The sequence below is a fragment of the Halopseudomonas pelagia CL-AP6 genome (genome assembly GCF_000410875.1).
Lineage (GTDB): Bacteria > Pseudomonadota > Gammaproteobacteria > Pseudomonadales > Pseudomonadaceae > Halopseudomonas > Halopseudomonas pelagia.
Genome location: NZ_AROI01000031.1, coordinates 1 through 57,671, shown reverse-complemented (window position 1 = coordinate 57,671; position 57,671 = coordinate 1). Strand labels below are relative to the sequence as shown.

The window sequence follows — 57,671 nt, the reverse complement described above, 5'->3', positions numbered from 1 at the left end:
AACCGGTGAAGCTGGCTGAATTTATCCGCAACAATATCGAGACCTTGCTTCTGGAGTGGGACAAGTTCGCGCTCACCATCGAATCAGCCGAGAAACTGGACAAGACCGGCCGTCGCGATCATGCCAGGGAAATGCTCGTATCCATCGCCGCCGACCTGGACAAACCACAGACCGAGGATGAGCAAATCGCTCGTTCCAAGGGGCAGGCGCCACGGGATGCCAACGCCGATACTGCGGCAGAAGACCATGGCATGGATCGCCTGAGTGCGGGCTTTACAATCAACGAAGCCATTTCGGAATATCGGGCATTGCGCGTCAATGTTTTGCGCTTATGGATAAAGGAAGTCGATCCAGCCACCACACCCGGCTGCCTTGACGACATTCTGCGTTTTAATGAAGCAATCGACCAATCGCTTGACGAGGCGTTGGCCAGCTACACCACCGAAAAGGATATGGATACCCGCCTGCTCAAAACTATTCTCAGCGCGTCAACCGATCAGACCTTCGTGCTGAATCCAGAGGGGCGTTTTGTCTACGTCAACGCAGCGACGACCGACCTGTTCGACCGGCCGCAACAGCAAGTGATCGGCAAAACCTGTTTTGATTTGGGATTTGATTTTGCTGCAAGCCTGCAGCGTAATCTCATACAGGTACTCAGTACCGGCGAAAGCTACCGCGGCGAATTTTCCTACACATTCGGTGCAGGCCAGCAATTTGAATACATCCTGTCACCGGTACTGGTTCAAGACGCTGGCTACCCCGAAGTGGTAGAAGCGGTTGTGGGTATTGCCCGTGACATCACCCTGCGTAAAGCCGCCGAAGATCAGAGCTGGCATCAGGCCAATTTTGACATCCTGACTGACCTGCCTAACCGTCGCCTATTTATCGATCGCCTGCAGCAGGATCTACGTCATGCCGAGCGCGCCGGATTGTCCATGGCTGTCATGTTTATTGATCTGGATGGATTCAAGGACGTGAATGACAGCATGGGCCATGAGGCTGGTGACGCCTTGCTAAGGCTGGTAGCGGAGCGTATCAAGGATTGCGTACGCGAATCGGACACCGTCGCACGCATGGGCGGTGACGAGTTCACCGTAGCGCTCAACGAAGTTAACGCCATAGAGCAGATACTCACGGTTGCAGCAAAAATCATCGACACCCTCTGCCGGCCATTTAATCTACACGGCACGCTGGTACAGATCTCCGCCAGCTTGGGAGTGGCAAGATACCCCGCGGATGCGCAGACGCCAGATGACCTGATCAATATGGCCGACCAGGCCATGTATGAAGCCAAGCGCGCGGGTCGCAACCAGGTTAGCCTGGGCCAACAACCCGCCGTGCTACCCGCCTCTCCAGAACAGAGCTGAATACTCTTTTCAGCGCCGCACTGTTGTGACTCTTTTGCTCAGCTGCGGACCAGAAAAACACGGCCTGCGCTAAAGGCACCGATCATCAGCAATGCCAGTACGGCCGGCAGCAGATTACCCTCAATCTGCGGAATAGTGCGCAAGAATACAAAGGCGACGCCAGTAGGCGCGACAAAACGCACCAGAAACTGCCAGACCCGGAACCAACCTGCGTGGGTTGCCATCTCTCTGAGCACTTCATCGCGGCTAAGCGCCCATCCGGCAAACAAGGCAATCAGTAAGCCCCCGACCGGCATCAGAATATTGGTAATAAACTCCAGTACATCAAACGGCGAACGATTGAACCAGCGCTGAGTAAAGGTACCCTCCGCCCAGATATTGAAGCTGAACGCAGTGACCAGGCCCAATGCCCAGCAACAGGTCACCATCAATGCCACCGCCTTCGGCCGGCTAAAGCCGAAACGCTCCACTAGCCAAGCCGCTACAGGCTCAACCAACGAGATGGCTGAGGTCAGCGCCGCGCCAATCACCAACAGAAAAAATACGCCGCCCAGAAACGCCCCACCAGGCAGCTCGGCGAAGGCGATCGGCAACGTCACAAACATCAACCCCGGCCCCTGGCCCGCTTCCAGACCACTACCGAACACCAGCGCGAAAATCGCCACGCCAGCCATCAAAGCAATCACCGTATCGACCAGCGCAATCGATATCGCTGTGCGGGTCAGCGAAGCCTCACTCGACATATAGGCGCCGTAAGCCATGATCGCGCCCATGCCCAGACTCAGGGTAAAGAACGATTGCCCCATCGCCTGCAACCAGCCTTCCAGACTCAAATCCTGCAGGTTGAAGGTAAACAAAAAGCTCAGTGCGGCCCCGGCATCGCCTACCATCAGCGCGTACACCAGTACCACCAGCAGAATCAGAAAGAGTGCTGGCATCATGAACCGTAGGCCACTCTCAATACCCTTATGGATACCCATACCGACAATCAGCCCGGACACTGCAATAAAGATCGTGTGATACAGCACCAATAGCGCAGGAGATGCCAGCAAGGCATCGAAGGACGCGCTAATAGCCGTCGCATCCGCACCCACCAATGAACCACTGAACATCAGACCCGCATAATGCAGGGCCCAGCCGGCAATAACCGAATAGAAGCTGAGAATGATGAAGGCTGCTGACGCGCCCATCCAGCCGATGCTCCGCCACGCCTTGTGTACACCATGAGTTTCGGTCAGGTACTTCATACCCATGATCGGACTTTTGCGACTGGCACGGCCGATCAGTGTTTCAGCAATCAGAATCGGAATACCGACAATGGCGATCGTCATGGCGTAGACCAGAATAAAGGCCCCGCCACCGTTCTCCCCAGTCAGATACGGAAAGCGCCACAGGTTGCCGAGGCCAACCGCGGATCCGACCGCGGCAAGCAGAAAGGTACCCTTGTGGGTCCAGATGTTTCGAGAACTCATCAGTTGGCTTCCAACAGGCAATTAACGGTTAAAAAATAGGCGCGCAAGGGTACCATAGCTAATATCGAATCTCGACCGGACGCTCAATGAAGACTATAGCAGGCACGCATCGACAATCCCTGACCCTGGCCCTGCGCTTTGTTGCACCCTATCGCTGGCAAGTGGCCGGAGCAATGCTGGCACTCTTCTTTACTGCCGCTATTACCCTGTCCCTGGGTCAGGGGCTACGCTTGCTGGTTGACCAGGGCTTCGCTACTCGCTCGCCGGAGCTACTCAACCAGTCGGTAGGGTTTTTCGCGATATTAGTTCTGGCACTGGCTGTCGGCACCTTTGCGCGCTTCTACCTGGTTTCGTGGATTGGTGAGCGGGTAGTGGCTGACATTCGCCGGCAAGTGTTCGATCACCTGATTGAACTGCATCCAGGCTTCTATGAAAGCAATCGGGGGCTGGAAATCCAGTCGCGACTGACCGCCGACACCACCGTATTGCAGTCTGTTATTGGCTCGACCGTATCCATCGCTCTGCGCAATGCGCTGATGCTGCTGGGCGGCATTGTGTTGCTATTTATCACCAATCCCAAGCTGACCAGTATCGTCATGCTGGCCATTCCATTGGTCATCGCTCCCATTGTGTTTTTTGGTCGACGGGTCAGAAGCCTTTCCCGGCAGAGTCAGGACCGGGTCGCCGATGTCGGCAGCTATGTTGGCGAGATTCTCGGCCAGATCAAGACCGTGCAGGCTTACAACCATCAGGCACAGGACCGCCAGCGCTTCTCCAGCGTCGTTGAACAGGCGTTCGAGGTCGCCCGCCAGCGCATCCGTCAACGTGCCTGGCTCACCTTCGCGGTGATCGTACTGGTACTCGGCGCTATCGGCGTGATGCTCTGGGTCGGCGGCATGGACGTGATCGCCGGGCGTATCAGCGGCGGCGAATTGGCTGCCTTCGTATTTTACAGCCTGATCGTTGGGGTTTCTGCTGGCGCCCTGAGCGAAGTCATCGGCGAGCTGCAACGCGCCGCCGGCGCAGGTGCGCGGATTGTCGAGTTGTTGCAGACCGAGCGCGAAATCACCGCTCCCTCAAGCGGCCTGCTGCAGCTGCCAGCTAGAGTGAGCGGCGACCTGGCGTTCGAGCAGGTACGCTTTGCCTATCCCACGCGACCCGAGGTTAACGCCATTGATGGCTTAGATCTGCAAGTACGCGCCGGAGAAACCCTGGCGCTGGTTGGACCCTCAGGCGCCGGCAAGTCCACGTTACTGGATCTACTACTGCGCTTCTTCGATCCCAGTGCCGGGCGGATAACCCTGGAAGGCTGTGATATTCGCCAACTGGATCCGGCCGACCTGCGCCGCTGCTTTGCTCTGGTATCGCAAAACCCGGCATTGTTCTACGGCAGTGTCGCTGACAATATTCGTTACGGACGTCCTGAAGCCGACATGCAGGCAGTGATCAACGCTGCCCGCGCGGCGCACGCCGAAGAGTTCATCAACGCCATGCCGCAAGGTTATGACACACCCTTGGGCGATGCCGGCTTGGGCTTGTCTGGCGGGCAGAAGCAACGGCTGGCAATCGCCCGGGCGTTGCTGACCGATGCGCCGATACTGCTGCTCGATGAAGCCACCAGCGCACTTGACGCGCAGAGCGAGCATTTGATTCAGCAGGCATTGCCGGCGCTGATGCAGGGCCGTACTACCCTGGTGATTGCCCATCGTCTGGCGACGGTGCAGCATGCCGATCGCATCGCCGTGATTGAACAGGGCAAACTGGTTGCCTTAGGCACTCACCAGGAGCTGATGCAAAGCAGCCCGCTTTACGCGAGGCTAGCCGAATTGCAGTTTGGACTCAGCGCACACACCGCCTAGGGATGTGTGAAGCTGACTACTAACGGGACTCTTAACGCGACTTCCGGCCCCCCGCTGTGGCTACATGCAGCTGGACTGCATCACGGAGCTGTTCAAGCGCCTGCTTTAATACATCCAGCCGCGTGCCTATATTGAGACGCATATAACCACTGCCGGCTGCGCCAAAGCTGATCCCCGGATTTAGTCCCACGCTTGCCTTTTGAATAAAGAATGCCTTGAGTTGCCCATCGGTCATGCCCAACGCGCGGCAATCCAGCCAAAGCAGGTAGGTCCCCTGGGCCTGTGCGCAATGGATCTGTGGCACATGTTCCGCTAGATACTGCCGGACAAACTGCATGTTCGATTGCAGATAGGGCAGCAACGCATCCAGCCAGCCGCCGCCATGTCGGTAAGCCGCCTCGAAGGCAACGATACTGAAGGGGTTGGCCTGTTCCATATGCAGGGTATCGAACACCCGTTTAATCGCCTGGCGCTGAACGGCGTCGGGTATTACCAATGCCGAGAGCCCCATGCCCGGGATATTAAACGTCTTGCTCGGCGCCACTGCGGTGATGATGCGATCCTGCGGCGTTGCCATGCTGGCGAGCATCACCTGGGCTTGCCCCTCAAAGACCAGATCGCAGTGGATATCATCAGACAAGACTAACAAATCATAGTGGCGGGTAATCTCCAGCAACGCCTGCAACTCTTCGCGGCGCCAAACGCGCCCAACGGGGTTATGGGGAGAACACAGCGTCAGCATCTTCGCACCCTGCTCGGCGCAAGCGGCCAGATGCTCCAGATCCATCCGATATTCACCGCCCCGCCACTGCAGCGGATTCTCGATCACCCGGCGCCCGGTTTTATGCACCGCACTAAAGAACGGCGGATACACAGGCGGCTGAATAATGATGCCTTCGCCGGCCTCAGCAAAAGCCATCGCGGCGGCGTGTAGCGAAGGCACCACACCGGGCGCCATCAGTATCCAGTCACGCTCAATCTGCCAGCCGTGTCGGGAGGCAAACCAGTCGATCATCGATTGATACAGCGATTCCGGAAACAGGCTGTAACCATAGACCGGGTGCCGGGCGCGCTCTTCGAGCGCTCGCGTGACCGCCTCGGGCGCGGCAAAGTCCATATCCGCAACCCACAGAGGAATCACCTGGTCAGTACCGAAAACCGCCTTGCGTGCATCAAACTTCACGGAGTTGGTCTGCTCACGAACAATCAACTGATCAAAATCGATTCCCAATCTAGCGCCCCTTACTTAGTGTCTGATCACAGGATACGTTCCCAGACGCTGGCCTCGGAATAGCTGTGCTGGAATTTGTGCTGCGTTTCGCGAATAACAAACTCGATTTTTTGCGGCTCACCCACCCGCTTGAAGTGTTTACCGAGCATATCCTGCAAGCCATCCAGGGTAGTGTAGTTTTCCCCATCTTTCTTGAAACCACCTACCCATTGCGCCCGTGGTGTGTGTTCTTCAAGCCAGGTATAGGGCGATGCCAGTACCAGCTTCCCACCCAGGTTCAGTCGCTGGTGCACCACCTCAAGAAAACGTGCCGGGTTATACAGCCGGTCGATCAGATTAACTGCCAGGATAAGATCGTAACCGCTGAACTGTGGTTTGAGATTACAGGCATCGCCCTGATAGAACGTCACCTTTGACGCGCAATCTGCAAGACCCAGGTCAGCCAGATTACTGGCCCTGTAGGAAACCAACTCCCCCTCGTCGGTCAGCGTATAGCGCAGCACGCCCTGCTTGGCCATTTCCGCACCTTGACCGACAAAACGAGCAGAGAAATCAATCCCAGTCACATGCTCAAAATGTCTGGCCAGCTCAAAGGTCGCGCGGCCAGAAGCGCAACCCAGATCCAAGGCGGTTTTAGCGGGCTGGTCAGCCATTGCGCTGATAGCCAGTTCGGCCATCGCCCTAGGGAAGTTCGGCACATTGAAGTAACTATTGCCATAGTGAAACTCGGCGTATTCAGACATCTGCCGATCACTTTCGTAATAGGCATTGGGCTCTTTAACCTGAGCATTGGAAGACACGTAGCGAAACCCCGCATGTTGAAAGAAGTGACGGCGAAAGGCATAACGCGCGCTGCGCAGCGTTTCATTACCGCAGGAAGCCCAGGACCCACCCTTGATCAGGTTATGCTGGTTATCGAATGTGGGTGTAGTGAAATCGTCGTATAGCCGATGTACCTGAAAGCCGTCGAACGGATAGATCGGTGTTTGTGTCCATTGCCAGACATTACCCACTACATCAAAAAAGTCGCCATGGGCGAACTGCGTCACCGGGCACGATGAGGCGAAGTGATCCAGTTGCAGGTTAGCCTGGGCAGGCTCAAGCGCTACTTCCTGCACGCCCGCATGGTCATAAAGTCGGTACCACTCATCTTCGCTTGGCAAGCGAATCGGCTTGCCGGTTTCGCGGGCTTTCCAGCGGCAGAATGCACTGGCCTCCAGACAGTTGACCTCCACCGGCCAATCCCAGGGCATGTTGACCTCTTCGGTCATCAGCCGCAGGTGCCAGGTGTTGTGCCAGACCCAGAAAGGCGGATGCCGGGCAGCGGTATAATCACGCCATTTTAGGCCTTCTTCGTCCCATAGTGTTGCATCGGCGTAACCACCCGCCTCGACAAACTGCAGAAATTCGGCATTGCTGGCCAGATAACGGCTGGCCTGAAAGGTATCAAGATCTACCTGCCGTTCACCGTATTCATTATCCCACCCATACCGCTGCGCGCTACGCGCTTTGCCCAAAGTCACCCGGCCGGCCGGTAGCGTCAGCAACTCATTGTCAGGTGCCGCTCGTTGCTCACGACAGGGTGCCCACTGCGGTAGCGATTTTACATAGTCGAGCTTATGCTGACGTATCAATACAGTGCTGGTTTCCAGGTGGATCAGCTCATGTTCAATACACATCATTATCGGCCACCAGGCGCCGTCCCATTGAATGGGCAAATGCAAAGGCAGGTTATTGATAACCTTCAGCACGGCGGCACGCACTTTCTGCCGATAGGCTCGCACCTGGCCAACACTGGGCCAGTCATAATGAGTATCGTCCAGATCGTCCCAGCTCATCTCATCAACCCCAACGGCACAGACCGATTCCAGCTGCGGATCGATGCGCTCGGGGAGCAACTTGGCCAAAACCAATTTGTTGGTGTAGAACGTCGCCGTGTGGCCAAAATAGAAGATCAATGGATGCCGCAAGGCGATGGGCTTGTCGTAGAAGGCCGCATCGCTGGCCAATACATCGAAAAGAGACTCGTATCGATCAAACACGCTGGTGAAATAGTCAGCGATCTCTGCACGCTTGGCGTCTGGATCGCTACCTGACAGTAACGGGGAGCGGGGAAGCACAGATAAAAGTGTCTGAAGCCGCTGTTGCTCTACTGCAGTCATGTACAGATTCCTTTGGCGGTAGGCCCGCAGGTAGAAAAATCATCCTGCGGTTCCTGAGAACCTGTCAATTATGGCTAGAACACGCATTTTTTGCTTATACAAATCGTGTACATTCGTTTCCCGCCGTATATAGCCGGCGTCATGCAAGCGATTCGTCGGGGATTTTTCATCAACTGTCCAGGTGCCCACTCTGACCTCTGCCGGCACCCGGAATAACTCACTATCGAGGTTTGTTCGCGTGCAGCCGCGCATTGAGCTCATCGACGATCGGTGCCCATTCGGCATCTTCGAGAATTTCATCTTTCAAAAAGGCGGCCTGACTGGCATTCCAGAAAGGCGCCTCTGACAGTTTGATGTCATCGGACAACGGATAGTGGCTGGCGATAAACTCATCGATGCTCACTTCATCTGCAGGTAGGCCCAGTTGCTCAAACAGCGTGCCGATGTCTTTCATTGCCGGTTCCATGGGTCGATCCTCACAGTGGGTTACTAAATGGGTTACTAAATAGAGTTGTTAAACAGAGCCATTAACCAACTTTACAACGATTAATCTCTCAGTTTAGTAGAGAGAGGATGGCGTGAATCGTTCCCCCTGCCCAGAGCTACAGTACATCTTTTGTAGCAATGCACCCGATAGCCAGACAGAACAGCGCATTGCGTCAGCAAAGGGCCTGTGTATCCTGTGTAGTCTTCCTGCTTCCGGTCGTTTGAACCATGATGATCCCAAACCTGCTGCACTGGCCGCGCTTACCGCACATTTTGCTGTCTACTTCATTGCTCCTCGCCGTGGCTCTGCACAGCACATCGGCTCTGGCCAACAATACTGTCAGGGTGGACGTGGATCAAGCGCGGGAGGTAGAGCTGGTCAACGAGGTACCCGTTAGCGGCAGCGTGTCGGCGTCACAGATTGCGCAGTTGTCGTCACAGGTGGCCGGGCTGGTGCAGCGAATACATGTTGAGGCTGGCGATCAGGTAAGTGGTGGGGAGTTACTCGTCGAACTGGACAGCGAGCTGGCCGCTATTGCCCTGGACAGTGCTCGGGCTTCAGCCAACAGTGCACGAGAAGCGCGGGCCGACAGCCAGCGTCGATTCGAAGAGGCACAAACACTGGTAGCCCGGAACGCGATCGCTGCCAGCGAAGTGCGCGGGCTGGAGTCCGCGATGAAAATTAATGCTGCCGCCGTGCAGGTAGCCGAGGCCCAGGTGCGCCAGCGCGAGGCCGAATTGCAACGCCACCGTATAGAAGTTCCGTTCGACGGCACGCTGAGCCGTAAGCTGGTCGAGGTGGGCGAATGGGTAACGCCCGGCACCGCGCTGCTTGAGCTGGTATCAACCGAGCAGTTGCGTATCGATTTTCAGCTGGCCCAGCGCTTCTACCCGCTAGTGGAAGACAACGCCACACTGACCATCCGTTTTGACGCCCATCCACAACGCAGTTTCACCGGCACTGTGATCAATAAGGTGCCGCTGAGCAGCAGCGACGCGCGTACCTTCTTATTACGCACCCAGCTAGAAGAAACGGACTCGCCATTGCTCATACCCGGCATGTCCGCCGACGCCACCCTGCAGCTTAGCGACAAGCGCCGGGGCATTGTGGTCAACCGCGACGCTTTGCGACGGTATCCGGATGCCCGCGTAAGCGTATGGATCCTGGAGGACGCTGCGGTAGGCAAGGACCAACCAACCGTTCGTGAGCAGCAAGTAGAAACCGGGCTGAGCTTTGCCGGTCTAGTGGAAATCCGCTCTGGACTCGCCGCCGGGCAGAGGGTAGTAACCCGCGGCAATGAAACGCTCCGAGAAGGGCAGACCGTGCAGATAACCACCGCAGAAAGCGAGTAACGCGAATGTTCGAGCGCATTGTCCGCCACGGTATTTTGGTCGCCGTCAGCGTATTGATTATCTGCGTGCTGGGCGTAATCGCCGCACTGCGAATTCCGGTACAGATGATTCCTGACCTGGAAACCCGCACCATCACCATCGAGACCCGCTGGCCTGGGGCAACCCCGCAGGATATCGAGAAGGAAATTCTTATTGAGCAGGAAGAATTCCTGCGCAATATCCCTTATCTGGAAGAGATCACCTCAACCGCCACCACCGGCTCGGCCGAGATCGAGCTGGATTTTCCCTTTGGGGTGGATATCACCGAGACCCTGATACGCGTCAACAATGCCCTGACCCAGGTGCCCTCCTACCCGCAGAATGTCGACGAGCCGCGTGTCAGCGCGACCTCTTTCTCCTCCAACGCGTTTATGTATTTTACCGTGTCGCCGCTGGCGGATAATCCGCGCGGGCTAGACATGGACATGATGCGTGACTACATCGAAGACAACGTGCGCACACGTATGTCCAGTGTCGCCGGTGTGGCCCAGGTTGAAGTCCGTGGCGGCGCGGCGCGCCAGGTACAGATTCGTATCGACCCGAAGCGGCTGTCCGCCCGGGGCCTGAGTCTGAATGACGTGCGCGAGGCCATCGGCGAGCGCAATCAGGACATTTCCGGTGGTGAAATCGACAGCGGCAAACGCAGCTATCTGCTGCGGACCGTGGGCCGCTTTGATGACCTGGCTGATCTGGAAAACATGATCCTGGCGCGCCGTGCGGACAGCCTCACGCGGCTGCGCGACGTAGCCACAGTGGAGCTGGATCATTTCCGTATTCGTGATCGCTCCTACTACAACGGCAGCCCGGTGATCAGCCTGGCGGTACGTCGTGAAAGCGGCTCCAACGTCATTCGCATCAAAGAAGATATGCAGGCCGAGGTCGAGCTGATCAATCAGGAGCTGCTTAATCCCGAAGGCATGCAACTGCGTTTGACCGCAGATGACGTAGTCTATGTTCAGGCCTCCATTATCAACGTCTGGAAAAACTTGCTGCTCGGCGCCCTGCTCTCGACTTTGATCATGTATTTGTTTATGCGCTCGTTCCGCGCTACTGCAGTAGGCGTGATCGGGATTCCAATCTGTACCATCGCTGCTTTTTTGGGTCTGATGCTGGCCGGGCGCACGATTAACGTCATCTCTCTGGCGGGGGTGGCCTTTGCTATCGGCATGACACTGGACAACAGCATTGTGGTGCTGGAAAGCATTGAGCTGGAACGCCGCCGCGGGCTTGATCGGCTCAAAGCCGCCGTCAGCGGAGTAAAAAAAGTCTGGCCTGCAGTGCTTGCCTCGACCCTGACTACCATCATGGTTTTTCTACCGGTCGTTTTTATCGCCGAAGAAGCCGGCCAGCTGTATTCCGACGTAGCCATCGCCATCGCAGCATCGATCCTGGTCTCGATGCTGGTCGCCATTACGGTCATTCCGACCATCAGCGCACGGCTGGACTTTAAACAGATATCCAATCCGCAAAGCGCCGGCGCGCGCTTGCACGCAGCCATCATACGCCGTCTTGAGTGGCTGGTGGCTAGCGCAACCCGGCGCATAGGTTGCCTGGTTGTCACCCTGACGGTCAGCCTGTCGATCATACTCTTTCTAACGCCGCCGGCCGAGTACCTGCCTGAGGGCGAAGAACCAAAAACCTTTGCCTCAATGAACGCCCCGCCGGGCTACAATCTGGCCACCATGGAAGCTTACGCCGAGGAAATTCAGGCGTATTTTCTGCCTTTTCTGGATGACGATCCGGCTGAGTATGCGCGCGGTGAAACCGACGTACCGGCAATGAAATACATGAACCTGGGCGTCAACGCGCAAAGCCTGAGAATCATCACCGAATCCAAGGATCCGTCACAGATCGGCGATCTGATGGCTGCGCTGGAACGCCAATACAAAACCTATCCGGGCATGCGCGCGTTCGCCGCACGAGGGTCGATCATCAGCAGCAACGATGGCGGCACGCGCAGCGTCAACCTGGACATTTCCGGCCCAGACCTGGCTACTTTGTACAGCGTTGCGCAGCGCGCTTACAGCCGCGCTGGTGAAGCATTCGACAACCCCGGTTTACAGTCCCAACCACCGAGCCTGTCACTCGCCCAACCACTGCTGCAGGTCAGACCCGACTGGGAGCGCGCCGCAGAAGTTGGCATGAGCACCGAAGATATAGGCTTTGCCATCGCTGCTCTGACAGACGGCGCATACGTCAATGAGTTTTTCCTCGCCGACGACAAGATCGATATGTATCTATATAACCAGCAGGGTCCCGGCGCTACGCTGGAGACGCTGGACAATATCGCTGTCTATACCCCGAGCGGCCAGACCCTGCTGCTGTCCGAGCTGACGCGTACCGAAGAAAGTGTCGATACCAGCACAGTAAGACGCAAGGATGGGCGCCGAACTATCACCCTGAATATTATTCCGCCGCGCTCAGTACCCCTGGAGGCAGGGGTAGAGATTGTGCGGCGTGATGTAGTGGCTTATCTTCGCGACAACGGCGAAATCCCTACCGGGGTAAACCTGACCATCTCCGGTGCGGCAGACCAACTGGATGCCACTCGCGAATCACTGGCCAGCAACTATCTGGTCGCCCTGATCATCGTCTATCTACTGATGGTGGCGATCTTTAGCCACTGGGGTTATCCGCTACTGATCATGACCACCATCCCACTGGGCATCGCGGGTGGTATTGCCGGCCTCGCACTGCTCAACCTCACCGGCTGGGTGATGCAGCAAATGGGTATGAATGGGTTCACACAGCCCTTCGACATGATCTCAATGCTCGGCTTCCTGATCCTGATGGGTACGGTAGTCAACAACCCAATCCTGATTGTGGACCGCGCCATCCGCAATGGGCTGGAGGACGGCATGAATCCTGTCGACGCGGTCAATGAGGCCGTCGCCTCTCGCCTGCGTCCGATTGCCATTTCTACAATTACCACTATTTGCGGCCTCGCTCCGCTGGTATTCCTGCCGGGCGCCGGCAGCGAGCTGTATCGTGGTGTGGGCGTCATCGTCATGGCGGGCATCATTGGCGCCACCCTGGTAACGCTGACCATGCTTCCAGCACTGACTATTATGGTACTGCAATGGCAGGAAAAACGGCTTAAACAAAAGGGGTACAAATCTGTTTGACAAGCATTCTCATTCACATTAGCATGCAAAGCATAGCCACTAACCCTAGGGTCAACGCCATGTATGTATGTCTTTGCAAAGGTGTATCAGACAAACAAATCCGTAACGCCGTTGCCGAAGGTGCATGCAGCATGCGCGATTTGCGCAATACCCTTGATGTAGCCAACCAGTGCGGCAAGTGCGCACGCGATTGCAAGTCGCTATTGAATGAATCTGTAATGGCTGCTGCCAATGCATTCAACGGCCAGTTCGTCGCCGCCTGAGTCCACCCCGCTCTATTCATTAGACTTTCTGCTCAACGTTAATTCTGCGCTGCATGCCTCAGACCAGACTCGATACTCTGGTCAAGCAGCCAGCGGCGCAATATCTGAATCCCCGGCTCATGCCGGCGACTGGTCTTCCAGGCAAAGAAGAACTGGTCACCGGTCATCAAATGATGACAAGGCAAACGTACGAAATCCGCTGAATCGGCACGGCTACTCAGCATGTAGTCATTGGTCAGCGCTATGCCCTGGTGATAGCGCGCCGCCTCCAGCGCCAACAGCATATGGCTGAAATGTTGCAACCGACTAGCCTTGGGCAACGGCTGATCGCCAGCATCAAACCAGGCCGCCCAATCTCCGCCCTCCCGATTATAAATACTGTGCGTCGACAGCAGTGGGTAGGCCGCCAGCACCGCCGGATTTAATGGGGCCCGTGGCGATAACTGCAGAGTGGAGTCAATCTCCTGTTCGCGGCACAACGTCTGCCAGTACTGCTGACTGCACACCGGAAAGAGTCTTTCGGTGTAGAGCAGCTCATAGCTGAACGCAGAAGAATCAGGCCTGACGGTAATAAAACAATCGGCTACCCGATCAGACAATTGCGGGTTCTCACCACTCATTTCCAATGATAAATCCAGCTGTGGCCACTGCTTCTGCAGCGCAGGAAGGCGAGGCACCAGCCAGCGCACAGCAAACGAGCTGAACACCGACAAGCGCAATCGCGCGGTCTCGTGACCGAGCACCTGCTCACTGGCCCGCTCAATCTGCAACAACGCAGTACTGACCGCATCAAAGTATTGCCGCCCATCATCGGTCAACGCCAGATACCGCCCCGTGCGGATAAACAGGGGCTCACCCAGGTAGGTTTCCAGCAGCTTGATCTGATGGCTGATAGCGCTCTGCCCTACCGACAATTCATCCGCTGCCAGGGAAAAACTATTGAGCCGTGCGACAGCTTCAAATACCGGTAACGCCTTGAGGGGAGGTAATTTCATAACAGGCCTTTAGTATCCATATTTCTAATAGATACTAGCTAAATATCATTTTCACGGATAGCCCAGATTCTTTAAACTCCACGCCTCACCAACCAGAAATGTCGAGGTCGTCATGTCAGGCAAAACCGTCAACAGTGCCATCTTGTTGCTGGTGATCGGCAACGCCCTGGCATTGGTTTCCGATGTATTTATCAAATTTCTCCAGGCCGATGCTCCGGTATTCCAGTACGCGTTTCTGCGCTGTCTGATTACTCTGGCACTGCTATTGCCGTTCTGGCGTCAACTCGACACAGGCAATCTGTTTGGCGGTGGCCGGCTGCACTTCATCCGCGGCCATGTGCATCTTGTGGGAATCGTTTGCATGGTCTATGCGCTGATCGCCCTGCCCCTGGCCACCGCTAATGCGGTCTTCTACGCTGCACCCATTATGGTCATGCTGCTCTCAGTGATGTTTTTCCGCGAGCGCTTGACCAAGCTGAGCCTGGCCGCGGTCATCAGCGGTTTTGCCGGCATACTAGTGATACTGCGTCCAGTTGATTTTAGCTGGGCTGCGTTGGCGGCCCTGGGTTCTGCCGCCGCGCTAGCGATTAACGCCGTATTGATTCGCAAACTGCCTCGCCAGCAATCAACGGTGCACAAGTTATTCCTCAACTACCTGATGATTACGCCGCTGTGTCTGGGGTTGATGCTCTGGGAGGCCGCTCCGTGGAGCCATGCGGTGCTCATCAGCGCGGCCGGTTCGTCGCTGTTCATCCTCGGCTACAACGTCTGCGTGTTGCTGGCTTACAAGCATGTTGATGCCAATCAGGTAACCAGCGCCGAATATACCGGCCTGATCTGGGCAGTGATTATTGGCTGGGTATTTTTTGCCGAAGCACCCGATATCTGGTTCCTGGCAGGCAGTGCGATGATCGTCACGCCCCTGCTGCTGATTGGGTTACAGCAGCACCGCAAGCGTCCGCGGCCCAATCATCATGATCTGGCCGACACGCGCTACCACGGCGCGCCAGCAGACACAGCCCCGGCAGATGATAGCCCTACCGCGCAGCGCCGGCCCAACATCGGTTAGGCGGTTCGTCAGCCCCGTCTCAAACCAGCGCGAAAGCCGCCCCGCCGTCACTGTGCCGAGCCTCGTGTTCAAGCAACCAATGCTTGCGCCACAAACCACCGCCGTAACCGGTCAATTTACCACTGGCGCCAATCACCCGATGACAGGGCACCACCAACGCCACCGGATTGGAACCGTTGGCCAGCCCTACAGCGCGACTCGCGGAAGGATGGCCGATGGCTGCGGCTAATTGGCCGTAGCTGCGCGTTTGCCCCGCGGGAATAGCCCTCAGAGCCTGCCATACCGAACGCTGGAAGGCAGTACCAGCGGTCTCGGCCGGAATGCTCTCCAGCGCAGCCAAATCGCCAGCAAAGTACGCGGTCAGCGCCTGGATCAGCGGCTCGGGTGCTGAGCCGGGTAGCGGATCCAACTGGTAATGACGGTAATATTTGTCGAGTAGCCGCTCCAACCGAGCGCGATAATCCTCAAAGTCCAGCGCCCGCAGCGCCCCTTGCTCATCCGTCACCAGAAACAGCTGCCCCACAGGCGTCTCAACAGTATCAAGCAGAAATTGCATGTTTGTTCTCCTCTAGCGTCCGATTCAGATCGCTATTAACACCGGCATTAACACCATCCGCAGCCCACAGGTGCATCACTGCATAGGCTCGCCAGGGGCGCCATTGTTCGGCCAGGGCGAGCAGTTGCTTGGCATCAGGCCGCACTCCGCCACCGGCCAAGGCCCTCTGTAACGCCACGTCCGAAGCGAGAAAGGCGTCACTCTCCTGCATCGCGCGCATGGCTATATAATTTGCCGTCCATTCGCCGATACCTGGCAAGGCGCATAGCCTTGTCAGCGTGTGTGACAAGTCACGTTGGCGCTCAAGCAGGCCCGGTTCAGCCAGGCAAGCACACGCCAGATTTACCAGAGCTGCCGCTCGCGACCTTGGCATGCCGAGCGTCAAAATCACCTCTGGGTCGAAAGCCTCGGGCTCGGGGAAATAGCGCGTCAACCCGCTCACTGACGGCGCGGCCAAAGGCTCCCCGAGCCGAGCGACCAATCGACTGACCAGCGTAACCCCGGCGGCTACTGCCACTTGCTGGCCTAATATCGCGCGTACCGCTACTTCAAACGCATCCCAGGCGCCTGCCACACGCAACCCTGGCCGGGCCGCAAGCAGTGGTGCGAGCATCGGTTCACGCGATAACAACCGACTGATCGCATCCGGATCCGCCTTGAGATCAAACATGCGCCGCAACCGGTCAATGATCGATGGCAACGCCTGCAACTGGGAAAAACCAATTTTTACCCGCAATGCCTGGCGCGCTGGCACGTGCTCCACGCAGACCACGCCAACATCCGCACCGATGCGGATGGTGCGCTGATAGATCCCATCCACCACCTGTTCCATCCCAGCAATCGCCCGGCGCTGGAGAAAATCCAGCATCGCTTCCCAGTCATACGGGGGCCGGTAAGGTAGCAACAGGATTATGTCGGCGTGCTCGGCAACGCTGCTCCTCACTCCCCTCAAGCTACTGGGCGGCCGCCCATACAACTGACTGAACGCTTCGTTAAAACGTCGTATGCTGGCAAAACCGCTACCCAGGGCGACGTCGCTCATCGGCAGTCGCGTTTGATGGATCAGTTGCTTGGCCAGCAACAGCCGACGGGTTTGCGCCACACTGCTCGGCGCTGCACCCAGATGCTTGATAAACAACCTGCGCAGCTGTCTTGTGCCCAGCCCTACCCGCTCGGCCAGCGCTTCCAGGCTGCCGTTATCCAGTGCGCCCGCCTCAATCAGCGCCAAGGCACGCGATACCACCGCTGATGTACCGGCCCAGGCGGCAGAGGACGGCGAGCTTTCTGGACGGCAGCGCAGACAAGGCCGAAACCCTGCGTCCTGAGCCGCGGCCGCACTGACGACAAAGCGGCAGTTGGCAAAACGCGGCGTACGCGCCGGGCAAACCGGGCGGCAGTAGATCCCTGTGCTAGTAACACAGGTGAAGAATCGCCCGTCATAACGTTCATCGCGCGCTACAACGGCTTGATAACAGTCGTTCGCTGAAATATCCATAAGCTCATATTACCTCCGCACAACAAAAACGCTGGCGGATTTCGGACCTGAATGAAAGGTGACGCCACGCGTAGAACTGCTTGACGGCGGCGAGATGCGGCGTAACCATCAGCGCAAACATCACCATAAACAATGCTTGTAATTCAACCATGCTGCAGATACTCCCATGTCCGTTAGCACCCAAGTCAAAAACGTTTATCAGCGCGAATCACGACGGGTTCTCGCCACTCTGATCCGGCTACTGGGCGATTTCGAACTGGCCGAAGAAGCCATGCAGGAAGCCTTCACCGCGGCGCTGCAGCAATGGCCGGACCAGGGCGTGCCCGACAACCCGCGCGCCTGGCTGGTCAGTACCGGACGACACAAAGGGATAGACCAGATTCGTCGCCGCCAAACGGCCAGCCAGCATCTGCAACGGCTTGAGCTGGAAGACCTTCCCACCCACGAGCTGAATGAAGACAGCATAGCCGACGACCAACTGCGGCTAATTTTCACCTGTTGCCATCCCGCATTGGCGATTGAAACGCAACTGGCCATGACCCTGCGGGAAATGTGTGGCCTTAGCACCGAGCAGGTGGCGCGGGCGCTGCTTCAGCAACCAGCGACCGTGGCGCAGCGGATCGTCAGGGCCAAGCGCAAAATCCGCGAAGCCGGCATCCCCTATGAGGTTCCCGAACGCAAGGCCCTGCCGCAACGCTTGAGCAGCGTGTTGCAGGTCATCTATCTGGTATTCAACGAGGGCTATTCGAGTACCAGCGGCGAGTATGTAGTCAACGTCGATATGGCCAAGGAAGCCATTCGTCTCGGCACGCTGATGAGCAGCCTGTTGCTTGACGCCGAGGTCTACGGTTTGCTGGCTCTGATGTTATTGCAGGATTCGCGGCGCGATGCACGGCAGTCTGCCGAAGGTGAGCTGATCACCCTTGAGGACCAGGATCGCAGCCTTTGGCATCAGGCGCAGATCAGCGAAGGCTTGCGCTGGCTGGATGCAGCGCTGCAGCGCCCGCCTGCGGGCGCCTACAGCCTGCAGGCGGCGATCGCCGCGCTACACGCCCAGGCCAGCAGTTCCGCCGACACTGACTGGACGCAGATTATTGGCCTGTATGACCTGTTACTGCAGCGCAATCCCTCCCCGGTGATCGCGCTGAACAGAACCGTTGCTGTGGCCATGCGCGATGGACCACGAGCGGGCCTGGCGCTACTGGATCAACTGGCCGATGCCCCCGCACTGCAAAATTACCACCTGTTACCTGCTGCCCGCGCCGACCTTTACCGCCGATCGGGGCAGTTGCCGGCTGCACGTCAAGCTTACAAACAAGCGCTGCAGCTAGTTCAGCTTGGCCCGGAACAACGCTTCCTGCAGCAACGGCTCGACGCACTAGAGCTTGCGCCCGAACAAAAAGATAAATGGCAAAAAAGATAAATTGCTGTCGATTCCGCGCCCTGCCCCCCGACTCATCCAAGCAGCAACAAATAACCTTAAGCTGAATGGAGAAAAGCACATGAAATACATGTTGATGCGCAAGGCCGACAGCCAAACGGAACGCGGCGAGATGCCGAGTGATGAGATGCTCGCCACGATGGCGACCTACAATCAGCAAATGCTCGACGCAGGGGTGTTCGTGGACGGCAATGGCCTGAGCCCCAGCTCGGAGGGCTGCCGGATTACCTTCCGTGATGGCGTTCCGACGGTGACTGATGGTCCCTTTACCGAAACTCGCGAGCTGCTGGCTGGCTACAGCATTCTTGACGTCGATTCACGCGAGGAGGCCATCGAGTGGGCTTGCAAATGGCCAGGCATGGACAGCGAGGGCAACGTTACTTTAGAACTGCGGCGCTACTTTGATCTGGATGATTTTGTGCCTGGGGCCGGTCTCGACCAGCACCGACAGATGGCGGCAAAAATGGCACGCATACCCAGCAGCGTCAGTATGCATCTGGTATTTAACGGCAATTGCCGCGAGGCGATGACCTGGTATGCCGAGGTATTGGGCGCACGTGTAGTGGCCATGCTGACCCACGCCGAGACTCCTGCCGCCAGCGAAGTCCCAACCGAATGGCAGGAGCTGATCATCCACTCCGAGATTCAGATCGGGCGCTATATCATCATGGCTGCGGACATGGGTGGCGACTGCTACCAGCCACCACAGGGGCATTGCGTGCAATTACAATACGATAAAGTCGACGATGCGCGCCTGGTATTTGATCAACTGGCCACAGGCGGCTCGGTCCAGATGCCCTTCGATCAAACCTTCTGGGCAGAGGGCTTTGGCATGCTCACCGATCGTTTCGGAATCGCCTGGATGCTTAATGCCGGTATTGCGCCCGCAGAAAACTGCACGCAAAAAAACGCTAACTCAGCATAGAAAAGGAAGAGCACGATGAAATATCTGGCACTGGTTTATTATCAGGAAAGCCTGATCAACGCGATGACGGAACAGGAGTGGCATGATCTGAATCAGCAGTGCATTCGCTGCGTGGAGAGCCTCACGCAAAAGGGCAATTATCTGGCTGGCCAGGCTTTGCAGCCGGTCAGCAATGCGACCACCGTAAGGGTACGCGACGGTGAAACCATTATCTCCGACGGGCCATTTGCAGAAACCAAGGAGCAACTGGCCGGCTTTTATATGCTCGACGCTCGAGACCTGAACGAAGCCCTGCAATTGGCCAGTCACATCCCGCCCGCCCGGTTGGGCAGTGTCGAAGTGCGTCCGATACGCGAGCTGCCGCCAAGAGATAACAGTATCTGAGCGCCAACCCAGTCGAGCCGGCTGCACTCGGCTGGGTTGAACATTACCGGTTGGCTCAGGCGTTCGCGAAAGCCTGCCAGAACCTAGGCTGGCTACATCTCGACAATTATATCGAACCCGCCGTAGATCATCCGCTGGCCATCAAACGGCATCGGGTTGGTATCCGACTGTAAACGGGGGTCTGCCATCACCTTTTCCATACCGGTATCGCGTACTGCTCGGGAGGGCCAAGTTATCCATGAGAACACCACCGTTTCGTCATCTCGACGTTTAACCGCCATCGGAAAAGACGTTAGCTTGCCCTCCGGCACGTCATCGCCCCAGCACTCGACGAAACTCAATGCGCCATACTCCTTGAATATCACGCCAGCATCCGCTGCATGCTGGCGATATAGCTCCTTATTAGCTGTCGGCACTGCGACCACGAAACCATCAACATAAGCCATAAAAATCTCCTTTATCTGATTAAAGCAACAAAAGAGCGCAGTTGATCCGCGCTACCTAGAATGAGTCGTGTCAGTAAAGCGCAGATCGACAAATGCGGATCAAAATCATTACTTCATTTATTTCAACGATTTACCCTAACTGCTATTTGACAGCCCTGCCAGCGATGACCAAACTCAACACTTGATTAACGCGAGGACGCAGTCATGAAAGGCGACAAAAAGGTCATTCAGCACCTGAACATCATCCTGGGAAATGAACTGGTAGCCATCAACCAGTACTTTTTGCACGCGCGCATGCTGCAAGACTGGGGCTTGAACAAAATGGGTGACCATGAATATCACGAGTCCATCGACGAAATGAAACACGCCGACATGCTGGTCAAGCGCATTCTATTTCTCGAAGGCCTGCCCAATCTGCAGGATCTGGGCAAGCTGATGATTGGCGAGACCGTGCCAGAAATCATCGACTGCGATCTCAAGCTGGAAATGAAGGCCATTCCCGATTTGCGTGAGGCTATCGCTTATTGTGAAAGCGTTGGTGACTATGGCAGCCGCGAATTGTGCGAGAGCATTCTTGAGTCCGAAGAAGAGCACGTCGACTGGCTGGAAACGCAGAAAGGCCTTATCGACAAAGTCGGTCTGGAAAACTTCCAGCAGTCACAGATGTAATACTGCTCTACGGCTTATGCGGGTGAGCCCCCCCTGGCTCGCCCGCACTTTACCTACCATGGATCTGTGTTCTTGATCACAGCACCAGCCTGTCAACCAACGCCCTTCGGTATTATAATCCTGCCCTTCAACTCCAAGGACAGGTCCTTTATCCGATGCTTGCCGTAAAACCCGCCGCCATTACCTGTGCACTACTTGCCAGCCTGCTCTTTTCCGGCTGTACCAGCCTGACACGCAACTCAGACGCTGCACCGGTCTCGGCCGACACGCTGCTACCCGCCTACTACTGGACTCTGGAACAAGCCACAGATCGTTACGGCGATCATAATCAGGATCTATTTGGCGGCGATACCGAGCCCTTGCAGCTGCGCTTCAAAGACAACATGCTCAACGTCTCAGGTACCTGTAATCGGCTCAGCGGGCCTTATAACATCAAGCGCAACAACCTGGTTGCCGGCAATTTAATGCAGACCATGATGGCATGCGAACAGCAACTGATGCATCGCGAAGCTGGCATCAAGACCTACCTCAACAGCCCGTTGGAAATGACCCTGGAGGCGCACCCACACACTCCCAGGCTGACACTGACCAGCGACGAAGGCGGCAAACTCGTATTGGTGGGTAACGCTACCCCAGAAACCCGCTACGGCAATCAAGGCGAAACCTTGTTCATGGAAGTGCAGGCGCAGACGGTGGCTTGCTCACACCCGCTGATCCCTGATTACCAATGTTTGCAGGTGCGCGAGCTGACCTACGATGCGCAAGGCAGACAAACCTCAAATAGCGACTGGACCATGCTATACCAAGGCATCGAAGGCTTTAACCATCAACCCGGCACACGCAACGTCCTGCGCCTGCAGCGTTTTGTGGTAGCCAACCCGAGAGCCGACCAGCCGGGAATCGCTTATGTGCTGGATACGGTGATCGAGACGGTCAGGGTCATCGACTAGGCGCTGGCTACAGCATTAGTGATGCGGGGAATCAGTGATGCGCCAGGTCCTTATCGGTAAACAGCCAGTCACGTAGCTCCTTGTCGAAGGCTGGATCGCGGCGGCGGATCCATTCCAGCGTCATGGCAGCGTGCTCTTTTTCCTCATCACGGTTGTGCTTGAGCACCGCCTTCAGGTCAGCATCCTTGCAGGCATCGACTCGCTGGTTGTACCAGTCCACGGCCTCCAACTCTTCCATCAGCGAAATAATGGCCCGGTGCATATCCCGGGTCTCGTCGCTCAGCTCGGCAACGGGTTCGTGATAACCTTCGTTTGACATGTGCACGTCCTCTTGAATGTTTCATAGCATGCTAGTGAAGCAGCCCGTTCTGAGCAACCTAGACTGGGAAAGTGCATGCTCAATAGGTCATCATTGCGCCTTCAGTGCTTATGTTCAGGCGGCAGTGCGACGCACAAAGGTCAACAACCCGGCAGCCCCGGCAAACAAGCCAGCAAAACTTCGATTGAGTATTTTTTGCTGGCGTGGAGAGCGCAGCAATCGTAGCACTCGTGCAGCCAGCCCCGTGTACCCTGCCATGACGATCAGATCAATCACCACCATCGTCGCCGCGATGACCAGATACTGCGTAAGTAAAGGTTGGGTCAGGTCAAGAAATTGCGGCAAAACAGCGAGCATGAAAACTACCGCTTTGGGGTTGCTGGCATTAATCAAAAAGCCACGCAACACCAGACTTAACGGCCGGCCAACAGGCCGGCCAAGAGACTCGGTGCTCATATCCATTGGCGCGGCGCGCCACTGCCGCCAGGCCAGGTAGAGCAGATAACCGACCCCGAACCACTTAATCAAGCTGAAAGCCAGCTCCGATGTAGCAAGCAGGGCACCGACACCGGCCGCCACCACCGCTATCTGCAATAACAAACCCAACTGCAGGCCTAGCGCTGTCCAGTAGCCGCGGAGAAAACCATAATTCAGTCCGCTGGACATTGATGCAATGGCACCCGCACCCGGCGACAGACTGATAATCCAGCACGCCACCAGGAACGCCAACCACGTTTCAATATTCATTAATCACCCTAGAAAAAGAGTCCCTTTGTTCAGCACTCTAGCAACAAAATATTACCGGCGCTTGTTCCTGCGGAAAAATGTGTCGAATCACTGAACAGCTAGCGGCATTGTCTGTCTATCTCTTAGCAGCCTGTTACACCCAGTCAGTAAATCATCACCCCATCAGGCTGCACAACAGGAGAACTGTTCATGTCCAACTTCAGAATATTAACCGTTGCCTTTACCCTTGCAGCCCTGAGTGCCACTGGCACTGCCCTGGCTGGCCAACACGCAAATCAGAGCGCGGAAGAGTCCGGGCCCACTCATACGCAAGGTTCGCACTCGGACACTGACTCCGGAGGCTCTGCGCAAGTACCAGGCACGCGCGACGGTGCCGAGAAAACCAACCCCTATGACGAGGTTGGCCCTGAGGATCGAGACGACAATATCGGCGACCCTATGGACGATGCCCAAACGATCAATGAATGAGACTTGCCAACAGTCGATTGAAGGCGCAAATTTTAACTAACGGAAGATTGGCAGCACCAAGCCTTTGTTTCCGTCGCGGCAACTTCAACAGCCGAGCAGGCGTTGAAGCGCAGGTAATTAACCATAAGGAATTCCCTATGCAGGTACAGGTCAATAGCAAGCACATTCAAGGTAGCGTCCGGCTGCAGGAATGGGTCAGCGCCACCGTCACTGACCAGCTTGATCATTTCGATGATCACCTCACCCGAGTCGAGATTCACCTCAGCGATGACAATGCGCACAAGGCAGGCTCAGACGACAAGCGCTGTCAGATCGAATTTCGCCCCAAAGGCCATCAGGCCATGTCTGTGACCCACAAAGCAGAGTCACTTGAGCAAGCGGTGAACGGCGCTGCTACCAAGGCACGTCACGCCCTAGAGCATCTGATGGGCAAACTGGAGGCTAAAATCACACCAAGCAAGGTACTTAGCGATCCGTTGCAGGATGAAGAACCCAAGGCAGTCAAGGACGCCCTGTTGCAAGAAGAGTTTCTTGCCAAGCAACACGAGCTGGGCAATAGCTAACCCGCTTGATCGTCCCAGCCATACGTTGGGGCGGCCGTTAAGGCACGCCCCTTCTCAACTCATTCCATATCCTGTAGCCATGCAGATTTCTGGCTACAGTAGGTAGATCACCCCCATGCGTCAGGAACTGTGCGTTATTCGTCGCATGCAACAGGACGACCTTGTCGCCGCCGCGCAAGTCCATAAGAGTGCTTTTTCCCAGCAGCGCAATTCCTTCCATTGGCTGGCGTGCAATTTGGTTGCCTACCCGCGCATCATCGTCTACGTGGCGACCTGTGAAGAACAACCTGTAGGTTATTGCCTATGGACGCAAAAGGGTGGCTTTCGCCCGGAAGTGGTGCTCGAGCTAGAGCAAATCGCCGTCATGCCTGAGCATAGGGGTAAAGGGATTGCTTCGCGCATGATTATCGAGTCGCTGCAAGATGTGCAATCGGTGTTAGCCATGCATCGCTCGGCACTCAAAAATGTGGTGATTACCACCCAAGCCAACTACAGTGCCCAGCGCCTTTATGCATCCGTTCTCGGCGCCAAGGTGGAGGCCGTGATCAGTAATCTGTACTCGCATCATGATGAGGCGATCATGATCGCCCGCGATCTATCACACTTCGGCAAGCCTGGGCCAAGGTCGCTGGCATCAAGACGTCAACTGACCAGAACCCTCGGCTAATCCCTTCACTCTTCTGCCAAGCGACCAATCGAATCAGCTGGTTACTCTTTGTTGTTGCACCGTTTCACCGTCTAACTATTGAGCGTCCAACTGACGCTCAATAACACCAGACAGCTGCTCCCAACCGGGACTGGAAAGCGGAATATTATCCACTAGCACTGTCGGCGTACTTGCCACGCGAAGCTGACGCGAGATAGACAGGCTGGCCTCGACCTCCTCACGACGCTGTTCTCGGGTGAGGCAGCGTTCAAAACGGCCCTGGTTCAGCTTGAGCTGATCGGCATAACCGTTGAAGCTGGCCAAAGGGTCCCGCTCAGTACTCCAGCGTGATTGATGGGCAAACAACAGATCATGCATACCCCAGTACTCACCCTGATCACCGGCACAACGAGCCGCCTGGGCCGCAGGCATAGCGTTGCGATGCTGAGCAAGCGGCAACTCAAAAAACACCAGACGGGCTTTACCCGTATCAATATATTCGGTCTTGAAGCGCTCATGCACGCGCGCGAAACTGGCGCAGGCTGGGCACTGGTAATCGGCAAACTCACGCACGACCACGGGCGCATCCGGATCGCCCAGCTGTACTCCATAGCTATCCAACTCTGCAGGAAAGGGCGGCGTGCCCGCTGGCACCTCAGGTAATGCAATCGCAGGTCCGCTACCCGGCGTAGCCAGATACACAGCAAGTCCACCCAAAGCCAGCACCGCTAGCAGTGCGCCACTCCACAACAACGCCTGCTTGTGCTGTTGGCCCTGGCGCCCAGGCCCCGAACCGCCCGTTGCGTGACGGCGTTTTGCCTCTCCCATAACTCCCTCCCTAGCAATAATGTTCAAAATCCTCAGCCGACGTCAGCTCAACGTCGTGCGGGCGACCTAAGCGTACACCCAGTTCCGCCGCAGCAGTGAGGCAAATGAAAACTCTTGAAACTTTTTTCAGCAGCCCTCTGTCGCATGAGGATGGTAGAGATCTACTGCACCCCATGTGCGGCGTTTGCGCTGCACCAGTCTGTCCATTCAGTGAAGCAAGCTCGTTACTAACGACATACCTCTGCCAGCTGCTGACGCCCGCTTTGCGGCTGTTCAACCTTCGCTGAAGGTACTGAGACTGTGCTCTTACAGACAGATAACAGATAACCCTGGAGGTTACACGCATGACGACAGCATTGGACTTATACCCCACCCGCCTTGCTAAACATAACGCAGCTGACCACCCTGCACACATTGGCCGACGTGATCCAGTAGTGCACGCACGCAACCAGCACCGCTGGAATGGGCCCCTCGACGAAGTCGCTCTTTCCCATTACGAGCGCGATGGCTATCTGTGGTTCGAGGGCTTTTTCTCTCAGGAAAGCATGCAACCCTTCTTTCAGGAGCTCAAAGACATGGCCAACGAGCCAGAGCTACTGGAATCCGATCAGGTCATTGCCGATCCGGCCAGTGGCGCTATTCGCTCGGTCTTCGGCATGCACGAGCTCTCGGAGAAATTCAGCAAACTCACCCGAGACCCTCGCATCCTGGGCATGGTCCGGCAGTTACTGGGTAGCGAGGTGTATATTCATCAGTCGCGTATCAATGACAAGTTTGGTTTCCAGGGCAGTGGCTTCGATTGGCATTCGGACTTTGAAACCTGGCACGCCGAGGACGGCATGCCCCGCATGCGTGCGGTCAGTGCGTCATTGATGCTGACCGACAACAACGAGTTCAACGGCCCGCTGATGCTGATTCCCGGCTCGCACCACCACTTTGTCCCATGTGTCGGCGAAACACCGGACGCGAATTGGACTAGTTCGCTCAAAGCCCAGAAGCTGGGTGTACCGGACCAGGCCACCCTCGCGGAACTAGGCAAACGTGGAGGCATACAAGCGCCCAAAGGCCCGGCTGGCTCATTACTACTATTTGAGTGCAACGTATTGCATGCCTCCAACGGCAACATGTCGCCCTGGCCACGCTCTAATTTGTTTTTTGTTTATAACAGCGTAGAAAATCGCCTGGGTAGGCCCTACGCCGCAAACCAGGAGCGCCCCGAATATCTCGGAGCACGCCACAAAGTCGAACCTCTGGATGTGCATGACGACTTTCCCGAGCTGGCTGGGCAAGGTGTCGCCCCGCTACACGGCAGCCGCTAAACAAGCCTTGGTGACAGCGGACATCCGCCCTCGGCCGGCACTCAGGTACGAAACCGTCCTACCTGCCGCTGCAACCCGGCTGCTAGTTTGGCCATTGATTCGCTGGCCTGGCGGCTTTCTTCGGAGCTCTGCGCTGCCTGATTCGACAGGTCACGGATACCGCTGATATTGCGCGCGATTTCCTCGGTCGTTTGGCTCTGCTCTTCGCAAGCGGACGCAATCTGCGCCGCCATGTCGTTGATGCGCACCACTGATTGGGCCGTATCGTTCAAGGAGCGTTCTGCGCCGGCAGCCTGTTCCACGCTTTGCGAGGCTAGCGCGGCGCCTCGTTGCATTACCGCAACGGCCTGACCGCTGCCCGCTTGCAAGCTTTGAATCATCTCCTGAATGTCTCGCGTGGACGCTTGCGTACGCGCCGCCAGGGCACGCACTTCATCGGCTACCACGGCAAAGCCACGACCCTGTTCACCTGCCTCAATCGCCGCGTTCAAGGCCAACAGGTTGGTCTGCTCGGCAATCGCCTGAATCACACTGAGCACGCCACCGATCTTGTCACTGTCTTGCTCCAGGCGGTTGATAACGCCTGCAGCTTCTTCCACGTCACCCGCCAGCCGGCGCAGTGCATTCATGGTCTGACCTACGACTTCAGAGGCAGCATGGCCCTGTTTGTCCGCCTGACTGGCTGCCTCAGCTGTACTATGGGCGTTATCAGCCACCTCGTGAATGGCGGCGGTCATCTCGGTAGCCGCCGTGCTGACTTGATCAATCGCGCTGTATTGGTCATTAACCAGACGATCCTGATGGGCTGCAATAGTGCTCATCTGCTCTGACGCAGCCGCCACCTGAAGCGTCGAGTCTGCTACCTCGCGAATCAGCGTCTGCAGTTGGCCAAGAAACTGGTTGATACTCTGACCCAACTGACCAACTTCGTCAGTCGACTGAACGTCCACCCGCTTGGTCAAATCACCCTCGCCATCTGCGATGTCCCGGATGCGCCCGAGAATATTCTGTATCGGGCGCAGTATCAGGCCGGGGAATAGCAGAATCATTAACATGCACACCGCCAGTCCGATCAGCGTCATGGTGGTTACGATCGCAGAATCTTTAACGGTAGCCTCGCGCGCTTCGACCACTTCGAGAGCAGCCTGCGCATCAATCTGCTGAGTCATCTGATCAATAATATCGCGCGCCCGACCGAACAGCTCGGCAGACTGGCCGAAGCTCAGCATCTCGGCGCGCTGCACGTCAGCGTCATAATCACTCTGTGCCAGAGTGACTACTTCCTCGGCCATGCGCTTCCAAGCGGCAAAAGCCTCATTGAACTGTCGGGCCATTGCCTTGCCCTCAGCGGACTGGGTGCTGCCGGCAAAGACGTTAACGCGGTCGATTGCCTGCTGCATATTGGTGCGATGCTCCGCACCCATCTCGGCAAATTCGTCTGGATCCAGCCCGTGAACGAAAGCTCGCTCGGCCACCAGCGCCTGGTACAAATCGCGGTCGGCTTCAAGCAAGGTCGTCGCCTGTGGCAACAACTCAGATGAAAAGCGGTTAAGCCGGCTGGAAAGGTCGGTAACCGCAACAAAGGAGACCATACCCAAGGCCAGAAACACTATTGCCAGCATGCCCAGGGGCAATGTCAGCTTCCAGCGAAAACCCATATTACGAAAATAACCGAGCATAATTCGTACTCCAACATTTTCAGTCGCTTTGCGCGCCAGTCAAGAGCCAACAGGACACTATCCCTGGCGCATCTAACCTGCTTATCGACTGAAACGCCGCTTCCTTTAGAGGGAGCACCAAAACAATTGCGATAGACGCAACAATCCGCGCAGCTAAATGCAACGATCAATGGCCGAGAAGGCCCGCTTTTAGCGCTAGGAGAGGTACAGCAGAAGGAACGTTATGGCAAAAAGCCAGCTCAGTGAGAGCTGGCCCGTCGTACTCAGGTCAGCATGATCAAGCGGTTGGGCAGCTCATTGCGCTCGTGCGTAGCGGGCACGTGCAACTGCAGCTGTTCACCACAGGCCTGGATGCAGGTCAGAAAGCCCTGCAGCACCTCACCATCATGTACTTGCGAGGTGAAGCGCTGAACAATGGCCTCCCACACAGCATCATCGATACGGTTTGAGATACCACGATCAACAAGTATTTCCACATAGCGCTCGGCTTCCGAGACAAAGATCAGCATCCCGGTATCGGCCTCGGTGTGATGCAAATTCAGCTCGATAAATTGTCGCCGCGCCAGATTACTAGCCCGCCAATGCCGCACGGGCGCAGGGATCAGCCGCGTCAGTACCATCGGTAGACGAAAGAGTAACGCCAGCACAATAAAGATCACCCACTGCACCAACAGCAGTTGACCAGCCCCGAGCCAGTCGCTGAACAATAGCACCGCGCCCGGTAATACCAGCGCTACCAGGCTGGCCCACAGCAACGGAATGTAATGGTAATCGTCCGCCTGGGCAGCCAACACCGTGACCACCTCAGCATCCGTTGTGAGTTCGATACGGTCGATTGCATCAGCAACTTGCTGCTGCTCGCTTTGTGTAAGAAGAGTCATTGCATTTCCATCCTGGACATTACCAGCCGCCCGAGGCGCCACCGCCTCCAAAGCCGCCACCACCACCGCCGAAACCGCCACCGCCCATACCACCGCCGCGGCCGCCGCCCATACCACCAAGCAGGGCTCCAGCCAGCATGGCGGTTCCTAAACGTCCACGTTTGCCGCGGCCGCCACGGCCACCGCCGCCAATCAGTCCCATCACGATAAAAAACAGCAGTATGAAAACCCCTACCGGCGGCTTGTCGTCCGCTCTGCCAGGCTGAGCCTCAGGCACGCGCAGCGGATCGCCGCCGAGCACCTGAACCATGGCTGTCGCACCCTCAACGATACCGCGCTCGAACTCATTCTGGCGGAACGCCGGGGTGATGATGCTGTTAATGATCATCGATGACTGCGCATCGGTCAGGCGGCCTTCAAGCCCATAGCCAACCTCGATTCGAATACGGCGGTCATCGCGCGCAATAATCAGCAAGGCTCCACTATCGGTATCCGCCTGGCCTATGCCCCAGGTACGTCCCAGCTCAAGGCCAAACTCCTCGATGCTGCGCCCTTGCAGATCAGGCACCGTCACCACCACCACCTGCTCACCGCTAGCCTGCTCATGACTGGCTAACATCGAAGTCAGCTGGGCTTCGGTCTGCGCCTCCAGCATATCCGCCTGGTCCACTACCCGGCCCGTCAGCTCCGGAACGCTAACCTCCTGCGCGACTGCAGTGCTTGCCAGCATCAGTACGCTGACAATCAGACTGGCCAACGAGGTTGCTGCATACCTCATTCGAAACTCACCGCAGGCGCCAGCTCGGCATCCTCGGTGGTAGCCTCGAAGTTCTCACGGATCGGCATATCGCTGTACATCACGCTGTGCCAGAAACGCCCGGGGAAGGTCCGAATTTCGGTATTGTATTGCTGGACGGCAGCAATATAGTCGCGCCGAGCCACCGCAATACGATTCTCGGTACCCTCCAGCTGTGACTGCAACGCCAGGAAGTTCTGATTCGACTTCAAATCAGGATAACGCTCCGACACCGCCATCAGACGACTCAGCGCTCCGGTCAACTGGCCCTGGGCCTGCTCGAAAGCGCGCATCTTGGCTGGATCGTTGAGATCATCCGCGCTGATCTGGATCGACGTGGCACGCGCACGCGCCTCCACCACCGCAGTCAGCGTTTCCTGCTCTTGACGTGCAAAGCCTTTCACTGTTTCGACCAGATTGGGGATCAGATCCGCCCGCCGTTGATATTGGTTCTCCACCTGCGACCAGGCGGACTTCACCTGCTCATCATAAGTAGGAATGTTATTGATGCCGCAGCCGCTTAGAAAAGCCGTCAGCATTAAAAGAACGGCCAGTGGCCAGGTAGATTTCAGGCGCTGCATACGCATGTGGTGTTCGTCCATGCCAGTTGAGGTATTCAATACAGACCGTCAGTCCTGAAACGAGTTCAGGCCGGCCGAAGCACAGACACTAACAGCATCGGCGCTGTTTTTCCTGCCCGGATTGAAAAGCTATCCGCGTATGGGGGTCGCTACGGGTAAACTAACGAACTCATTTCCTAACGTTTGAGCCTGCGATGACTTTTGCAACTCTTGGCCTGATTGATCCCCTGCAGCGCACGCTGGTCACGCTTGGCTATCACGCCCCGACTCCTATCCAGCTGCAGGCCATACCGGCGGTGCTCAAGGGTCGCGATCTGATGGCCGCGGCCCAAACCGGCACCGGCAAGACCGCCGGCTTTGCTTTGCCATTGCTGCAACGTCTGACTCAGGAAGGCCCGAAGCTGCAAAGTAACGCGGTGCGCGCGCTGGTGCTGGTGCCCACGCGCGAGCTGGCCGAGCAGTTATTGCACAGTTTTAACGCCTACGCCCAGGATCTGCCGCTGCGCAGCTACGCCGTATACGGCGGTGTTGCCATCAATCCGCAGATGATGGCCCTGCGCAAGGGCACTGATGTGCTCATCGCCACCCCCGGCCGGCTGCTGGACCTGTACCGGCAAAACGCGCTGAAGTTCGACCAACTGCAGACCCTGGTGCTGGACGAAGCCGACCGCATGCTTGATCTGGGCTTTGCTGATGAGCTCGACCAGGTGTTCGCCGCACTGCCCCGGCAGCGCCAGACGCTGCTGTTTTCGGCCACTTTTTCCAGCGCTATTCGCGTGCTCGCCAGCGAGCTGCTCCGCGATCCTTTACTTATTGATATCAGCCCACCGAACACGGCGGCTAAACTGGTGCGGCAATGGATCATACCGGTCGACAAAAAACGCAAGACCGAACTGTTCATGCACCTGCTGCGGCATCACCAATGGGGCCAGGTGCTGGTATTCGCCAAAACCCGCAACAGTGTCGACCAACTGACCGACAGCCTCACGGCCCAGGGCTTCAAGGCCGATGCGATACACGGCGACCGCCCTCAGCCAAGCAGGCTACGCGCCCTCACCCGCTTCAAGGCAGCCGAAGTGCAAATACTGGTTGCGACCGATGTCGCTGCCCGCGGGCTGGATATTGACGCCTTGCCCCTGGTGGTCAACTTCGACCTGCCCATTGTGGCCGAAGATTACATTCACCGCATTGGCAGAACCGGTCGTGCGGGTGCATCGGGGGACGCTGTCTCCCTGGTCAGCGCCGATGAAGCCAGACAACTCGCTGCCATCGAAACCTTAACGCAGGCGTTGTTAAAGCGTGAGGTGGAACCGGGATTCGAGCCCGAGCACAAGGTTCCTGTCACCGCGCCCGGCGGGCAACTGATCAAAAAACCGAAAAAGCCGAAAAAACCCAAATCGGCACCAGCCAAGGGCAAAAGCCGAATTCATTTGGGTAATTGGTTTGAAGAAAAATAGCCCGCACGGCTGTTCAAATTGTGGTCTGAGTCTCACCGCCGTCAGACACCCTGGCTTTATGGGGTTTCATCTAATTGAAATAACGCTACAATTCGCCCGTTTTTATCGTCGGGCCTAGCCCCAAGGGTAAAACCCGCTCAGAGTGAGCGCGCGCCGCGCGCTTGATCACGCTTCAGGGAGTAAGGCGATGTACAGGAAGTTTGCAGTGGCAGTGCTGGCGGTCATAGCCGTTGAAGCTCAAGCCAAGGTTGATAACGTGCAAGCTGCACGCCTTGGCGCCGACCTTACGCCACTGGGTGCGGAACGCGCTGGCAACGCCGCGGGAACCATACCCGCCTGGACCGGTGGTGTTACCGCTCCGGCCGAGTATCGTGAGGGCATGCACCATCCCGACCCCTATGCTGATGACGCGGTCCTCTATCACATCACCCATGAACACACCGAACAGAACGCCAGCCTGCTGCCTGACGGTTTACGTGACCTGCTGGAACGCCACCCCGACTATTACCTGCGCGTATTTCCAACCCGACGCAGCGCCTCTGCGCCGCAACGCATCTATGACGCAACCCTACAGAATGCGCTGAATGCCGAGCTGGTTGAGAACGGCAATGGCATTACCGGCGCGGCTGCCGGCGTGCCTTTTCCCATTCCGCAAAATGGCACTGAGGCCATCTGGAACCATATCCTGCATTACCGGGGAGACCAGAACCATTTCATTAATCACCAAGCCGTCGTTATCAACGGCAACGTCAATCTGATCCGGCGTGACCGGCAGATATACTACGTTTATGGTCGGGAAGGCATGACGCCTGACAAGCTCGACAATACCTTGCTGCATTACAAATACACCGTGACCGCTCCGGCCAGACTGGCTGGCACCTCATTGGTGGTGCAAGACCCGCTTGACCAGGTATTCACCACGCGTAAGGCCTGGCGCTACAGTTCAGATAATCGTCGCGTCCGGCGCTTGCCTTCACTGGCTTATGACTCATTGCAACCCGATACCAGCGGCCTGGCTACTGCCGATGTGGTGGATTCCTACAACGGCGCGCCTGATCGCTACGAATGGACATTGGCCGGCAAGCGCGAAATGCTCGTTCCCTACAATAGCTATGCCGTGCACCAGCAAGGCATTCCCTACAACCAGATTGTGCAGGCCAAGACCTTGAATCCGGAGTTGCTGCGTTACGAGCTACACCGCATCTGGGTGGTCGATGCCAATCTGCGCTACGGCTATACCCATCCCTATGTGGTACGCCGGTTCTATATCGACGAAGATAGCTGGCAGATTCTTGCCGTCGACTTGCGCGACAAGAACGGCGAATTGATCGGCCTGCAGGAAAGTCATCCGATCAACTACTACGACGTGCCCATGTTCGGCAGTACGCTGGAAACGCTCTACCACTTGAAGAGTGGTAATTACTTCGCCGACGGGCTGGATAACAACGAGCCTATGTATAACTTCAAGGCCAACCTGAATCCACGTGATTTTTCACCGCAAGCCCTACGCCGCGAAGGTAATTAAGCTAGCAGCCAACAGAAATACAACAGGCGCCTCAAGGCGCCTGTTTTTTTAACCCTGATCAAACAAACTCAGCCCAGAAGCACCACGTGCCCTTCCTGCGGATCAATCCGCCCAGCACACAGGCTATCCATTAGACCTGAGCCGCTTCCAAGCCCTCCTGTTCATTGACCCGCATCCATGACTGTTGCTTGTCGCTGGGCAAGGCCCTCGGAATAACGCCTTCGCCCTGCGCTAAATCCGAAAACGCCGGACCCACAAAGGGTCCGGCGCAGGTTAAAACGCTGCTGCGATATCAGTACGGGCAATTGCCACGGTATTCAGAAATCCGATTATCGGCAGTGTGATTGGGGCCACAAAGAAACTGTTTGTACCGCTCGTCCTGATCCAGATGCAGTTTCATCCACGACACGCCCATACGGCTAAGCACGCTGTCATAGCGCCCGAAGGAGGCAGCTCCGTTGGCGCAATAGTGGTTGCCACCATCGATCTCAACAAATGCCTTGTTCAGGTCGCCGGGCAGACGATTGTAAAAAGGTGACGCATGGCTACCGACGGGCGCAATAATGTCAGACTCGCAAGCAAAGATCAGCGTGGGCGCCTGAACATTACGAAATTGCAGGCTAGAGGTATCCCAAGGTGCCAACGGAATAGCGGCACTGATACGGCCCTCAGTTGCTACGCGCAAGGTGCCGCCCCCGCCCATAGACCAACCCACCACACCCAGACGATTGGTGTCGATCATCCCGCGCACCGCACTGCGGGTCGCGGTGTTCTGGTCAATCAGATAGTCCAGCGCACTGTTAATCTGCCGGGCACGGCTGGGCGGTTGGTCAAAACTCGTATTGGTGTCGATAGTCATAACCACAAACCCATGCGACGCCAGTTTCGGCCCCCACCACTCGATAGAAGACTCGGCAGAAACGTAGCCCGGAATCACCACTATCGCTGCCATGGTACCCGTAGTGCCGCTGGGGTAATGAATCGTACCGCCGCCAAAACCGCTCACCAAACCGGACACACGGCTGGTATTGACCGAATAGGGTCCACGGTCGGCTTCAAGAAAAGAAACAGAAGGGTCTGGGCCACGGGCAAATCCACCCGGCTCTACCGGATCCTGTGGAGGCGCAGGGTTAGCCGCCATGACAGTAGCAGACAGCATGAGGGCGCTCGCCGCGAACAGCGTGGACAGGCTTTTGGGGATTAGTGTGTTTTTCATTGAAACTCCATGGATATAACAACGGTTTTATTATTGAAATGGGGTGTGGCTGATGGTCCACGGACGAGAGAAACACCATCAACCGGCTGGAGTTTTGACGCACCAAGAATACAAGTCAACAGCCATTCGGAACTTTCACCCATATGGGTTAAAGTTCTGAATGGGACATTTTCCATAAATGATCAAATGAACTGAATACTTATAAATCAGCATGTTAACCCGAATGGGTGATGCGCCATTGAACCAACTTTGTTGTTTCACAAATAAGCAGCTAAAACCAACTTTGTTAAACCTGGACATAAGGCATCAGAGGACAAGAGCACTTAAACGCCCCTAAGATTAAGCGTTCACGGCATGTAAGCCTTAATAGTATGCATGAGGGGTCTTTTTCAGCGTACGGTGAGGCGGGGCCAAAAGGCTCATGTGACCGCCAGCTCAAGGCCAACAGACCGACGCCAGTTAAAGACCCTTGGAAAAATCAAGAACACAACCGGCTTGAGGCCACCTGCTTGCATGATGGCGTCAAAGTGTGACCTGTCCGGCAAAGCTGTCACCTTTCAATTGACCTTGGCGCCGGGATTATTAAGCTCTTGCGCCAGCGTGTTCTCAACACGCCCATACATGAACAGAAAATCAGCAACGGCTCGCAAGCCTGCGCATAACTTCAAGACAAGAGCAGCCTTACAGGGAGCGTTAAGCGTTATGCTGAAAATTGGTATCGGTTCGAAAACCTCCACCGGAGGCGTCGTCATTGAAGGCAATCAGGGGTTGATGTTCGATGGCCTCGTAGCCAGCTCCGTCGGCCACAAGGCCACCTGCCCCGCCTGTAAGAAAGGCATCGGCGCAATCGTGGCGGTAGGCAGCAGAACCATTAACCTGCCCGCTGGCCCGGCAGCCCGGGCCGGCGATTACGTCGCCTGCGGTTGCCCAACGGGGTCCAATACGCTGGTTGGTGAAGGCACTATTACCCTTGGCAGTACACGTGTGGGCGCTTAACAATGGTATGAGCAAAGTCCACGCAGTGGCAGCTACCCCTGACTACTGCTGAACAGCCAAACGCACAGCGCGTTGACGGTGGCTGATATAAATCAGCGCCAGCGCGCCCATCAGCAAGGCCATCGACAGGTAGCGTGATAGGTCCAATGGCATACGGGCGTTACCGAGCCAGCCGAAGTGGTCGATCAATAGACTCATCACCAACTGCCCGGAGATGACCGCCACCGTGGCCGCCGCAGTACCAACGCGTGGCACCGCGAATACAATCGCGAGCATGTAGACCACGCCAAACAGCGCACCGATTAACTGCCATTTCGGCACGGTGAGCAAGGTCGCCTCTTTAGGCGACTCGAAGAAGAACATCAGCAGAAAGGTAATGACCGCGCCCACGGCAAAAGTTAGCCAGGCACTTTCGACCACGCCCGCGTTAGCGCCCAACTTGCCGTTGATGGAAGACTGCGCCGCCAGCACTGACCCGCCAATTAAAAGTAAAGTAAAAACAATAGGTAATAGCATATTAATATCCTTTTACATTAACCATAACGCCGCAAGAATCATCACCAGCGCCTGCAGGCGATAAGCGTCTACCGCTCGCCGTTCGCTGCCGAGCAGACCAAAATGATCGATGGCCAGACTGGCCGCGACCTGCCCGCAAAGAATGCCGACCATGGTCATGCCAACCCCTACCAACGGGGTTGCTATGGTCAGTATGATGACGTAGATCGGCCCCAGAATACTGCCGGTCAACATCCAGCGCGGCTGGGCAAACAGGTGCCCAAGCTGCCGCCGCGGTGCGAACACCAGCACCAGCGACAGCAACAATGCTCCAACCAGAAAAATCGACAGAGTGGCGGAAAGGTGCCCTACCTGCTCACCCAGCGGACCCAGTAACCCCGCCTCCACCGACAGCCCCATACCGGCTACCAACACCATCAGCAAAATGATTGCTTGTTGCATACCGCCTCCTTTACTCAGGCGGGCAACAGTAATGCGCACGAAGACTTGCTACAATTGGGTCAAATGACAAATGACTATTGCTTTTTGGACAACTCACCCAGCTTACTCGCGCTCCGGCTCTTCGTTCGCGTCGCACTGTCCGGCAGCTTTGCCGAAACCGCACGTTTCTACAGTCTGCCGGCCTCGTCGGTATCGCGTCATATCGCCAACTTGGAAAAGCACCTGGGCCAACGCCTGCTGTTTCGGCATACCCGCGCAGTGCGCCTGACCGACGCCGGAGAGCGCTACTACACGGATGTCAGGCAGATTCTCGAGAGTCTGGAGCTGGCCAACGAGCATGTTAGTAGCAGCGGTGGCGGCCCGCGCGGGCTGCTGCGCATCAATGCGCCGGTGGCCTTTGGTCGCCGGCATATCGCCCCGCTCCTGGCAGAACTACAATCACAGCATCCGGCGCTGGAGGTCGAGCTGACGCTCAGTGACGCCTTTATCGATCCGGTAAAGGAAGGTGCGGATGTAGTCATTCGGGTCGGCGCACTGGGCGATTCCAGCCTGGTCGCGCGCCAGCTTGCCCCGCAGCGGTTTGTCACTTGTGCGGCGCCGGCCTATCTCGAGCGGCACGGTGTGCCCTCGCATCCTGAGCAACTGGTGGAGCACAACTGCCTGGTATACAAGGGCACCCGTGGGATTCAGCCCTGGTACTTTCGCCCACCTGGCTGCGCCAACTTCCAACGCTTCGATGTGAACGGCAACCTTTACGGAAACAATGCTGAAAGTCTGGTGGAGGCTGCGCTACAGGGGCAGGGCATCGTTCTTTTCCCCACCTGGCTGCTGTACCAAGCGTTGCGCGAACGCACTCTAGTTCCGGTGCTGGACCATTTCGAAGCCTCTGGCGAGGTCACACTGGAAGGCATCCATGTCATCTATCCGGAAAATCGCCTGCGCTCATCAAAGGTCGCCGTGTTTCTTCAGCATCTTTTCCGGGAAACCGGCGAGCGGCCCTATTGGGATAACTAAAGCTCAACGTCCTTGGCCCGTTCCATCTGCTCCCTCAATCCGCTCCCTCGGCGGGAAAAACACCGGCAGGTCGAGATCGCCATCACGCTTTCATCATTGCGCTGAATACCACCACCACTGCGCGTTTGCCGAGCCCGGGCCAGCCTGACTACACTTCAGCAATCACCTTCACACCAAGGACAGATCATGAGCTTTGATACTCCTCTATATCTCTGCGGGCCGCTACGCGAACCCAAACAGATGCTCGCAGACCAACAGTACAGTGGCCACACCTCGATCCATGACGACAGCATGGCGGAAAAGCTCGGCTTCAGAGCCGGACCGATTGAAGGCCCCACCCACTTCAGCCTGTTCGTTCCGCTACTGGCCGAGGTCTGGGGGCAGGCCTGGTTCGAGCGCGGCTGCTTCTCATCGCACTTCCAGAACATGGTCGTTGAGGGTGAGCTGGTTCGCGCCTTTGTTGAGCGTCCAGCGCCCGGCGCCACGCGCGTGCGCGCTTGGGCTGAGAAGGCCGATGGCACTCCGGTACTGGAAGCCAGCGCCAGCCTCGGCCCTGACGGCGGACCAACACTGCTGGATGAGCGCATGACCAAACTACGCGGGCCTGAGAAGCTGGTTATTCTGTCTGATCTGCAGGTTGGCATGGTTGGCGTCGCAGACGAAAAAGTACGCATGGATGCCGAGCAGCACATGGGTGATCTGTATCCCTTCTCGCTCGCCCAGAAGCTGGAGGGCATCACCGAAAACTCGCCCTGGTATTCGGACGCTGCCAGCAGCCCCTGGGGCCGCGCCATCATCCCGTTGGAGATGGTCAGTGTATTGGCCGAGTACACCAGCAAGCAGGCCGCCTTCCCGGTCAAGCAACCGGTGATTGGGCTGTTCGCTGATCAGGAAATCCGCATGATCGATGGGCCGCTGTTCGTCGGCGAGGACTATCTGATCCGTCGTGAGGTCGTGGCCTTGTCCGAGAGTAAACGCACCGAATCCTACTGGGTTCGCAGCCGTATCTACGACGCCAGCGGTGAAACACTCAAGGCAGAGATGCTGCTCAACCACGCCACGCTCAAGCACTCCTACCCCAACTACGAAGCCGAAGCATCCGCCTGATAAAATTGCGTCGCTACTCTAGGGTAGCCGCGCAGCCAACCCAACCCGCCCTTGTCTCTTTCAGCTCGTCGTGTCCGTCTTGATGAATATTGCATGACGGTCATGCATCCGTAATACCGACATTCTAGGTTGAGATGCTTCGTCACACACAACCAAGGATGCGGAAATGCTGAACTATAGATTAAAGGGGCTGGCTGGGCTGGTCATCTGTACTTCCCTGGCGGCATGTAACAGTGGCTCTTCCGATAATTCCAGCGATGATCCGGCGCAGGCTGGTCCCCTTACACTCAACATAGCGCATATAAACGATCATCACTCGCAGCTTGATGCCTTTGCCGGTTTTGAAATTCAGCTGGACGGCGAAACTACCCGCGTTGAGTTGGGCGGCTTTTCACGCGTCACCTCCGCCCTCGCCGAGATTGAACAACGTGTTCCCAACCTGCTGAAGCTACATGCGGGTGACGCCATTACCGGCACCCTTTACTACACCTTTTACAAAGGTGAAGCCGATGCGGATATGATGAATACCGTCTGCTTCGATGCCTTCGCCCTCGGCAACCATGAATTCGATGATAGCGATGCGGGTTTGAAAACCTTTCTCGATTACCTGGCTGAAGGTGATTGCGACACCCCGGTACTGGCCGCCAACGTCAAGCCTCAGGTCGGCACGCCGCTGGCACCCTCGGCAGTTGATGATTACATCAAGCCCTACACGGTTCGCGAAGTCGACGGTGTGCAGGTCGGCATCATAGGTATCGATATCAGCGGCAAGACCACTAACTCTTCTCGTCCCCTGGACAGCACCGAGTTTCTTGACGAGATTCAGACTGCCCAAGATGTCATTAACGAGCTGCAGAGCCAGGGCGTCGAGCATATCGTGCTGCTCACCCACCAGGGCTATGAGAACGACAAAAGCATGGCAGCTAACCTGAGCGGTGTAGACGTGATCATCGGCGGCGACTCGCACTCGTTACTCGGCGATTTCAGTACCTTGGGCCTGGCCTCCTCCGGCGACTATCCGACCCGTGCAACCAATGCCGATGGCGACCTTGTCTGTATTGGTCAGGCGTGGGAATACAGCAAGGCATTGGGCCTGATGAGCGTAGAGTTCGATGGCGAGGGTAAGGTCGCCAGTTGCGAGGGCCAAGCATCACTGTTGATTGGCGACACCTTCCAACAAGCGGTAGACGGAACCTTTTCTGCCGTCGGCGAGTCGCGCCGTCAGGAACTGCTGACGCTAGTCGAGACCATGGACGAGCTGAATGTCACTGCACCTGACACTGCCGCAGAAGCGATTCTGGCGACTTACAAGGATCAGATAGACGAGCGCAAGCAAGAGATTATTGGTTTGGCAAATGAGTCGTTCTGCCTGGTACGCGTACCCGGCGAGACGACCAACCGCAGCAGCGGTACTCCCGGCTGCGCCACCGCCAATACCCTGGCCCAAGGCAGCGATGCTGCCCAATTAGTCGCCGAGGCCTTTCTCAACGCCAGCCAGCGCGCCGACTTCGCACTGCAGAACGCGGGCGGCGTGCGAATTCCGCTACCTGCAGGCGAAATCACCTACAACACCGCATCCACCATGCTGCCTTTCACTAACGTGCTGGTAGAGCTGGACATTACCGGTGCCGAGGTGGTGTCGACCCTGGAAGACGCGGTAGCCAACCATCTTGACGCCTCAGGTTCGGACGGTTCCCAGCCTTATGCGGCGGGCCTGCGCTGGGATGTCGATTTATCCGAGATACCTGGCTCACGCTTCAGTAATGTTGAGGTACGGAACGAGAACGGGCAATGGGTGCCGATTGAACTGAATCGCACTTACGTGCTGGTGACCAACGACTTCATTGCTGAGGGTCGCGACGGGTACACCACTTTGGGCACGGTCACCGACGATGGACGCTCGGTAAATACCTACCTGCTTTACACCCAGAGCCTTGTCGATTACCTGATCGCTCAGAATAATGTGTCCCGTCCCATGCGCGGAGATTACTCTCATCAGGTTGTAATAACCGCCAGTGGCGTTCTACTGACGGACTAACCCCGCTCTAGCTCGACTGGAAGCGCTCTGTCTGGAGCGTTTTCAGCTACCTTCAGAGATCAGTGCTTTTCCCCACGATCAACGACACCAAATAACGCACCATCGGCAGCACCAGGGTAATAGTCGGGAATGCCACCACGAAAGCCAGCATCCAGGCCTTAACCCAGATCGCCCAAATACCGTCCACCAGGCCGATATTAAACAGCGTGATCACCATCGACATGATGCCTGACATGATCAGCGCCATCAGGCAGGAAAACACGTAAGCGGTATATTTCTGTGGAATCAAGTTGAAGGCTTCCTGTTAGTTAATGCCGACATTAGGGTATCAGCATCGAAGGCCACCAGGACGCACGCTGACGGCGACGCAGTGGCGTGAACACCGTGGTGTACAGATAAGGTATCTGATGCATACCCCACTCTGCTCGGTAGAACCTGTAGGTCAGATAGACTGAGACTCGTGTGGCATCATCATCGAGCCCATCCGCCCAATACCGCCCTAGCCACACTGATGTTGGTCATGCTCAACCATTGAATTCGAGCATAGAATCCAGGCCATTGCCAGAGTGGTCGTCACCCGTACATAGCGGTAATGCAAGTCCGCTCCGTACTCCATGACCATTGCAGCTAAAGGTGCGCACTGCGGTGCATAAGCCTATCACTGCTGATCCTTCGCAACGGGGATTTGCATGATAAGCCATTGAAATAACAAAGCCCCGGCTTTTAACGGCCGGGACTTTATCAGCAGTACGGTTCTGGCGGCGACAGCTAGAAGTCGAATTTAACCCCTACCGTCAAATTTCGACCCGGCAACAGCACTTCATCCTTAATAAAGGACGAATGCTGGCGGGCTTTCTCGTTCAGCAGGTTATTCGCCCGGGCATAGAGCAGATAGCCGAGATCCTCATTCGCCTGACCGCGATAACTCAAACCCGCGCCCAGCATGGTGTAGCCCGAGGTAGAGGTTTCATCGTCAGCCACGCGGCTCTGGCCCTTCACGCGGTAAGCTTCAACTTGCCCGGCGAGACCTGCACTGATGCGTTGATCAAAGCGCACGCCAAGACGGCTCGCGGGGATGCGTGGCAGATTGCCGTCACCTTTGAGCTTGCCGCGCACCATATCGCCAAACAGGCTAACTTTCAGGCCCTCAGTAGCCTGCAGCCCGATAACGCCTTCCACCCCATGCAGCACAGCATCGCGCTGACGGTACTCGAACTCGCGTACACCGTCGCCGGGATCGGTTCCGGCATCGGCCATATAGATGAAGTCGGAAATTTGATTGCGATACACACTCAGGTCGTACGTCATCAGACCCGTCAGCTTGCTCAGGCCGAACTCGATGTTGTAGCCAGTCTCTTTCTTCAGGTCAGGATCGCCCACTTCGATCACTCCGGTCGCCGCGTGCGGGCCGAAGGCGTACAGCTCCTCCGCGCTGGGCAAACGCTGCGAGCGCGAGAGGCTGCCACGCAGTGCGTAGTCCGGAGCAAAGCGCCAGGTGGCGCCAGCCGAGACCGAGGTACCGCTGTGCGACCGGTCTGGTGCAGTGACACCGGCGCGAATGCCGTCAGCATCGATATCCTGCCAGTCATGCCGCAGGCCCAGCTCATAACGCCAGTCCCCCATCCTGAGCTCTTCCAGCAGAAAAACGGCATGGCTACGGGTTAGCGTGGGTATCAGGTAATCCTCTTCGCCTTCGGCGGAGAAATCACGCCGGGAGGTCTGCCCACCGACCACACCTCGCCAGCCATGGAACGGCTGGTGGGTCAGCTCCAGCCGCGCTTCGGTACCCTGGTTCTCGAAACGGGTACCGACTACGCCCTCTTCGATCTCGTCGTGCTCATAATCGGTATGCGACACGCGCAGTTTGGCCAGTTCAAAGCCGGCAAAGGGATCAGCGTACTCGCCGCGCACATCCCAGCGGCGCTGAACCATGCTGATATAGGCATCGTGATCGCTCTCATGCTCGTGATCATGATCGTGGTCATCGTGATCGCCGTGACCACCGCAGTGCCACTCGGTCTGGTGGTGGGTGTGGCAGTCGATATGTTCATGCGCGAGCAGACCGTACTCTTTCTCCTGGCGACTGAATGCAGCACCCAGATAGCCGCGCTCGCCAACCCAGCTCAAGCCCAGCGAATAGGAGTCCGAGTCATTGAACGCGCCTTCCTGCCGTGAGGGATTACCGGGTATCCGATAGGGCTCCGCTTCCGATTTGCTCGCTTCGATATGCCCGGCTACCTGGCCCGCCCCCAGGGTCACGCCCACAGCGCCGGCTCTTTCGTCAGCAACTGAGTTGCCGCGCAGGTGCACATTCCCTTCGATGCCTTTCTCGGGGACGTAAGTCGGCACCTTGCGGTCGATCAGGTTGACCACGCCGCCTATGGCGCCGCCGCCGTAAAGCAGGGTCGCCGGGCCCTTCAGTACCTCTATCTGTTCAACCAGCAGCGTATCTGTGGTGATGGCGTGGTCCGGGCTAATGGTCGAGGCATCCATTACGTCGACGCCATCGCTCAGCACTCGGACCCGCGCACCTTCAAGACCGCGTATCACTGGCCGGCCAACACCGGGGCCAAATCCTGAGGCATGCACACCTGGCAAACCATTAAGCATATCGCCCAGCGTGGCCTCAATGCGCTTCGTCAACTCATCGCCACGCAGCACTTCCACCGGGGTGGTCATTTCCGTAGGGCGGGTATTCAGGGCCGAAGCGGTAACGGTTACCTCATCGAGTGTTAGCGCCTCATCAGCTGCAGCAAAAGTCTGCACATGAAAGGCAAATGTGGCCATAGCAACCGACCAGGCCAATGGATGGCGTGACTGTTTCATAGAACTCCCCTCGTAGTTTTTCATTCATGCGCTCTGCGTCGGCAGGTGCGAACGGGGGAAGAATATAAACGTTATGTTATAACAATTAAATAAAAATATTGACCAGCCTGGTGTGTCGATGGAGGTCCGGATGCTCTGCGGCTGGTCCTGAGCGGAGGGAGTGATATGATCGAAGCAGGTTCAAACCCCTATCCTCACCCTGACCAAGGTGGCCACATTGATCCTACGCAACGCAGTCCAGCTCATCTGCTATCCCAATCGCATTGGTAACAACCTCAAAGACCTGCACGCGGCAATCAATCGCCACCTGTCCGGCGCCATTGGCGGTATTCATATCCTGCCGTTCTTCCCATCCAATGCCGACGGCGGTTTTTCGCCGCTGACGCATAAGGAAGTGGATCCGGCCTTTGGCACCTGGGACGATATCGAGCGGCTGGCAGCCGAATATGACATCTGTTCGGACCTGACAGTGAATCACATCTCCGATGAGTCCGAGCAGTTCAAGGATTTCGTCCAGAATGGATTTGATTCGCCCCATGCCGAGCTGTTTGTGCATGTCAGCCGGTTTGGCCAGATAACCCCGGACGACCTGGCCAAGATTCATATTCGCAAGGAGAAGGAGCCCTTTCGTGAGGTGACCTTCGCTGATGGCAGCACGGAGCGCGTCTGGTGCACTTTTACCGAGCGGCAGATCGACCTCAACTACGAGGCAGAGATCACTTATCGCTTGATGGAAGAGTACATTCAGTTTCTCACCAGCAAAGGCATCAAGCTGCTGCGCCTGGACGCCTTCGGCTATACCACCAAACGCATTGGTACCAGTTGCTTCCTGGTCGAGCCGGATGTATACCGCATCCTTGAATGGGTCAACGAGACCGCCGCCCGCTATGGCGCCGAGTGCCTGCCAGAGGTACACGACCACACCAGCTTTCAGTACGCCATCAGCCGCCGCAACATGCATCCTTATGCGTTCGCCCTGCCACCGCTGCTGCTCTATTCGCTGCTCGACAATAACAGCGTCTACCTGAAAAACTGGCTGCGCATGTGCCCGCGAAACAGCATTACGGTGCTGGATACCCACGACGGTATTTGCATTCCTGATGTGGAGGGCGTGTTGCCAGATGACAAGATTCGCGCGCTGATCGACAATATCAACGCGCGCAGCGCTGATCCGATTCTGCGCCGCTCCGCCGCCCGGGTGAACAGCGTCGGCGCCATCTACCAGCTCACCTGCACCTTCTACGACGCATTGATGAACAACGATGACAGCTACATTGCCGCCCGCGCGATTCAATTCTTCACCCCCGGCATCCCCCAGGTCTACTACGTCGGGCTGCTGGCCGGCTGCAACGATGAAGAACTGATGAACACGACTGGCGAGCTGCGCGATATCAATCGACATTTCTACAGTCTGGAAGAGATGGACGAGGCCATCGAGCAACCGGTGGTGCAGCGGCTGCTGAAGCTGATGCGCTTTCGCTCCAACTATCCGGCTTTCGACGGCCGCTTCGAGCTCAACTATTCAAACGACTCCAGCGTGTCGATGGCCTGGCGGCATGGCGAGCACTATTGCCATTTATTGGTCGACCTCAACTTCAAGACCGCCAGAATCACCTATCTGGACGAGCAGGATTTCAGCGAACAACGCTTCACTTGCTAGGTCAATAAGCCTTATGCCATTGAGCGGGCCAAGCACTGATTGATCAATGCTTTTCGCGGCGCTGGGCTCGTGCCAGACGATGCTCTTCCTCCCGACGTTCTGCCAGCACGTTTTGCACATAGCCGATATGCCGGCTTGCGCTGGCCCGTGCATCATCCGCACGGTGCTCAGTAATGGCTTCAAACAGCTCGCGGTGCTGGCTGATCAGCATCAAGCGAGTTTCAGGCCGCAGTTCATACATGCCGCCAATATTGGTGACCACGTTGCGCTTGAGCAGATCGAACAGCCCACGAATGGTGTGCAGCAGTATGGTGTTGTGGCTGGCTTCAGCAATGGCCAAGTGGAAGCGCGCATCGGCAGCCCCCTCCTCCGTGCGGCTGGTAGCGCTGAGCGGATCATAACAGGCTTGCAATGCGTCATAGGCGTTGCGCAGATGTTGCAGATCCAGGTCGGTGGCACGCATGGCGGCGTAGTAGGCGCAGTCGGCTTCCAACGTGTGCCGGAACTCAAGTAGATCGCGCTGAGCTTCCGGGTGGCTTTCCAGCAAGCTCAGTAGCGGATCACTGAAACTCGATCCCAGCGTGGCGGCAACATAATTGCCCCCTCCCTGGCGACTGACCAGCAGCCCCTTGGCCGCCAGTTTATGCATTGCTTCGCGCAGTGAAGGCCGTGAAACACCGAATTGCTCAGCCAGAGCACGCTCGGCTGGCAAGCGTTCACCGGGCTGCAGAGCGCCCTCTAGAATCATCGATTCCAATTGCTCGACGATGGTATCAGCCAACCGGCGCTGATGAATCTGACCTATTTTCATAACACTCCAAATTGGTATTACCAATAGGTTAAAAGTATGCATTCACTTCCAGTCGTGAGCAACCCTTTATCTTATTATTAGACAAAAGTCTTATTTATCTGGTTTGACACCGCTACAAAACCTGCCATACCCTGAACACCGCCACCAGAATATTGGTCTTACCAATTAACCATCTAAAAATAATCAGGAGCACTCATGTCATCCGGAGTCCTAGCCTCGCTGGCGCTTTTTCCCATACTGCTTGCTGGCATTCTACTCATCGGCCTACGCTGGCCGGCGCGTCGAGCCATGCCGCTGGTCTATCTGGTTACCGCCGCTATAGGCTTGCTGGCCTGGGACATGAGCCTCAACCGCATCCTCGCGTCTACTCTGCAAGGTCTGATTATTACTCTCGGCCTGCTGTGGATCATTTTTGGCGCGATTCTGCTGCTCAACACGCTTAAACATTCCGGCGGTATTACCGCGATTCGCGCCGGCTTTGCCACCATCAGTCCGGACCGGCGCATTCAGGCAATCATTATCGCCTGGTTGTTCGGTTGCTTTATCGAAGGCGCCTCCGGGTTCGGCACCCCAGCGGCGATTGCCGCGCCACTGCTGGTTGCCATCGGCTTCCCAGCCATGGCTGCCGTGCTGATGGGCATGCTGGTACAGAGTACGCCGGTATCCTTTGGCGCGGTCGGCACACCCATTCTGGTGGGTGTAACAACCGGCCTGGATAGCGTAGCCATCGGTGCCGATCTGGCCGCGCAGGGATCCAGCTGGGACGCCTACCTGATGCTCATCAGCGCCAAGGTAGCGATCATTCACGCCATTGTCGGCACCATTATGCCGCTGATAATGGCGCTAATGCTGACACGTTACTTCGGCAAGGAAAAAAGCTGGCGCGCAGGCTTCGAGGTACTCCCCTTCGCACTCTTTGCCGGCCTCGCTTTCACTATTCCCTATATGCTTACCGGGGTATTTCTCGGGCCCGAGTTTCCGTCGCTGCTGGGCGGACTAGTCGGTCTGGGCATCGTCACCACGGCTGCCCGCTTCGGCTTTCTGGTGCCCAAAACCACCTGGGACTTTGCTGACCGCAAGGACTGGCCAAGCGAGTGGCTGGGCAGCATCGAGATGAAACTCGATGAGCTGACGGCCAAACCCATGGGCAGCTTCCGCGCCTGGTTGCCCTACATGCTGGTGGGCGTCATTCTGGTCATCAGCCGCGTATTCCCCGAGGCCACCGCACTCTTTCGCGCGGTCTCCTTCAGCGCCAGCAACCTGCTCGGTGAAGCTGGCATCAGCGCCGGTATTGAGCCCTTCTATCTGCCGGGCGGCATTCTGGTGCTGGTGGTGCTGGCAACATTTTTCCTCCATCGCATGCAGGTCAAGGAGCTCGCCTCTGCGGTCAAGGAGTCCAGCAATGTGCTGCTCAGCGCCGGGTTCGTCCTGCTATTCACCGTGCCCATGGTGCGCATCCTGATCAACTCAGGCGTGAATGCAGGCGACCTGCCAAGCATGCCGATCGCCATGGCCAGCTTCGCAGCTGACAGCGTCGGCGGCGTATACCCACTCGTCGCCCCCATGATCGGTGCGCTCGGCGCCTTCCTGGCTGGCTCCAACACCGTATCGAACATGATGTTCAGCCAGTTCCAGTTCGGCGTTGCCAGCAATCTGGGGCTGTCCACCGCATTGATTGTGGCGGTGCAGGCCATTGGCGCAGCGGCCGGCAACATGGTGGCTATCCACAACGTAGTGGCGGCCTCGGCCACCGTCGGCCTGCTTGGACGTGAAGGCGCCACGCTGCGCAAGACCATCTGGCCTACGCTCTACTATGTATTGATGACTGGCCTGATCGCGTTGATCGCCGTCTATGTGCTGGGCGTCACCGACCCATTACAAACGCCTTGATATTTGCCCTGAAAGCGCTCCAGCCATACTGGGGCGCCGTTCGTTTAAAGACATTCAGAGACCTATGCCATGATCATTTCTGCTGCCACTGATTACCGTGCTGCCGCCAAGCGCCGTTTACCTCCGTTCCTGTTCGACTATATCGACGGGGGCGCCTATGCCGAGCACACGCTCAAGCGCAACGTCTCTGACCTGGCCGATATCGCCCTGCGTCAGCGGGTACTGAAGAACATGGCTGAGCTAAATCTGGAGACGCGCCTGTTCGACGAAACCCTGTCGATGCCGGTCGCACTGGCTCCCGTGGGTTTGACCGGCATGTACGCCCGCCGTGGCGAAGTGCAGGCTGCTAAAGCGGCTGCCGACAGGGGCATCCCCTTTACCCTGTCCACCGTATCTGTCTGCCCGATCGAAGAAGTTGCGCCAGCCATCAGCCGGCCTATGTGGTTCCAGCTCTATGTACTCAAAGATCGCGGCTTTATGAAGAACGCGCTGGAACGCGCCAAGGCTGCCGGCGTCAACACCCTGGTGTTTACCGTAGACATGCCAACACCCGGCGCACGCTACCGTGATGCACACTCCGGCATGAGCGGACCCAATGCGCCACTGCGGCGCATGCTGCAGGCCGTCACCCACCCACGCTGGGCGCTGGATGTTGGCTTGCTCGGCAGGCCACATGATCTGGGTAACATCTCGGCCTACCGCGGCAACCCGACCGGCCTGGCCGACTATATCGGCTGGCTGGGCGCCAATTTTGATCAGTCGATTGCCTGGAAAGACCTGGAATGGATTCGCGAGTTCTGGGAAGGCCCGATGATCATCAAGGGCATTCTGGACCCGGATGATGCGCGTGATGCCGTGCGCTTCGGCGCTGATGGCATTGTTGTCTCCAACCATGGCGGACGCCAACTCGATGGCGTGCTGTCCAGCGCTCGGGCACTGCCGGCCATCGCCGATGCGGTCAAGGGAGACCTGAAGATCCTGGCTGACTCCGGCATACGCTCCGGGCTGGATGTCCTGCGCATGCTGGCGCTGGGCGCTGACTGTGCAATGCTCGGGCGGGCCTACATCTACGCCCTGGCCGCCGCCGGTGGCGCGGGCGTCAGCCACCTGCTGGAGCTGATCGAGAAGGAAATGCGCGTCGCCATGGTGTTGACGGGTACCAGATCGGTCAATGAGATCAGCGCTGATCTACTGGTGCGTGAATTCGGACACTAACGGGGAAAGATCATGAGCCTGCCTGCCGATTTTCTCACCGCCGTACGGCAATTGATGCCAGCCGAGCGCCTGTTCGACGACCCACTGTCCACCTTGGCGTTCGGTACCGACGCCAGCTTCTACCGGCTTATTCCCAAGCTGGTAGCCCGGGTTGAGTCCGAAACGGAAGTCATCGCTCTGCTGCGCCTCGCGTCTCGCCATCAGGTTCCGGTGACCTTCCGCGCGGCGGGCACCAGTTTGTCCGGTCAGGCCATCAGTGATTCGGTACTGATTGTCTTGGGCGATCACTGGAATGCCCGGGAAGTGCTCGACGGCGGCCAGCGTATTCGCTTGCAACCGGGCGTCATTGGCGCAGCCGCCAACGCCCTACTGGCCCCGCTGCAACGCAAGATCGGCCCGGATCCGGCGTCGATCAACGCGGCCAAGATCGGCGGTATCGTCGCCAACAACTCCAGCGGCATGTGCTGTGGCACCGCGCAAAACAGCTATCACACGCTCTCGGGCATGCGCATGCTATTGGCTGATGGCACGCTGCTGGATACCGAACAGCCAGCAACGGTGTCCACCTTCCGCCAGAGCCATGCCGCGCTGCTGGAGCAATTGGCGCAACTAGGACAACAGACCCGCGCCAACACGGAGCTGGCGGAGCGAATTCGGCATAAATACCGGCTGAAGAACACCACCGGATTGTCGCTGAACGCGTTGGTGGACTTCGATGATCCGCTGGATATTCTCACCCACCTGATGGTCGGTTCCGAAGGCACGCTAGGCTTTATCAGCTCGGTGACCTACCACACCGTAGCTGAGCACCCACATAAGGCCAGTGCGCTGTTGGTATTTAGTGACGTGGAAACCTGCTGCCGCGCCGTACCGATACTCAAGCAACAGCCGGTCGCCGCCGTCGAACTGCTCGATCGCCGCAGCCTGCGTTCGGTGGAAAACATGCCTGGCATGCCCGGCTGGGTGCGCGAGTTGTCCGCGGGCGCCTGTGCCCTACTGATCGAATCGCGGGCACCCAGCGCCGCATTGCTGACCGAGCAGATTGCCCAGACCATGGCGGCAGTCGCGCACTTCGAGCGGGAAAAGCAGGTCGACTTCAGCACCGACCCAGTCGTCTACAACCAGCTGTGGAAGATCCGCAAGGAGACCTTTCCGGCAGTCGGTGCGGTACGGGCCACCGGCACCACGGTGATTATTGAAGACGTGACCTTTCCGGTCGAGAAACTGGCCGAGGGCGTCAACCGCCTGATTCAGCTGTTCGACAAACACGGCTACGCCGAAGCCATCATCTTTGGCCATGCGCTGGAAGGCAACCTGCACTTCGTCTTCACCCAGGGCTTTGACAGCGAGACGGAAAAGGCCCGCTATGAAGCCTTCATGCAGGACGTGGCGCAACTGGTTGCGGCTGAGTTCGGTGGCGCCCTCAAGGGTGAACACGGTACGGGGCGCAACATGGCGCCGTTCGTTGAACTGGAATGGGGTAGCGACGCCTATCAACTGATGTGGGCGATCAAGCGCCTGCTCGACCCGCAAGGCATCCTCAACCCAAATGTGGTGTTGTCAGAGGATCCGCAGATTCACCTGAAACACTTCAAGCCCCTGCCCGCCGCCAACCCGATCATCGACAAATGCATCGAGTGTGGTTTCTGCGAGCCGGTCTGCCCCTCAAACGGCCTGACATTGACGCCGCGCCAGCGCATCGTCATCTGGCGTGATATTCAGGCCCGCAAGCGCGCCGGTGTCGATACCCGCGAGCTCGAAGCAAATTTCCAGTATCAGGGCATCGACAGCTGCGCCGCCACCGGATTGTGCTCCCAACGCTGCCCTGTGGGCATCAATACCGGCGATCTGGTGCGTGAACTGCGTGCCGAGCAGGCTCAGCATCAGGGCCGTGCCCGCTGGTTGGCCGAGCATTTTGCCAGCGTACTCAAGGGCACACGCCTGACCTTGGCGCTGGCCAACGGCGTGCAGCGGTTACTCGGTGCTCCGCGACTACAAACTGTCAGCAGCGGGTTGCGCAAACTTTCCGGGCAACGCTTGCCGCAGTGGACTCCGGCCATGCCGCAACCGGTCAAATGGGTCGAACCAACGCCGACTGCCACCACCAGCAAACCCAAGGTAGTCTATCTGCCTGCCTGTGTTTCCCGGACCATGGGGCCTGCGTTAACCAATGGCGAACAGGTATCACTGCTGGACAAGACTCGCGCCCTGCTGGAGAAGGCCGGCTTTGAAGTGGTCTTTCCGCTGGCTTTGGACAACCTCTGCTGTGGTCAGCCCTTCGCCTCCAAAGGCTATCCCGAACAGGCTGAAAGCAAGCGCGAAGAACTGCTTGGTGCCTTGCTGCAAGCCAGTGCTCAGGGCCGCTATCCGATCTACTGCGACACCAGCCCATGCACCCTGAAACTGCTGCAAAACCCAGCCGATAAACGGCTGGACATCTACGATCCCGTGCGTTTTATCCGTGAACATTTACTCGAGCGCCTGGATTTTCAGCCGGTCGACACCGCGGTAGCCGTGCATGTCACCTGCAGCACCCAGCACCTGGGCGAAGCCGATGCGCTAATCGCCATTGCTCGGCGCTGCAGTACTCAGGTGGTGATCCCCGAAGGGATTCACTGCTGCGGCTTTGCTGGTGACAAGGGCTTCACCTTGCCACAGCTCAACGCGCATTCGCTGCGTACGCTAAAGGATGCAGTGCAATTTTGCGAGGTCGGCATTTCCACCAGCCGCACCTGCGAAATTGGCCTGAGCAGCCATAGCGGTATCGACTACCAAGGGCTGGTGTATCTGGTAGACCAGGTAACCCGGCCCATGTCTATCGCTAAGATGTGATCATGGGCAAGGAGGTATTCGCGCCCTGAGATCACATCTGCGATTGCAGATAATTCTCCATTCCCACCAGTTTGATCAGGCGCAGTTGCTGCTCTAACCAATAGGCATGATCTTCCTCGGTATCCTTGAGTTGCACCTCAAGGATTTCCCGCGTCTGATAGTCACGATGCTGCTCACACAGGGTGATGGCCTTGACCAGATTCTCGCGCACCTCGTATTCGAGCTTGAGATCAGCCGCCAGCATGTCGGTCACGGTGTAGCCTGGATGGATCTCGGAGGGCCGCATGTCAGGCTTGCCTTCCAGAAACAGAATGCGCTTGAGGATCGCATCGGCGTGCTGGGTTTCCTCTTCCATCTCGTGGTTTATGCGCTCATACAGCTTGGCATAACCCATATCTTCGTACAGCCGCGAGTGCAGAAAATACTGATCGCGGGCACCGAGCTCGCCGCGCAGCAGCGCGATGAGACAGTGGATGACGTCCTGTTGGCCCTTCATGGTACGAATCTCCGACTACGGCAATGAATAACTGAATTGTGCCCAAGAGCGCCCTGAATTACTACCTTTTCACCCTACTAAAAATTCAATACGAACAAGGGCTTATATGCATTCTGATGGTAACCGCAAGAGTAACCATTGGCATTCTCATCTCCCGGCAGCAAGGTAGCATCGCAGAACAACAAGGAACTGGATTGTTACGATAACGGTGTTGACTAGTCAGGCATTTCACTCAAGTCTAGAGCGGTTACTCCCAACAACAAACAAAGGAAACACCATGTTCAGTCACGTCATGCTCGGTGCTAACGATATTCAGGCCTCCAAGGCCTTCTACGACGCCATCCTCGGCGTCGTCGGCTGCAAACCCGGCGTCATCGACGACAAAGGGCGTTGCTTCTATTTCACCAAGACCGGCACCTTCGCCCTTAGCAAGCCAATCGATAACCAGCCCGCCTCCCACGGCAACGGCAGCACCGTCGGTTTCGCCATGGACAGCGCCGAGCAGGCTGACGCCTGGCACGCGGCTGGTATCGCCAACGGCGGCGTGACCTGTGAAGATCCGCCGGGTGTGCGTGAAGGCGGTGGCATGAAAATGTATCTTGCCTACCTGCGTGACCCCTCCGGTAACAAGATCTGCGCTTTGCATCGCCTCGGTTAAAATCGCGCCCACTGCGCGGCAATCAGTCGCGCAGTTTTTCACAGCACACCTGGCTGCCAACGCTGCTAGAATGCTGCACATGAAACCCGTCCGTCATCAGCGCTTCTCGATAGCCATGTTGCTCTACGTGAGCACGCTGTTCAGTGCGCTCACGTTCGGCTTTCATCAGAGTCAGATGGTTGGGCAGCATATTGGCGCTATCGACGGGGTATTCTGCGGCTCTGGCAATGTCATCCCGAGACTCGGCCTGGGCAACATTCTACCAGCCACTGCGGCGGGCGATCTCGCATCCAGCTGCCCTCTATGCTCTTCACTGGGCCATGGCAGTGCGCTTACCTCGCTAAACTGGTCAGTTGATTATCCGCCAGCCAACCCGGCAGCGCCGCAGACCCGCCACAGCTGGATCAAACCTGCCCCCCGTTTTACCTGGCCTGCCCTGAATCCGCGTGCCTCTCCCGTTGCCTTCCGCGCAACGGGTCTGTTCAGCTAACTGACAACCAAGACCAACTACGGTTGGGCCGATTCGTTGCTTCCACACCGATAACCGAATTTCTTTATTCCCCGCCCGCGTGCCTGCGCGCACGGGCATTGATCGTGGATAACAACGATGCAAGCACCTTTTCTGCTGTCCTTAAACACCGCCGCCCTGCGCCGACAAATCGCCTTTGCGGTATTGATGAGTGGTGCCGCCAGCGGTTACGCCGCCGACGCCTCTACAGCCAACGACACGACAGAGCCCCTACAACTGGCCCCTCTAGTGGTCACCGCAGTACAGCAAAGCTCGCCGCTAATCATCATTGCCGACCCCAAGGATGCAAGGCAGCCGGTACCCGCCAGCGATGCCACCGACTACCTGAAGACCATCCCCGGGTTCTCAGCCATTCGCAGCGGTGGCAGCAATGGTGACCCGGTGCTGCGTGGCATGTTTGGCTCACGCCTGAATCTGCTCGCCAACGACGGTCAGATGCCGGGTGCCTGCCCCAATCGCATGGATGCACCCAGCTCATACATTTCCCCTGAAACCTTCGACAAACTGACCGTCATCAAGGGACCGCAAAGCGTTATCTGGGGTCCGGGCGCCTCAGCCGGCACAGTGCGCTTCGAGCGCGAAGCGGAACAGTTCGACGCGCCAGGCAGCCGCCTGCATGCCAGCCTGTTGACCGGTTCCCATGGGCGTTTCGACAAGCTGATCGATGGCGCCGTGGGCAATAGCGATGGCTACCTGCGGATCGTGGGCAACGATGCCCGCTCCGACGACTATGCCGACGGCAACGGCGATACCGTGCCTTCAAGGTGGCGCAAGTGGAACGGTGATGTCGCGCTGGGCCTAACGCCAGACAGCGATACCCTGCTTGAGCTCAGCGCGGGTAAGGGCGATGGCGAGGCGCGTTACGCCGGACGGGGTATGGACGGCAGCCAGTTTGCCCGGGAAAGCCTCGGCCTGCGCTTTGAGAAAGCCAACGTGGGCGCCATCGACAAGATCGAATCGCGGGTGTACTACAATTATGCCGATCACATCATGGACAACTTCAGCCTACGACGGCCTGACCCGACCAGTATGATGCCCATGCCGATGGCTTCGCAGGTCGATCGCCGGACACTCGGCGGGCGCTTCGCCGCCACCTTGTACTGGACGGATCTGGAGCTGGTTACCGGTATTGATGTGTTACGTAGCGAGCATCGTAAACGCGCGTCCAAGTACAACATGATGACTGGCGAGTTTAGCGACGCGGACCAATTCGCCTGGGACAAGGACGCAGTCATGCACAACTATGGCCTGTTCGGCGAACTGACCTGGCACCACAGTGAGTTTGCTCGCGTGGTCACTGGCGCACGCCTGGACCGTGCAACAACCAAGGACTTCCGCGACAGCATCACACGCATGGGTATGAGCACGCCCAACCCTACCGCCGGGCAAACACGCAGCGACACCCTGCCTAGCGGTTTCGCCCGTTACGAACAGGATATGACCGGCTCGCCAGTCACCGTCTACGCCGGCATCGGCCATGTGCAGCGCTTCCCCGACTACTGGGAGCTGTTCTCCGCAGGCAGCGGCCCGGCCGGCGCAGACAATGCCTTTGACGGCATCCGCCCGGAAAAAACCACTCAGTTGGACATTGGCGCTCAATACAAGGGCCCCAAACTCGAGGCCTGGGCCTCCGGCTATGTTGGGCAGGTGCGCGATTACATACTATTCAGCTATGCCACCAACATGATGGGCACGCGTACCAGCCAGGCAGACAATATCGACGCGCGTATCATGGGTGGCGAACTGGGGCTGGCCTATGAGTTGAACGCCCACTGGACCGGCGACGCGACCCTCGCCTATGCCTGGGGCAAGAACAGCAGCTCCGGGCAGGCACTGGCGCAGATGCCGCCGCTGGAAACCCGTCTGGGGCTCACCTATCAGCAGGCGGACTGGAGCGCCGGATTACTCTGGCGACTAGTGGCCGAGCAGAACCGTATTGATACGGGCAAAGGCAACGTGGTCGGCCAGGATGTGGGTGCCAGCGCTGGCTTTGGCGTGCTCTCGCTGAATGGCGCCTACCGCCTGGATGAGCATATGAAAGTCAGCATCGGCGTCGACAACCTGCTCGACAAAGCCTATGCAGAACATCTCAACCTGGCCGGCAACTCGGCATTCGGCTATCCCGCTGACCCGGTCGCGATCAACGAACCGGGTCGGACGCTGTGGGCGAAAATCCAGTTCGACTTCTAGAGCTGAAACCCAGGCAATAAAAAAGGACCCCGAGGGGTCCTTTTTCACTACCGCCGTCAACTTCAGGGTTGAGTGGCGATCACCGCATCCAGAGTCACCAACGTCTGGGCAAGTGCCCGGCCGTTAAAGGTAGAGCCTGTTTGCATCACTATCTGCGTCTTGCTTAGCAGAATACCGTTCAACGTGGCACCCGTGCGCAGCGTAGCCTGACCCGCTACCTGCCAGAAGATATTCTCTGCCTTGGCACCGCCGGACAATTGCACGGCCACGCCTGTCTCCAACAGCAGGTCCTGGTCAATCTGCAGAATCCATACATCGTTCGGGCCACCATCAAAGGTGAAATCCGATGACGCACTAACACCCGTGCCCCATTTGTACAGGCCAGGAGCCAGTGTTTCACCGCTGATGTCGCCAGCACCCAGCTCGGTGACTAAAGGATTGCTGCGACCGGCAGCATCGTTAAATGCCAGCTCCATGTCGCTGATTGCAGTAGTCAGGTAGATCGGCGTTGGCGATGCCATATCGGCTGCGTAGATCTTGCCGGTGACCAGGTCGGAAGTGGAAAAGGTATCAGTGGCATCCCGTGCCTGGCTAAAGCCAGTGATTGCCGCTTCGTTAATCGGGCTAACACCTATGTCACCCGTAATCTCTGTGACACCCGTGGTAGTAATACCGGTCTTGGACAGCATCACAAAATTGCCAGCGGTACCCAACAAAACCGGGTCCGGCCCAGCAGCAGGCAACATACTATTTTCAGTCGTGAAAGACACACTCTGATCGGCCGGCAAAGCATTGGCCGGGTTGGCCAGATCAGTAATCATCGTAGTCAAGGTCGCGGTGTACAGCGTCCCCGGCAGCAGATTATCAACCGGATTAAATACGGCCGTGCTACCGGTATAGCTCACAACCCCGTCAACAGAAACCCCAGCGGTTTCCAGCGTAAAGCTGTTAGCGGTAACCGTTGTAGGATCAATGCTCTCGGAGAAGGTCGCAGTGATGTTCCGGCTGATTGACACCTCTACCGCACCATCCAGCAAAGCGAACTTCGCCGCGGGCGCCACGGTATCCGTCGTGTTACCCGTAGTGAACTGCCAGCTCAAATCGTCTTCCAGCGCCGCGCCCGCCGCGTCTTCGACGCCA

At 57.2% G+C, this 57,671-nt stretch carries 52 protein-coding genes; 28 read left to right on the top strand and 24 right to left on the bottom strand.

Annotation, left to right across the window (positions count from 1 at the left end; genetic code table 11):
- Window positions 1-5: 5 nt before the first annotated feature.
- Window positions 6-1,367 (top strand): diguanylate cyclase domain-containing protein, encoded by a 1,362-nt coding sequence (locus tag K787_RS23810; RefSeq protein WP_022964414.1) that lies wholly within the window; start codon window positions 6-8, stop codon window positions 1,365-1,367.
- Between the two features lie 38 nt (window positions 1,368-1,405).
- Here K787_RS23810 and K787_RS0119095 read toward each other — a convergent pair whose 3' ends face one another.
- Entirely contained in the window at window positions 1,406-2,839 is a 1,434-nt protein-coding gene (locus K787_RS0119095) for a sodium-dependent transporter (RefSeq protein ID WP_022964413.1), read from the bottom strand.
- A gap of 86 nt (window positions 2,840-2,925) precedes the next feature.
- Here K787_RS0119095 and K787_RS0119090 point away from each other — a divergent pair, with 86 nt between their 5' ends.
- Complete coding sequence (locus K787_RS0119090; RefSeq protein ID WP_022964412.1) at window positions 2,926-4,698, top strand: ABC transporter transmembrane domain-containing protein; 1,773 nt, start codon at window positions 2,926-2,928, stop codon at window positions 4,696-4,698.
- A 31-nt stretch (window positions 4,699-4,729) separates the two neighbouring features.
- On the opposite strand, the gene K787_RS23805 is transcribed toward K787_RS0119090, so the two are convergent.
- The 3 genes from K787_RS23805 to K787_RS0119075 form a co-directional block, all read right to left on the bottom strand.
- The gene (locus tag K787_RS23805; RefSeq protein ID WP_022964411.1) at window positions 4,730-5,929 is read right to left on the bottom strand and encodes a MalY/PatB family protein; all 1,200 of its coding nucleotides are present in this window, start codon (window positions 5,927-5,929) and stop codon (window positions 4,730-4,732) included.
- Between the two features lie 26 nt (window positions 5,930-5,955).
- The gene (gene ovoA / locus K787_RS0119080; protein ID WP_022964410.1) at window positions 5,956-8,091 is read right to left on the bottom strand and encodes a 5-histidylcysteine sulfoxide synthase; all 2,136 of its coding nucleotides are present in this window, start codon (window positions 8,089-8,091) and stop codon (window positions 5,956-5,958) included.
- A 220-nt stretch (window positions 8,092-8,311) separates the two neighbouring features.
- Window positions 8,312-8,557: a DUF2789 domain-containing protein gene (locus K787_RS0119075; RefSeq protein ID WP_022964409.1), complete on the bottom strand. Its 246-nt coding sequence runs from the start codon at window positions 8,555-8,557 to the stop codon at window positions 8,312-8,314.
- A gap of 248 nt (window positions 8,558-8,805) precedes the next feature.
- On the opposite strand from K787_RS0119075, the gene K787_RS23800 reads away from it, so the two are divergent.
- From K787_RS23800 to K787_RS24880, 3 genes are read left to right on the top strand one after another with little or no spacing between them, the layout of a single operon-like run.
- A complete protein-coding gene (locus tag K787_RS23800) occupies window positions 8,806-9,930 on the top strand; it encodes an efflux RND transporter periplasmic adaptor subunit (protein WP_022964408.1) in 1,125 nt (374 codons plus the stop codon).
- Between the two features lie 5 nt (window positions 9,931-9,935).
- Complete coding sequence (locus tag K787_RS0119065) at window positions 9,936-13,094, top strand: efflux RND transporter permease subunit (protein ID WP_022964407.1); 3,159 nt, start codon at window positions 9,936-9,938, stop codon at window positions 13,092-13,094.
- 59 nt (window positions 13,095-13,153) lie between these two features.
- Window positions 13,154-13,357: a bacterioferritin-associated ferredoxin gene (locus K787_RS24880; protein WP_084672194.1), complete on the top strand. Its 204-nt coding sequence runs from the start codon at window positions 13,154-13,156 to the stop codon at window positions 13,355-13,357.
- Between the two features lie 38 nt (window positions 13,358-13,395).
- Here the strand turns inward: K787_RS24880 and K787_RS0119055 are convergent, their stop codons facing one another.
- A complete protein-coding gene (locus K787_RS0119055; RefSeq protein WP_022964405.1) occupies window positions 13,396-14,352 on the bottom strand; it encodes a LysR substrate-binding domain-containing protein in 957 nt (318 codons plus the stop codon).
- 112 nt (window positions 14,353-14,464) lie between these two features.
- Here K787_RS0119055 and K787_RS23795 point away from each other — a divergent pair, with 112 nt between their 5' ends.
- The gene (locus K787_RS23795) at window positions 14,465-15,421 is read left to right on the top strand and encodes a DMT family transporter (RefSeq protein ID WP_022964404.1); all 957 of its coding nucleotides are present in this window, start codon (window positions 14,465-14,467) and stop codon (window positions 15,419-15,421) included.
- 19 nt (window positions 15,422-15,440) lie between these two features.
- Here K787_RS23795 and ogt read toward each other — a convergent pair whose 3' ends face one another.
- The 3 genes from ogt to K787_RS25250 are packed head-to-tail and all read right to left on the bottom strand — an operon-like array spanning window position 15,441 to window position 17,623.
- Window positions 15,441-15,977: a methylated-DNA--[protein]-cysteine S-methyltransferase gene (gene ogt, locus K787_RS0119045; RefSeq protein ID WP_022964403.1), complete on the bottom strand. Its 537-nt coding sequence runs from the start codon at window positions 15,975-15,977 to the stop codon at window positions 15,441-15,443.
- Window positions 15,961-17,472 (bottom strand): AlkA N-terminal domain-containing protein, encoded by a 1,512-nt coding sequence (locus K787_RS0119040; RefSeq protein ID WP_022964402.1) that lies wholly within the window; start codon window positions 17,470-17,472, stop codon window positions 15,961-15,963. The genes ogt and K787_RS0119040 overlap by 17 nt, the downstream gene beginning before the upstream one ends.
- Before the next feature lie 4 nt (window positions 17,473-17,476).
- Window positions 17,477-17,623 (bottom strand): hypothetical protein, encoded by a 147-nt coding sequence (locus tag K787_RS25250; protein ID WP_161785951.1) that lies wholly within the window; start codon window positions 17,621-17,623, stop codon window positions 17,477-17,479.
- Between the two features lie 15 nt (window positions 17,624-17,638).
- Here K787_RS25250 and K787_RS0119035 point away from each other — a divergent pair, with 15 nt between their 5' ends.
- From K787_RS0119035 to K787_RS0119025, 3 genes are all read left to right on the top strand, one after another.
- Entirely contained in the window at window positions 17,639-18,895 is a 1,257-nt protein-coding gene (locus tag K787_RS0119035) for an RNA polymerase sigma factor (RefSeq protein ID WP_022964401.1), read from the top strand.
- 79 nt (window positions 18,896-18,974) lie between these two features.
- The gene (locus tag K787_RS0119030; RefSeq protein WP_022964400.1) at window positions 18,975-19,838 is read left to right on the top strand and encodes a YciI family protein; all 864 of its coding nucleotides are present in this window, start codon (window positions 18,975-18,977) and stop codon (window positions 19,836-19,838) included.
- A gap of 15 nt (window positions 19,839-19,853) precedes the next feature.
- Window positions 19,854-20,222 carry a YciI family protein gene (locus K787_RS0119025; protein WP_022964399.1) on the top strand — a complete coding sequence of 123 codons (369 nt, stop codon included), beginning with the start codon at window positions 19,854-19,856 and terminating at the stop codon, window positions 20,220-20,222.
- Between the two features lie 92 nt (window positions 20,223-20,314).
- Here K787_RS0119025 and K787_RS0119020 read toward each other — a convergent pair whose 3' ends face one another.
- Window positions 20,315-20,668, bottom strand: coding sequence for a DUF1428 domain-containing protein (locus K787_RS0119020; protein ID WP_022964398.1), 354 nt, complete (start codon window positions 20,666-20,668; stop codon window positions 20,315-20,317).
- A gap of 204 nt (window positions 20,669-20,872) precedes the next feature.
- On the opposite strand from K787_RS0119020, the gene bfr (K787_RS0119015) reads away from it, so the two are divergent.
- Window positions 20,873-21,337 carry a bacterioferritin gene (gene bfr / locus K787_RS0119015; protein WP_022964397.1) on the top strand — a complete coding sequence of 155 codons (465 nt, stop codon included), beginning with the start codon at window positions 20,873-20,875 and terminating at the stop codon, window positions 21,335-21,337.
- A 155-nt stretch (window positions 21,338-21,492) separates the two neighbouring features.
- The gene (locus tag K787_RS0119010; protein ID WP_022964396.1) at window positions 21,493-22,287 is read left to right on the top strand and encodes a DUF4377 domain-containing protein; all 795 of its coding nucleotides are present in this window, start codon (window positions 21,493-21,495) and stop codon (window positions 22,285-22,287) included.
- A gap of 31 nt (window positions 22,288-22,318) precedes the next feature.
- Here the strand turns inward: K787_RS0119010 and K787_RS0119005 are convergent, their stop codons facing one another.
- Window positions 22,319-22,606, bottom strand: a complete 288-nt coding sequence (locus tag K787_RS0119005; RefSeq protein WP_022964395.1) for an encapsulin-associated ferritin-like protein — start codon at window positions 22,604-22,606, stop codon at window positions 22,319-22,321.
- A 114-nt stretch (window positions 22,607-22,720) separates the two neighbouring features.
- Window positions 22,721-23,353, bottom strand: coding sequence for a LysE family transporter (locus K787_RS0119000; RefSeq protein ID WP_022964394.1), 633 nt, complete (start codon window positions 23,351-23,353; stop codon window positions 22,721-22,723).
- Window positions 23,354-23,542: 189 nt separating this feature from the next.
- Between K787_RS0119000 and K787_RS0118995 the strand changes: the two genes are divergently transcribed.
- The 3 genes from K787_RS0118995 to K787_RS23790 all read left to right on the top strand — a co-directional run bounded on the left by K787_RS0118995 (window position 23,543) and on the right by K787_RS23790 (window position 25,051).
- Window positions 23,543-23,821 (top strand): hypothetical protein, encoded by a 279-nt coding sequence (locus K787_RS0118995; protein WP_022964393.1) that lies wholly within the window; start codon window positions 23,543-23,545, stop codon window positions 23,819-23,821.
- Between the two features lie 137 nt (window positions 23,822-23,958).
- Window positions 23,959-24,384 (top strand): HPF/RaiA family ribosome-associated protein, encoded by a 426-nt coding sequence (locus K787_RS0118990; protein WP_022964392.1) that lies wholly within the window; start codon window positions 23,959-23,961, stop codon window positions 24,382-24,384.
- Between the two features lie 115 nt (window positions 24,385-24,499).
- The gene (locus K787_RS23790; RefSeq protein ID WP_201765130.1) at window positions 24,500-25,051 is read left to right on the top strand and encodes a GNAT family N-acetyltransferase; all 552 of its coding nucleotides are present in this window, start codon (window positions 24,500-24,502) and stop codon (window positions 25,049-25,051) included.
- A 75-nt stretch (window positions 25,052-25,126) separates the two neighbouring features.
- On the opposite strand, the gene K787_RS0118980 is transcribed toward K787_RS23790, so the two are convergent.
- Window positions 25,127-25,858: a DsbA family protein gene (locus K787_RS0118980; RefSeq protein ID WP_022964390.1), complete on the bottom strand. Its 732-nt coding sequence runs from the start codon at window positions 25,856-25,858 to the stop codon at window positions 25,127-25,129.
- A 344-nt stretch (window positions 25,859-26,202) separates the two neighbouring features.
- Between K787_RS0118980 and thpD the strand changes: the two genes are divergently transcribed.
- Complete coding sequence (gene thpD, locus K787_RS23785; protein WP_022964389.1) at window positions 26,203-27,177, top strand: ectoine hydroxylase; 975 nt, start codon at window positions 26,203-26,205, stop codon at window positions 27,175-27,177.
- 41 nt (window positions 27,178-27,218) lie between these two features.
- Here the strand turns inward: thpD and K787_RS0118970 are convergent, their stop codons facing one another.
- From K787_RS0118970 to K787_RS0118955, 4 genes are all read right to left on the bottom strand, one after another.
- Window positions 27,219-28,856, bottom strand: coding sequence for a methyl-accepting chemotaxis protein (locus K787_RS0118970; protein ID WP_022964388.1), 1,638 nt, complete (start codon window positions 28,854-28,856; stop codon window positions 27,219-27,221).
- A gap of 263 nt (window positions 28,857-29,119) precedes the next feature.
- A complete protein-coding gene (locus K787_RS0118965) occupies window positions 29,120-29,737 on the bottom strand; it encodes a TPM domain-containing protein (RefSeq protein WP_022964387.1) in 618 nt (205 codons plus the stop codon).
- Between the two features lie 19 nt (window positions 29,738-29,756).
- Entirely contained in the window at window positions 29,757-30,515 is a 759-nt protein-coding gene (locus tag K787_RS0118960) for a TPM domain-containing protein (protein ID WP_022964386.1), read from the bottom strand.
- Window positions 30,512-31,135 (bottom strand): LemA family protein, encoded by a 624-nt coding sequence (locus K787_RS0118955; RefSeq protein ID WP_022964385.1) that lies wholly within the window; start codon window positions 31,133-31,135, stop codon window positions 30,512-30,514. The genes K787_RS0118960 and K787_RS0118955 overlap by 4 nt, the downstream gene beginning before the upstream one ends.
- A 173-nt stretch (window positions 31,136-31,308) precedes the next feature.
- Between K787_RS0118955 and rhlE1 the strand changes: the two genes are divergently transcribed.
- Window positions 31,309-32,571 carry an RNA helicase RhlE1 gene (gene rhlE1, locus K787_RS23780; protein WP_022964384.1) on the top strand — a complete coding sequence of 421 codons (1,263 nt, stop codon included), beginning with the start codon at window positions 31,309-31,311 and terminating at the stop codon, window positions 32,569-32,571.
- 187 nt (window positions 32,572-32,758) lie between these two features.
- Window positions 32,759-34,096, top strand: coding sequence for a DUF1329 domain-containing protein (locus tag K787_RS0118945; protein WP_022964383.1), 1,338 nt, complete (start codon window positions 32,759-32,761; stop codon window positions 34,094-34,096).
- Window positions 34,097-34,388: 292 nt separating this feature from the next.
- On the opposite strand, the gene K787_RS0118940 is transcribed toward K787_RS0118945, so the two are convergent.
- On the bottom strand, window positions 34,389-35,312 hold the full coding sequence (locus tag K787_RS0118940; RefSeq protein ID WP_022964382.1) for an alpha/beta hydrolase family protein: 924 nt from the start codon (window positions 35,310-35,312) through the stop codon (window positions 34,389-34,391).
- 702 nt (window positions 35,313-36,014) lie between these two features.
- Here K787_RS0118940 and K787_RS23775 point away from each other — a divergent pair.
- On the top strand, window positions 36,015-36,308 hold the full coding sequence (locus K787_RS23775) for a PAAR domain-containing protein (protein WP_022964381.1): 294 nt from the start codon (window positions 36,015-36,017) through the stop codon (window positions 36,306-36,308).
- A 42-nt stretch (window positions 36,309-36,350) separates the two neighbouring features.
- Here K787_RS23775 and K787_RS0118930 read toward each other — a convergent pair whose 3' ends face one another.
- On the bottom strand, window positions 36,351-36,824 hold the full coding sequence (locus K787_RS0118930) for a DMT family transporter (RefSeq protein WP_022964380.1): 474 nt from the start codon (window positions 36,822-36,824) through the stop codon (window positions 36,351-36,353).
- 12 nt (window positions 36,825-36,836) lie between these two features.
- A complete protein-coding gene (locus K787_RS0118925) occupies window positions 36,837-37,265 on the bottom strand; it encodes a DMT family transporter (RefSeq protein WP_022964379.1) in 429 nt (142 codons plus the stop codon).
- Window positions 37,266-37,349: 84 nt separating this feature from the next.
- On the opposite strand from K787_RS0118925, the gene K787_RS0118920 reads away from it, so the two are divergent.
- From K787_RS0118920 to K787_RS0118910, 3 genes are all read left to right on the top strand, one after another.
- A complete protein-coding gene (locus K787_RS0118920) occupies window positions 37,350-38,279 on the top strand; it encodes a LysR family transcriptional regulator (protein WP_028615108.1) in 930 nt (309 codons plus the stop codon).
- Window positions 38,280-38,465: 186 nt separating this feature from the next.
- The gene (locus tag K787_RS0118915; protein ID WP_022964377.1) at window positions 38,466-39,386 is read left to right on the top strand and encodes a hypothetical protein; all 921 of its coding nucleotides are present in this window, start codon (window positions 38,466-38,468) and stop codon (window positions 39,384-39,386) included.
- 166 nt (window positions 39,387-39,552) lie between these two features.
- A complete protein-coding gene (locus K787_RS0118910) occupies window positions 39,553-41,424 on the top strand; it encodes a 5'-nucleotidase C-terminal domain-containing protein (protein ID WP_022964376.1) in 1,872 nt (623 codons plus the stop codon).
- A 52-nt stretch (window positions 41,425-41,476) separates the two neighbouring features.
- Here K787_RS0118910 and K787_RS0118905 read toward each other — a convergent pair whose 3' ends face one another.
- Together K787_RS0118905 and K787_RS0118900 are read right to left on the bottom strand one after the other, a co-directional pair.
- Window positions 41,477-41,713, bottom strand: coding sequence for a DUF2798 domain-containing protein (locus tag K787_RS0118905; protein ID WP_022964375.1), 237 nt, complete (start codon window positions 41,711-41,713; stop codon window positions 41,477-41,479).
- A gap of 479 nt (window positions 41,714-42,192) precedes the next feature.
- Window positions 42,193-44,250 carry a TonB-dependent receptor gene (locus K787_RS0118900; protein ID WP_022964374.1) on the bottom strand — a complete coding sequence of 686 codons (2,058 nt, stop codon included), beginning with the start codon at window positions 44,248-44,250 and terminating at the stop codon, window positions 42,193-42,195.
- Between the two features lie 217 nt (window positions 44,251-44,467).
- Here K787_RS0118900 and gtfA point away from each other — a divergent pair, with 217 nt between their 5' ends.
- Complete coding sequence (gene gtfA, locus K787_RS0118895; protein ID WP_022964373.1) at window positions 44,468-45,910, top strand: sucrose phosphorylase; 1,443 nt, start codon at window positions 44,468-44,470, stop codon at window positions 45,908-45,910.
- Between the two features lie 43 nt (window positions 45,911-45,953).
- Here gtfA and K787_RS0118890 read toward each other — a convergent pair whose 3' ends face one another.
- Window positions 45,954-46,721, bottom strand: coding sequence for an FCD domain-containing protein (locus K787_RS0118890; protein ID WP_022964372.1), 768 nt, complete (start codon window positions 46,719-46,721; stop codon window positions 45,954-45,956).
- 195 nt (window positions 46,722-46,916) lie between these two features.
- Here K787_RS0118890 and K787_RS0118885 point away from each other — a divergent pair, with 195 nt between their 5' ends.
- The 3 genes from K787_RS0118885 (at window position 46,917) to K787_RS0118875 (ending at window position 52,658) form a co-directional block, all read left to right on the top strand.
- Window positions 46,917-48,611, top strand: coding sequence for an L-lactate permease (locus K787_RS0118885; RefSeq protein ID WP_022964371.1), 1,695 nt, complete (start codon window positions 46,917-46,919; stop codon window positions 48,609-48,611).
- Between the two features lie 69 nt (window positions 48,612-48,680).
- Window positions 48,681-49,826: an FMN-dependent L-lactate dehydrogenase LldD gene (gene lldD / locus K787_RS0118880; protein ID WP_022964370.1), complete on the top strand. Its 1,146-nt coding sequence runs from the start codon at window positions 48,681-48,683 to the stop codon at window positions 49,824-49,826.
- Between the two features lie 12 nt (window positions 49,827-49,838).
- Window positions 49,839-52,658: an FAD-binding and (Fe-S)-binding domain-containing protein gene (locus K787_RS0118875; protein ID WP_022964369.1), complete on the top strand. Its 2,820-nt coding sequence runs from the start codon at window positions 49,839-49,841 to the stop codon at window positions 52,656-52,658.
- Between the two features lie 31 nt (window positions 52,659-52,689).
- Here K787_RS0118875 and bfr (K787_RS0118870) read toward each other — a convergent pair whose 3' ends face one another.
- Window positions 52,690-53,154 (bottom strand): bacterioferritin, encoded by a 465-nt coding sequence (gene bfr / locus K787_RS0118870; RefSeq protein WP_022964368.1) that lies wholly within the window; start codon window positions 53,152-53,154, stop codon window positions 52,690-52,692.
- 277 nt (window positions 53,155-53,431) lie between these two features.
- Here bfr (K787_RS0118870) and K787_RS0118865 point away from each other — a divergent pair, with 277 nt between their 5' ends.
- From K787_RS0118865 to K787_RS0118855, 3 genes are all read left to right on the top strand, one after another.
- A complete protein-coding gene (locus K787_RS0118865; RefSeq protein WP_022964367.1) occupies window positions 53,432-53,812 on the top strand; it encodes a VOC family protein in 381 nt (126 codons plus the stop codon).
- 79 nt (window positions 53,813-53,891) lie between these two features.
- On the top strand, window positions 53,892-54,302 hold the full coding sequence (locus tag K787_RS24415; protein ID WP_052185417.1) for a DUF2946 family protein: 411 nt from the start codon (window positions 53,892-53,894) through the stop codon (window positions 54,300-54,302).
- A 117-nt stretch (window positions 54,303-54,419) separates the two neighbouring features.
- A complete protein-coding gene (locus K787_RS0118855) occupies window positions 54,420-56,531 on the top strand; it encodes a TonB-dependent copper receptor (protein ID WP_022964366.1) in 2,112 nt (703 codons plus the stop codon).
- A gap of 62 nt (window positions 56,532-56,593) precedes the next feature.
- Here K787_RS0118855 and K787_RS0118850 read toward each other — a convergent pair.
- Window positions 56,594-57,671, bottom strand: a 1,078-nt coding sequence (locus tag K787_RS0118850; protein WP_022964365.1) for an ice-binding family protein, incomplete at its 5' end; no start/stop codon positions are given.

What these genes read in the sequence shown, in the direction of transcription:
- K787_RS0118930 (WP_022964380.1), bottom strand. Translation starts at nt 36,824, where the DNA reads ATGCTATTACCTATTGTTTTTACTTTACTTTTAATTGGCGGGTCAGTG.
- K787_RS0119000 (WP_022964394.1), bottom strand. Translation starts at nt 23,353, where the DNA reads ATGAATATTGAAACGTGGTTGGCGTTCCTGGTGGCGTGCTGGATTATC.
- thpD (WP_022964389.1), top strand. Translation starts at nt 26,203, where the DNA reads ATGACGACAGCATTGGACTTATACCCCACCCGCCTTGCTAAACATAAC.
- K787_RS0119020 (WP_022964398.1), bottom strand. Translation starts at nt 20,668, where the DNA reads ATGGCTTATGTTGATGGTTTCGTGGTCGCAGTGCCGACAGCTAATAAG.
- K787_RS0119005 (WP_022964395.1), bottom strand. Translation starts at nt 22,606, where the DNA reads ATGTCAAACGAAGGTTATCACGAACCCGTTGCCGAGCTGAGCGACGAG.
- K787_RS23795 (WP_022964404.1), top strand. Translation starts at nt 14,465, where the DNA reads ATGTCAGGCAAAACCGTCAACAGTGCCATCTTGTTGCTGGTGATCGGC.
- K787_RS0118940 (WP_022964382.1), bottom strand. Translation starts at nt 35,312, where the DNA reads ATGAAAAACACACTAATCCCCAAAAGCCTGTCCACGCTGTTCGCGGCG.
- ogt (WP_022964403.1), bottom strand. Translation starts at nt 15,977, where the DNA reads ATGCAATTTCTGCTTGATACTGTTGAGACGCCTGTGGGGCAGCTGTTT.
- K787_RS0119055 (WP_022964405.1), bottom strand. Translation starts at nt 14,352, where the DNA reads ATGAAATTACCTCCCCTCAAGGCGTTACCGGTATTTGAAGCTGTCGCA.
- lldD (WP_022964370.1), top strand. Translation starts at nt 48,681, where the DNA reads ATGATCATTTCTGCTGCCACTGATTACCGTGCTGCCGCCAAGCGCCGT.
- K787_RS0118910 (WP_022964376.1), top strand. Translation starts at nt 39,553, where the DNA reads ATGCTGAACTATAGATTAAAGGGGCTGGCTGGGCTGGTCATCTGTACT.
- K787_RS0118990 (WP_022964392.1), top strand. Translation starts at nt 23,959, where the DNA reads ATGCAGGTACAGGTCAATAGCAAGCACATTCAAGGTAGCGTCCGGCTG.
- K787_RS0118995 (WP_022964393.1), top strand. Translation starts at nt 23,543, where the DNA reads ATGTCCAACTTCAGAATATTAACCGTTGCCTTTACCCTTGCAGCCCTG.
- bfr (WP_022964397.1), top strand. Translation starts at nt 20,873, where the DNA reads ATGAAAGGCGACAAAAAGGTCATTCAGCACCTGAACATCATCCTGGGA.
- K787_RS0118945 (WP_022964383.1), top strand. Translation starts at nt 32,759, where the DNA reads ATGTACAGGAAGTTTGCAGTGGCAGTGCTGGCGGTCATAGCCGTTGAA.
- K787_RS23800 (WP_022964408.1), top strand. Translation starts at nt 8,806, where the DNA reads ATGATGATCCCAAACCTGCTGCACTGGCCGCGCTTACCGCACATTTTG.
- K787_RS0119035 (WP_022964401.1), top strand. Translation starts at nt 17,639, where the DNA reads ATGTCCGTTAGCACCCAAGTCAAAAACGTTTATCAGCGCGAATCACGA.
- K787_RS0119040 (WP_022964402.1), bottom strand. Translation starts at nt 17,472, where the DNA reads ATGGATATTTCAGCGAACGACTGTTATCAAGCCGTTGTAGCGCGCGAT.
- K787_RS0118885 (WP_022964371.1), top strand. Translation starts at nt 46,917, where the DNA reads ATGTCATCCGGAGTCCTAGCCTCGCTGGCGCTTTTTCCCATACTGCTT.
- ovoA (WP_022964410.1), bottom strand. Translation starts at nt 8,091, where the DNA reads ATGACTGCAGTAGAGCAACAGCGGCTTCAGACACTTTTATCTGTGCTT.
- K787_RS24415 (WP_052185417.1), top strand. Translation starts at nt 53,892, where the DNA reads ATGAAACCCGTCCGTCATCAGCGCTTCTCGATAGCCATGTTGCTCTAC.
- K787_RS24880 (WP_084672194.1), top strand. Translation starts at nt 13,154, where the DNA reads ATGTATGTATGTCTTTGCAAAGGTGTATCAGACAAACAAATCCGTAAC.
- K787_RS0119095 (WP_022964413.1), bottom strand. Translation starts at nt 2,839, where the DNA reads ATGAGTTCTCGAAACATCTGGACCCACAAGGGTACCTTTCTGCTTGCC.
- K787_RS0118855 (WP_022964366.1), top strand. Translation starts at nt 54,420, where the DNA reads ATGCAAGCACCTTTTCTGCTGTCCTTAAACACCGCCGCCCTGCGCCGA.
- K787_RS23790 (WP_201765130.1), top strand. Translation starts at nt 24,500, where the DNA reads ATGCGTCAGGAACTGTGCGTTATTCGTCGCATGCAACAGGACGACCTT.
- K787_RS0118900 (WP_022964374.1), bottom strand. Translation starts at nt 44,250, where the DNA reads ATGAAACAGTCACGCCATCCATTGGCCTGGTCGGTTGCTATGGCCACA.
- K787_RS0119010 (WP_022964396.1), top strand. Translation starts at nt 21,493, where the DNA reads ATGCTTGCCGTAAAACCCGCCGCCATTACCTGTGCACTACTTGCCAGC.
- K787_RS0118955 (WP_022964385.1), bottom strand. Translation starts at nt 31,135, where the DNA reads ATGGACGAACACCACATGCGTATGCAGCGCCTGAAATCTACCTGGCCA.
- bfr (WP_022964368.1), bottom strand. Translation starts at nt 53,154, where the DNA reads ATGAAGGGCCAACAGGACGTCATCCACTGTCTCATCGCGCTGCTGCGC.
- K787_RS0119025 (WP_022964399.1), top strand. Translation starts at nt 19,854, where the DNA reads ATGAAATATCTGGCACTGGTTTATTATCAGGAAAGCCTGATCAACGCG.
- K787_RS0118970 (WP_022964388.1), bottom strand. Translation starts at nt 28,856, where the DNA reads ATGCTCGGTTATTTTCGTAATATGGGTTTTCGCTGGAAGCTGACATTG.
- K787_RS0118865 (WP_022964367.1), top strand. Translation starts at nt 53,432, where the DNA reads ATGTTCAGTCACGTCATGCTCGGTGCTAACGATATTCAGGCCTCCAAG.
- K787_RS0118965 (WP_022964387.1), bottom strand. Translation starts at nt 29,737, where the DNA reads ATGACTCTTCTTACACAAAGCGAGCAGCAGCAAGTTGCTGATGCAATC.
- K787_RS0118875 (WP_022964369.1), top strand. Translation starts at nt 49,839, where the DNA reads ATGAGCCTGCCTGCCGATTTTCTCACCGCCGTACGGCAATTGATGCCA.
- K787_RS0118980 (WP_022964390.1), bottom strand. Translation starts at nt 25,858, where the DNA reads ATGGGAGAGGCAAAACGCCGTCACGCAACGGGCGGTTCGGGGCCTGGG.
- K787_RS0118915 (WP_022964377.1), top strand. Translation starts at nt 38,466, where the DNA reads ATGAGCTTTGATACTCCTCTATATCTCTGCGGGCCGCTACGCGAACCC.
- K787_RS0119090 (WP_022964412.1), top strand. Translation starts at nt 2,926, where the DNA reads ATGAAGACTATAGCAGGCACGCATCGACAATCCCTGACCCTGGCCCTG.
- K787_RS23775 (WP_022964381.1), top strand. Translation starts at nt 36,015, where the DNA reads ATGCTGAAAATTGGTATCGGTTCGAAAACCTCCACCGGAGGCGTCGTC.
- K787_RS0118960 (WP_022964386.1), bottom strand. Translation starts at nt 30,515, where the DNA reads ATGAGGTATGCAGCAACCTCGTTGGCCAGTCTGATTGTCAGCGTACTG.
- K787_RS0119075 (WP_022964409.1), bottom strand. Translation starts at nt 8,557, where the DNA reads ATGGAACCGGCAATGAAAGACATCGGCACGCTGTTTGAGCAACTGGGC.
- K787_RS0119065 (WP_022964407.1), top strand. Translation starts at nt 9,936, where the DNA reads ATGTTCGAGCGCATTGTCCGCCACGGTATTTTGGTCGCCGTCAGCGTA.
- rhlE1 (WP_022964384.1), top strand. Translation starts at nt 31,309, where the DNA reads ATGACTTTTGCAACTCTTGGCCTGATTGATCCCCTGCAGCGCACGCTG.
- K787_RS0119030 (WP_022964400.1), top strand. Translation starts at nt 18,975, where the DNA reads ATGAAATACATGTTGATGCGCAAGGCCGACAGCCAAACGGAACGCGGC.
- K787_RS0118925 (WP_022964379.1), bottom strand. Translation starts at nt 37,265, where the DNA reads ATGCAACAAGCAATCATTTTGCTGATGGTGTTGGTAGCCGGTATGGGG.
- K787_RS25250 (WP_161785951.1), bottom strand. Translation starts at nt 17,623, where the DNA reads ATGGTTGAATTACAAGCATTGTTTATGGTGATGTTTGCGCTGATGGTT.
- K787_RS0118890 (WP_022964372.1), bottom strand. Translation starts at nt 46,721, where the DNA reads ATGAAAATAGGTCAGATTCATCAGCGCCGGTTGGCTGATACCATCGTC.